Consider the following 46,426-nt stretch of genomic DNA (forward strand, 5'->3'; position numbering starts at 1 on the left):
CCGACGGGCCGCCGGCACCGGTTCCGCCGCCCCACCGGACCAGGTCGCCGACTACGAGGAGTACACCCACCTCTACGACGAGTCCTGGGGCGACCCCGAACTGCGCTGGCTGCTCTCGACCGTGCCCAGCTGCATGATCTTCGACGACCACGACGTCATCGACGACTGGAACACCAGCGCCGCCTGGGTGGCCGACATGCGGGCGACGCCCTGGTGGCACGATCGGATCACCGGCGGTCTGATGTCGTACTGGGTCTACCAGCACCTCGGGAACCTCTCCCCCGCCGAGCTCGCCGAGGACGAGCTGTACGCGGCGGTACTGGCGGCCGACGACGCCACGGAAGTGCTGCGCGCGTTCGCCGAGCGTGCCGATGCCGACCCGGCGTCGGTGCGCTGGAGCTACCGCAGGGACTTCGGTCGCACCCGGCTGCTGATGGTCGACACCCGGGCCGCGCGGGTGCTGGAGGAGCAGCACAGGACGATGCTGGACGCCCAGGAAGCGGCCTGGCTGCGGACGCAGGCGTTCGACGAGCCCGACGGCGTCGACCACCTGTTGATCGGGACCTCGCTCCCGTGGCTGCTGCCTCCGATGGTCCACTTCGCGGAGGGCTGGCACGCGGCGCTCTGCCGGGGCGAACGCGGCCCGCGCTGGGCGCGCTTCGGCGAGTGGCTGCGTCGGCGGGCGGACCTGGAGCACTGGGCGGCGTTCACCTCGTCGTTCGAAAGGCTGACGGAGACGGTCGCCCGGGTGGGGAGGGCCGACGCCGCCCCGGCGACGGTGTGCGTGCTTTCCGGGGACGTCCACCACGCGTATGTGGCGGAGCCCGTCTGGACCACCGGGCAGCCGCCGCGCTCCCGCGTCTTCCAGCTCACCTGCTCACCGCTGCACAACTCGGTGCCCGCCGCCATGCGGATCGGGTTCCGTTTCGGCTGGAGCCGGTTCGCCAAGGGGATCGGGCACCTCCTCGCCCGCCACGGGCGGATCGCGCGACCGGAGATCCGGTGGGAGCGCACCGGCGGGCCGTGGTTCGGCAACCAGTTGATGACGTTGACCCTGCGTGGACGTACGGCACGGCTGCGGCTGGAGAGGGCCTCGGCGGATGCGAAGCAAGGGCGCCGCGGGACCGACCGCGAGGGAGCACGGCTCGTCGGCGTCCTCGACCGGAGTCTGACGAAGGGGAGTTGACGTCTCGCCGGACGACGCGCACCCCCGTTCCGCCCTCCGTGCCCTCGTCGTCTGCCGGGGTCGTCTCATGGGCGGGGCTCCAGCACCTCCAGGGCACCGGTCTCGGTGTCGTAGCTGCGCAGGGTGACGAGCCGGGCCGAGGGCGGCGGCACCGGCAGCAGGTCGAGGACGCGCCGATCGGCGAAGGCGCCCGCACGCCGGGTGCGGCCGAGGGTGATGTGCGGGCTCCAGCGCCCGGGTGCGTGCAACGGATTGAGGGTCTCGGAAGGGCTGTCCGAGACCACCGCCTCCCACACCCGGCGGTGCAAACCGGTCAGCGCGGAGTCCAGATCAAGCGCCCAGGCCAGCACCGAGGTGGGCCGCTCGAAACGGACCGTCCCGGTGAACCGCACCGGCAACGGCAGGGCGGCGGCCACCTCGGCGAGCTCCCACCGAATCGGGGCGGTCAGCTCCGGGCAGGACGCCAGAGTCAGATGCGGGCTGTTGGTCGGTGAGCGGTGGCGCGCCTGGCTGGGCAGCCCCGCGTCCGCGAGTCGCCTCCAGGCCTCCCGTACCGCCAGGTCCGCCGCCTCGTCCAACAGGAGCTCGACCGTGCGCACTGCCGCAGCCTACCGGGGAGGCCAGGACGGCAGGAGCTCCGGCCCGGTCAGTCGGTCAGCGCCGTCCCGGAGGACCTGTTCGGCGGGTGGAGTGCTCGACAGGAGTGCCGTGTCCGCCCTCCAGCACGTGATCATGACCGGTCGCCAGGACGTTCTCTCGGCTTCCCTGCGCGTACGGCAGGCCGCGGCGCGGGAAGCGCCGCGGCCTGCCGTACGCGCAGGGGGCAGAGCGGTCAGGGCTGCCGGCGGTCGCGCAGAGAGTCCTTCATCCCGCGGGCCTGCTGCTCGGCCTTGCCCGTGACCTCACGGGTCTTTCCCTTGGCCTGGTCGGTCTTGCCCTCGGCCTGCATCCGCTCGTTCCCGGTCGCCTTGCCGGCGACCTCCTTGGCCTTGCCCTTGGCCTTCTCCATCTTGCCCTTGGCCTTCTCAGCCATCACGAAAACTCCCTTTCCGAAGAACGGTCGATCGATGGACAACCTAGGACAGATCTGAGCATTTCGCGCGCGGAGCCCGGAAGTCGCCCTGGCGCCACCCTCCACGCCCCGTGACAGGCCAACGGCCTGAACCACGAACGGACACGGAGAGTCATCGGTCTCGGGAGGGCGGTGAAGGGCGGCAGTGCACAACCCCGGCGGATCCTGCTGACGCCCCGCTTCAGCAGACGTGTGACCGGTGTGCGTCATGATGGGCCTGTGGACTTCGAACCGTACCGGGGTGAGCTGGTGGCGTTCTGCTACCGGATGACGGGTTCGTTCCACGAGGCCGAGGATCTGGTGCAGGAGACCTTGCTGCGGGCGTGGAAGGCCCGCGATCGGTACGATCCGGCGCGTGCGTCGGTGCGGACCTGGCTGTACCGGATCGCCACCAATGCGTGCCTGTCCGCCCTGGAGGGACGCGGGCGGCGTCCGCTGCCGTCCGGGTTGGGGGCGCCGAGCGACGATCCCGGGGCGCCGCTGGTACCCGCGCTCGACGTGCCCTGGCTGGAGCCGTTTCCCGAAGCGCGGTTCGACGTGGAGGTCAGGGCCGATCTGCGGCTCGCGTGGGTGGCGGCGGTGCAGGTGCTGCCGGCGCGGCAGCGGGCGGTGCTGGTGCTGCGCGAGGTGCTGGCGTTCACCGCCGCCGAAGTCGCCGAACAGTTGGGGACCACGGTCGCGGCGGTCAACAGCGCGCTGCAGCGGGCCCGGGCCGCCCTCGCCGACGTGGGCGATGCCGGCGCGGTCGCCGAGCCCGACGATCCCGAGGTGCGGGCCGTCGTCCGGCGGTACATGCGGGCGTTCGAGGCGGCGGACGTCCCCGCGCTGGTGCGGCTGCTGGCCGACGACGCGGTGCTGGAGATGCCGCCGGTGCCGCTGTGGTACCGGGGCAGCCAGGACTACGGACGGTTCATGGACCGCGTGTTCGGGATGCGCGGCACGGGCTGGGGCGTGCGGGCGCTGACCGCCAACGGGCAGCCCGCGCTCGCCGCGTACGCACCGGCGCCCGGCGGCGTGCACCGTGTGCACACCCTGCAGGTCTTCACCGTCACCGACGGCCGGATCGCGCACAACGTCGTGTTCGCCGATCCGCGCGTCTTCGACGCCTTCGAGCTGCCGCGCGAGATTCCCGCCACCGAGTTCCGCCGGGAGCGATGAGTCGGGGCGGTGCGGCCGGTACGTACTGGTGAGCACCGAACCGAAGGGAACCTCATCATGAGTGTCATCGTCATCGAGTTCATCACCCTGGACGGCGTCGTGGCCGACCCGGACGGATCCGCCGGCACGCCGCTGGGGGGCTGGGCCTTCCGGTACGGCCCGGAGGCGGTCGCCGGGGACAAGTTCCGGCTCGGTCGCACGCTGGACGACGGGGTGCTGCTGCTCGGGCGCACGACCTGGCAGCTGTTCTCCCGGCTGTGGCCGGGCCGCGACGACCCGTTCGCCGCGCGGATGAACGCCGTGCCGAAGCTGGTCGCCTCCCGCACCCTGCCCCGCAGCGCCACGTCGGCGTGGGCGAACTCCCAGGTCCTTGACGGCGACCTGGTCGACGCCGTCAAGCGCGAGCGGCGGGACGTGGTCGTCACCGGGAGCCTGAGCGTCGTGGACCGGCTGAGGGCCGCGGACATGGTCGACGAGTACCGGCTGCTGACCTTCCCCACCGTCCTCGGTACCGGTCGGCGGCTCTTCCCGGCCGACGGTCCCCACGCCGAGTGGGAGTGCCTGGCCGCCGAACAGGTCGGCGCCGCCGTCCTCACCCGCCACCGCAGGGTCGCCCGATGACCGCCCCCTTCATCGCCCCGTACGAGACGTCCGCCGCCCCCGTGGCGTTCGACCGGCACCACCACGAAGCCCACGTCCCACCGGCACGGCGACTCCCGGGGCCGTGCCGCTACACGATCAGCCGCGGCCCGGTCGCCGTCCGCCGGTGGCCGGACCGCATGACCGACCGCATGACCGACCCTGCGCTGACGACTCTGCGGCCGAGGCGCCGTACCGGTGGACTGCTCGACGGCCATCGGATCCGCCGTGCCTCTCCACCAAGCTGACCGCCGCCACCGCCGGCCGCCGGGTCATGGCGGCGTCCTGCCCGAACGTGCGGGGAGGGCGACCCCAGCCATGGGGCCGCCCTCCCCGTTTTCGGATCCTGGTTACGGCTTGCGTCCGCACCACGCCACGAGGTGGTCGATGGCCGGCGCGTCCGCGTCGACGTCCACCGCAGCCCCGAACGGCGCACCGTCACGCGGCCCGGCGGGCAGTCCGCGCCTCATGGCGGCGTACGAGATCGCCACGAGTTCGGGGTCCCAGTCCGGGAGCTGGCCGGTCGCGGTGGCCACGTCCCAGGTGTGCACGGTGAATTCCGAGGTCCAGACGGCTGCGGCGGCAGCACCCGGAATGTTGCCGAAGGGCAGTGTCAGCGTCCGGCCCAGGACCGCGGGGTCCGCCCACGCCGCTTCGACCTCGCGCACCGCGGCGTCCCACGCCTCCTGCCATGCGGTGTCCGCGAGGTCGTCGACGACCGTGGGGAGGCTCGTCACGTCGCCGCCGCGTCCGGCGAGGGCGATCCGGCGCAGGACGGCGACGAGGTGCCCGGTCAGCTGCCGGACGGTGAATTCGGTGCAGGGCGTGGGCCCGTCGAACTGCTCGGGCCGGACCGCGGCGACGGTGTGTCCGGCCAGCGCGATCGCCTTCAGCAGGCCCTGGCGAGGGTCGTCGGTGGGGCCGGAGGTGGCAGTGGAGCGCGGGGTGTTCTCGATGTGCGTCATGACCTCATCCTGGAAGCCGAACAGGTCATCTCCTGGCCACTTTCCGGAAGAGAATGGTCGGCATGAGAGCCGATCGCCTGGTGGCGACCCTGCTGTTCCTCCAAACGCGTACCCGTGTGACCGTGGCCGAGGTCGCCGCCGAACTCGAAGTGTCGCCGCGGACCGCGCGCCGCGACCTGGAGGCCCTGGCCACCGCGGGCGTTCCCGTCTACTCGCAGCGTGGTCGCGGCGGCGGCTGGTCGCTGGTCGGTGGTGCCCGTACGGATCTCACCGGGCTGACCGCCGAGGAGATCCGGGCACTGTTCCTGCTCGCGGGCCCTTCGTCGACCACGCCCGAACTCCGTACGGCATTGCGCAAGTTGACGCGTGCACTGCCCGCGCCCCTGCGTGCGGGCGCCGAGGCCGCGTCGCGGGCCGCCCTTGCCGACGGCACGGACTGGTCGCGCGTCGACGTCACGGCCGCCGGTCCGCATCTCGATGCGCTCCGGCGGGCCGTGGTGGACGGGATTCAGGTGCGGCTCGGGTACGCCGGGCCCGGCAAGCCCGTCGGCGTGCGAACTGTCCATCCGCTCGGGCTCGTGGCCAAAGCCGGTCACGACTACCTCGTCGCCGGGACGGAGAAGGGCTTGCGCACCTTCCGGCTCAGCCGGGTCGCCTCGGTTGAGGCGACCGGCGAGCCCGTCGTGCGGCCGCCCGGCTTCGACCTTCCCACGGTCTGGCGTTCGTTCGCCGCGCGCTTGGAGGAGCGGCTGTACGCGGCGACGGTTCGGGCCCGGGCCGAGCCAGGTGCCATGGCGATCCTGGAGCGGCTGTTCGACGGGCGTCTGCACGTCGGTCCGGTGCTCCCCGACGGGTGGACGGAGATACGGGTCGACGGGCCGACGCCGGAGGTCGTCGCGACACAGCTGGCCGGGCTGGGGACACGCATCGAGGTGCTGGACCCGCCGGAGGCAAGGGAGCGGCTCGCGCGTCTGGCGGTCGAGCTGGCCGGTGTGTACGGGCCGCCGGGGTCTCTTTGAGCAACAGGGCGGCGGCCGCGGAGCCGGCTCTCTGGACGTGGCTTTGTCGATGAGGGGAGCAGCGAACGTTCACCACCAGGGGCTCCCCGTTCTCCTGACAGCCGGCCGAGTCGGCTGCGGATCAGCCTCCGGTACGACGGAGTGCGCGTCGTCAGGCACCCGCGTGGACGTGTGCGGCCCACACCGACGGCAGGTTCGGATACGTCGTCCTGAGCTGCCTGACCGCGCGGTGGACCGCCGACGACGCGCGCAACCCACCGGATCGATCCGCGATCAACTCGGCGTAGATCTGCCGGCTGAAAGCTGGTGCCACGGCGTCGTCAACGCGCCAGAGCGTGCCGACCACCTGGGAGAACCCGGCTATCTGAAAAGCCGCCAGCGGGTGGATCGCCTCGTCGGACAGGCGCGCGGTGGTGCGGGCCGTGTCACAGGCCGACAGGAACGCGAACTGCGCGTTCCGCAGGCGCAGCCGGGAGAGGTCCCGTACCCGAAAGGGCGCGCGGTCGTGGTCGTGCAGAGCGAGGTGGCTGTCCGAAGGGTTGTCCGGGTCGCTGTACCCGTGGCAGGCGAAGTGCGCCCAGCCACTGGCCGGCAAGGCGTCGAGAACGGCGTCACGAGTCGCGTCCTCGCCGACCAGGACCGTGGCGCCGGGCAGGAGAGCGGCCAGGTGGTCGGCTTCGGCCCGTGCGCCGGGCAGGTCCGGGGCGTCCGGAGTGTGCGGCATCGCGACCACCAGCAGCCGCGGCTCGTTCCGGTCGTCGCGGCGGCCCGCGCGGGCGTGGCCCAGAGCGCGGACCGTCGGCGTCGTCGAGGAGATGACGCGGTCGAGGAGCACGGGTCCGCCGTCGCGGTGGTGGCCCGCCGCGTGCAGGGGGAGCAGGCTGAGCGACCCGACCGGGGCCCACCAGATCCTTGGCCACGGCTCGTCCGCAGCCGGTTGCGCCGTCAGCCCCAGTTCGCCGAGTACAGGGCCCGCGACGGTGTCCCACAGCCACTCGAGCGTTTCATGGATCGCCTGCTCGGCGGCCAGCCGTCCTTCCGTGAACGCGGTGTGCAGAGCGTGCACGTGGTGACTCACGGCCTCTTCGCTCAGCCGGTCCAGGAGGCGTGACCGGACTCCGTCCGGAGTGATGATCAGCGCGTCGCACCGGTGCCGGCTGACGTTGACGTACACGATCGGGCCCTCGTGCGCCTGCGCGGTGAGGTCGGTGAGCAGCGGGGGCCGCAGGAACCGCTCCATCCCGGGCAGCGCGCGGATCCGGTCGGTCACCGCGTCGAGCTCGTCGGCGAGGGCCACGCGGTCGCTCGTGGTGTCGGTTTCGAACTCCGCGGTGAGCGTCCGGAAGCGTTCGGCCAGCTCGGGCGCCCGTTCGCGCAGGTCGGAAAGGTCGCCGCGGCTGTCGAGTGCCTGGGCGGCGAGCACGCAGCGTCCGGATTCGAGCAGGGTCACCGCACTCACCTCGTCGCCGGCGGCCAGCGCACACGCGGCCGCGTCGGCGGCGACCCCGGCGAACCGGCCGAGCCAGTACTGGGCGTCCTCGCGGCCCAGGCGGCGCCCGGCGAGCCGGGGCAGCAGCCGGACCGCGGCGGCGTACCCCTCGGCGGCCACGTCGAACTGCCCGGCCTCGGCGGCCAGGTCGCCCCACCGGTCCGCCGCTTCCGCCCGGCTCTCGGCCGGCGATCCGGCGGACGCCGCGGCCTCCCGGTAGCAGTCGAGCGCCTCGGTCAGCGCGTCGCCGTCGTCGAGGTGGCGGAAGCCGAGCGCCAGGACGTTGGCGACGCCGGTCAGCAGGCCCGCCCGGGAGTAGGCGTCCTGCTCGGGCCTCCGTGCCGCGCTCCGGGCCAGGTCGATCGCCTCGGCGAGGAGTCGCGGATCCGGCGGCTCCCGTCGCGCGGCGGCGGGTGCTGCGGGGTTCGTGCACCAGTCGCCGAGCGCGGCGGCCAGGCTCGCGGTGTACCCGGGCCAGTGCGGGCTGTCCTGCGGAGTCGCGGCCACGGACGCGCGGCGCGCGGCGATCGCGTCCCGCAACGCGTTCCGGTCGCCGAACTTCTCGTACGCCACCCCCAGCACACCGCCGAGATTGGCGAGTCGCACGGCCCGGTCCGGGTCGTCGTCCGCCGTCACCTCGGCGGCCGCGCGGTGCGCGGCGATCGCCTCGTCGAGCACGCTCGCCTCGCCCGTCCTGGTGAACCAGTCGGACAGCATGGCGCCAAGGTTGGAGAGCCGCTGGGCCTGTCCGGCGACCAGGATCGCGCCGAGGCGGACGGACTCCCGCGCGTGGTCGACCGCCTCCGACAACACCTGCAGCTCGCCGGTCACCCGGAACCGGTTGTGCAGCACGACGGCGAGGATCCCGAGCGCACGCGGGTGGCCGCCCTGCCCGGCCGTGGCCTCGGCGGCACGGCGGGCGACGTCGATCGCTTCCATGACGTGGGCCAGGTCTCCGGTCGCGTGGAACAACGCGTTCAGGTTGACGACGAGGTTGCCCATGAACTGGCCCCGCAGCGGATGGCCCGCCGGCGTGCACGCGACCGCCTCCCGCTCGATGCCGACGGCCTCCGCGAGCGCGGCGAGGTCCCCGAACTCTTCGCCCCGGGTGGCCAGCGCCGTGGCGAAGTGGTCCAGCCGCACGGCCCGGCGGGGGTGGCCGACGGGAGTCGCCGCCGCCGCCGAACGCCCGAGCGCGATCGCCCGGTCGAGCAGGGCCGGGTCCCGGGTCTGCTCGAACTCGGCTGCGTACCGGCCGCACACTTCGGCTTCGGTATCGGCGCGTTCCCAGCCGTGGTTCGGTTCCGGGCGCTCGCCGGTGAGCGCGGCCCAGTCCCGTTCCGTGGTCGTCAGCTCGGAGAGGTTCTGCGAGTGCCGTGGATCGGTGACCGGGGTGTGGGCCACCAGCGTCTGCCGGACCCGAAGCAGTTCGGCCAGATCGTCCCGCGCTCCGCGGGCCCGGTAGCGGTCGTCGAGGAGGTACGCGAGGTTCTTCAACCGGTCGAGCACGTCGGACGACCCGGCCGGGGTGAACTCCACCGCTCGCCGCGCGGCGTCGACGGCTTCCTCCACGACGCCGGTCTCCCCGGTCTCATGGGACCAGTCGCGCAGGACGACGGCGAGGAAGTGCAGGCTCCTGGCGGTGGACTCGTCATCGGGGGAGCATGCGACGGCGGTCCGCGCGTGCTCGACGGCTTCCGCCAGGGGGGCGAGGTCTTCCGTCACGGTGAACGCCGTCCGCAGCGCGACGACGAGGTTGCCCAGGTAGAACGCCTTCTCCGTGGACGGTTCCTCGTCGACGGCCGTCCGGCTCCAGTCCAGCGCGTCGGCCAGGGTCCTGCGGTCCTGGTTCCGCTGGAACGCGGTGTGCAGCAGCATGCCGAGGTTGTTGGCGTAGCTCGCCGAATCCTCCGGGTCTTCGTACGCCAGGAAGTAGGCCTCCGTGACTGCCCGGACGGCTTCCTGCAGGAACGCGAAGTCGCCGGTCTGGTGATAGCGGGTCTGCAGCAGGCCTCCGAGGTTCGACAGGACCGAGTGGCGCTCGGCCACGTCCCCGGCGGCCAGCAGGGCACGGCCGAGGTCGACCGCCTTCTCGATCGACGCGGGGTCCGCGCTGTGGCGGGCCACGTGGAACGCCTCCCAGAACCGCTCGACCAGGCCGTTCTCGGATCCGCCGCCCATGCGTCAGTCCTCGTTGCCGTTCGAGGTGCCGGCCGGACCGCCGGGCGCCTCGTCCGGCTCGGCGACCGTGCGTTTCGGGGTGTAGCCGCGCTCCGTGGCCTCCTGCAGGAGCGCCGCCTCTTCGGGCGAAAGCTCGGGTTCGTGCGCCATCATCGCTCCTCCCCCGGCGCAGCCGCCGGTTCTCCGGCTTCGACGAACTCCAGCACGTCGAAGTCCTCCGCCCGCAGCAGCAGGCCCGCCGTTCCGTGCACGCGTGCGCCGAACGACCCGTCGGCACCCATCACGCGCGCCGATTCGAGGTACAGCTCGGCCGGGTGGGGGTACGAGGAGGCGTACGACCGGTCGCCGTACCAGCCGCCCGCCCAGTTGCCGTCCTTGAGCCGCACGCGCACGAAGCACGCTTCGCGATCGCGGAACGCGTGGTCCCAGGCACTGGGCGTGCGCAGGAACCGAGCCCTGCGCCGCCGCCGATCCACCAGGGAAACGGTGACCGCCGCCACGGCCGGCACGACGAGGAACAGCACCGCGGCGACGAAGCCGACCACTCGCGGCCGCTCCACGAAGCCCTCCCAGTCGCCGGTGCCCTGAGCCAGGCGAACCAGTGCCGGTCCCGCCACCACGGCGTACAGGGCGTCCAGCGCGATCGACGCGACGATCGCCCGCAGCACCCGCTCACCCAGATCACGCTCACCGGGCACCGGTCCACGGCGGCGTTCCCGGACGAACTGATAGGTGACCCCGGGCAGCACCAGAAGGACGAGCAGAGCGAGCTGCACGACGGTCGCAGGTGCTTGCACTCACCACTCCCATGCCTCGCGGGCTCCGTTCGATCAGGCTACTGGCTTGTGCCTCTGAGCGCTAACAACAGGATGGCCAAGGGTAGTTGAGGCATCGCTCGGCGGCCGGACCGAGGGCCGCCGAACCGAACCGCAGACGCTCCCGGTCGAGACGCCGTCCCAGCGCACCGGCCGGCCCGTCGAGGCCCTCAGGCCCCAGTCCGCGGCAGGCACGGACGGGAAGCACGTCAGGGAGCCCGCAAGTCCGCTGTACGCAGGGTCGGCTCGGCTCCTTTCCGCCCATCAGGTCAGGGGGTGTCCGTACGAAGCAGCCAGCGCCTGCAGGGCGGGGTCTCCGAACTGGGCGCGCAACGCTTCGAATGCCTCCACCTTGTCCTGGCCGAAACGGCCTACGTATGCGGCATAGGTTTCCGCCGCGAGGAACTTCGGAGGCGTGGTCTTGCTGTGGAATTTGTCTGCGTACATCACCAGCCGCTCTTCCGGCGTGATGGCGACGTAGTCGGCCGGCGGGAGAGGCAGACCTTGGGCGAGTACGTCTTCCTTGCTCAGTCCGACCCCGGTGTGACACGAGCAGAACCGGCACAATTTTTCAGGCAGCCCCTCGGATTCAAGTATTTCGTGCCCCAGCAGCCCGTGGCGTACGTAGTTCCGAGTGTCGATGCGCCCCTCGGCGTCATACAGGCGATACACCCCGATGTCATGGAGCAGGCATCCGGCTCGCACCAGCTCAGCGTCTACGCCCCAATCCGAGAGGGAGATGATGCGCTCGGCCACCTTCCAGACGATTTCACAATGCGTGAAGACGAGATCGAATGCTTCGTCATGGGGAGAGTGCTTCAGATGCATCGCGCGGATTTCGTCCGTCGAAGGAATGTCCATCCCGGCAGCATACTGAACTTGAATAGGCGATGTCGGGGTCGACTGCCCGGCGGAAGTCACCTGCCTCGCGGGCCATGGGCGTTGACGGGCAGTCCATGGGGAGAGGGTCTTCCCGTGAGCCAGTCCCTGCCGCGTTTGTCGACCAGGCCGCGTATTCCTTCAGAGGCGGGTCAGTGACCTGCGTCGGAGATCAATGCAGTCGGTCGGCGTGTCATTCCGTATCCACACACCGTCGGACTCCCATCATGTCAGGAGAACCCACTGCCGGCAGGCCCGCAAGGGAGCGTGCACGATGTGGCAGAACGACGGCTGGAACGTACGGGTCAGACTCGGGGTGCTCACCCCGCACGCGGACGTGGGGCCAGAGTCCGAGCTCCGCGCGATGGCTCCCGTCGATGTCGGCATTCACGCCGCTCGGGTGCCGTTCGGCGCGATGCGGCCGGGCGGCGGGATGGACGAGACGATCCCTCTGGCCCCGGTGCGGGCGTTCGCCGAGCCTCCGTACGTGGACGAGGCCACCGAGCGACTGGCCGCCGCACCATTGGCTGCGATCGGCTTCGCCTTCACCAGCTCGGCATACGTCATCGGCGCCTCAGCCGAGGAGACGATGCTGAAGCGCTTGCGCATCCGGGCCCGAGGCATTCCGGTGGTCGCCACCTGCGCGGCGACGGTGGACGCTCTGCACTCCGTTGGGGCTTCGCGGCTGGCTGTGGTCGACCCGCCTTGGTTCAACACGGAGTTGAACGCGCTGGGGCGGCGCTACTACCGGGGTGCAGGCTTCGAGGTGCTGTTCTCGGCTCCTTGCTCTCTGCCCAGCGGGCAGACCCTGGTCCAGCCCGCCGAGCTGTACGACTGGGTGATCGCACACGCTCCGGACGACGCCGATGCCGTGGTGCTGGGCGGCAACGGCCTTCGCGCGGTCGGTGTGATCGAGCGGCTGGAGGCACGTCTGGGGCGTCCTGTGCTGACGCCGAACCAAGTGCTGCTGTGGGCGATGCTGCGTGCGGCCGGTACGACCACCGACGACGTCACAGGTTACGGGCAGTTGTTCTCTCTGGGTGGGCCTTCGCTGCGCGAGTGAGCCGCGTCGGCACGGTGAGGGCGGCGCCTGCCGATGAGGTGTGCCGCCCCAGGCCCACTGCCGCCACGCCGTGCCGTGCCGTGCCGTGCCGTGCCGTGCCGTGCCGTGCCGTGCCGGCAGTCTCTGACCTTTGTTGCCCAGGGGTCCAACGCCGACCGGCCGGAATCGGGCAACTCGTCGCCAGCGACGACGTGGTGGGCCAACTCACTGCGCATGCCGGGCCTCGGTGTTGAAATAGCCCCATGGCCGACACGCTGTACGACACCGATCTGATCATCATCGGCGGTGGCCCGGCCGGCTGTGCCGCCGCCCGCATGGCCGCCGGCGTCGGCATGCGCTCGATCCTCGTCGAGCCGGACCGGCCGTGCCGCAACCTCTACCGGATCCCGGCCCTGAACAACGTCCTCGGCGGCCACACCAGCGGCCCCGAGCTCGCCGACGCCATCGTCGCGGAACTGAAGAGCACGGAGCTGTGCCGCCTCGAACTCGGCCGGCGCGTCACTGATCTCCGGGCCGACGAGGCCCGCGTCACCGTCACACTCGACACCGGCGCCCGTCTCACTGCTCCCTACGCCGTCGTCGCCACCGGCGTCGGCCCCCTCCAGCCCCGCGACGTCGCCTGGATCACCGCCCCGGACGGCCTCACCCTGCCCCCGCTCTGGCAGGCCGAGGCGGACGACGCCGAGAGCCGGACCCTGCTCGTCCTCGGCGGCGACCGCCCGATCGGCACCTTCCTGCGCGCCCACCCGACCACCGACACCCGCCTGCTCGTGGCGTACCCGGCGGCGGATGAATACAAGATCGAGGAGATCCGCGAGGACCCCCGGGTCACGCTCCTTCCCGTCGAGCACCTGACGCTCCGGACCGGAGAAGGCATCGCGGTGTCGGCGGAAGCGGTGGGCCGGAACGGCGAACGGCAGACGATCACGGCGGATGCCGCCCACCTCAGCATCGGCAACGCACCGACCGCCCCGTCCGGCGACCTCGTCCACGGCGCGGACGGATACTGCCCGCCGGCTGACCAGCGCCCCCGCGTCATCGTGGCCGGCGACCTCCGCTCCGCCCGCTTCCAGCGGATCATGACCGCCCTGGGCTCCGGCAGCGAGGCCGCACTGCACGCCTACTACGCGGCCAGGGACCTGCTCGCCGAGAGCTGAGGCCATGACGGTCGCAGTGTCGTCGGCGTAGCCGGTGCGGGCGGAGTGTCCGTGCCCCCGCTGATCGAGGGCGATGACGCGCCACGAGTCACCCAGCCCCCGCCCCGCTCTGGGCCCTCCGCACCCTCCCGGGCAGTCGCGGCGACGTCGGCCCGGGTCGGCGCACGGCGGCGACCCGGGTCGGCACGACTGAGGGCGGGCGGGGCGGAATCCGCGGTGCGGTCGCGGGTGGCCCCTTCCTACAGCTGACGACCGGCAGCTGCGCCGCCGGGATCGTCGGCCAGGGCGATCGTCGTGGTGAGGCGCTTGCCCACAGGTTCACGGTGGACGGCGAAGCCCTGGCAGACCGCCATCACGATCTCCAGCCCGTGCTGCCCGACCCGGGTCGGGTCGGGCGCAAGCACGGTCGGCGGGGTGGGATTGCTGTCCCACACCGTCACCTCGACCGCACCGCCGACGACCTCCAGGGTCAGCAGGCAGGGGCCGGGCGCGTACTTGCGGGCATTGGTGACCAGCTCACTGACCACCAGCTCCACCACGCCCATCGCGCGCTCGGACACCGGCAGGCCGTGCACGGCCTGTACGTCGGTGAGGAAGGTGCGAGCCAGTTCGCGGGCGACGGCGATGTCCTCGCTGCCCTCGAAGACGCCGGACGCCGACACGATGTCCGCCATCAGCGGCCGACTGTCCGCAACGCCTGCTGTCTGCCCCATCTTCGTTCTCCTCACCACGTACCCCTGTGTGCGCGGCTTCGTGTACCCCCGGATCGGATCCTCACACCGAGCCAGCATAGAAATTCCGCGAGTGGGGCGGTGTCGGTCAGACGGCGTTGTCAAGGGCGACGCCGAGCGCGCGCCGTGTGCCGGTGAGACCGAGCGGACGGGCGTCCTGCCCGGCGAGGGGCCGATGAGGACGTGCTGCCCCGGTCGGCTCTGTATCAGTCCGCTCGTGGACGAGCACGGAGTCACCGGAGCCGACACCCGCCAGATCCAGCAGGACCCGCTCGATCTGCGGGGTGCGCACCCCATGACGAGGCCTTCGACCAGCTCAACGGTCTCCTGCGACGACTGGTCCGGAAGCCGCAGGCCGCGACGCCGATCCCAGCGCCTGCATCCTCGACGTCCAGGGCGTCGAGAGGGCGTCCCATGTGCCCGCGGCCGATCGGGGCATCGACCGTCGCCCGGCGGGCACCCGCGCGACGGTCCGGCCGGTACGTGGTTCCGGCCGGAGGTCGCTCCGGAGGAAGCGTCCTTCCGTACGCGTCGGGAACGGGCCCGGGCCGGCTCCGGCGACCGGGAGGTCAGGTCAGGTTCTGGACGGTCGTGGTGCCGGTGCCGTTGTCCGCGATCGCCGGGGTGCCGGGGCCGCGGGCGGTGAGGTCGTTGCCTACGAGCCAGGTGCCGCTGGAGCCCGGCATCACGCCGATCGCGGCCCCCGCGGTGCCGCCGGCGACGGTGACCGCGCCGACGGTGGTGGACTGTACGAAGGAACCCGCCGCGTTGCCACCGATGCGGACGGCGTAGGTGGTGGCCCCGGTGACGCGGTTGCCGCGCAGGGTGGCGCCGTTCACGCCCGCGTTGATGCCGGGACCGGTGGTGGTGAGGACGGTGTTGTCTGCGACGAGGGCGCCGGTGGCGCCGCTGTCGATGCCGATGCCGTCGCCCTGTACGTCGGTGACGCTGTTGCCGGCGACGACGGCGTTCGGCGAGCTCTGGACGTGAATGCCCTGGCAGTTTCCGGTGGCGGTGAGGCGCAGGGTGGTGGTGACGGCGTTGCGGATGACGGTGAGGCCGTCGGTCTGCGCGGCGTAGATGCCTGCCTCGCCCTTCACCGACTCGACGGTGTTGTCGGAGACGGTGATGTCGCGGTGGCGGGCTCCGCCGGTGGCGACGGTGACGGAGATGCCGCCGCTGCCGTCGACACCACGGACGGTGTTGCCGGTGACGGTGATGCCGCTGAGGCCGTTGCCCTGCGGCGAGTTGAGGTAGATGCCGTGACCGGCGACGTCGGTGACGGTGTTGTCGGCGATGACGGAGTCCTGCCAGTCGGCGGCACGGATGCCGTACGCGCCGCTCTTTTCGACCGTGTTGCCGATGACCCTGATCCGCCGGTGGAACACTCCCTTGGCGCCCCAGTGGTCCCCGCACAGCGCGCCGAACGGCCCGGTGGTGGTGCCCGCGCGCAGGGTGCAGCCGGTGATGAGGACGTCCTCGCAGGGGGTGGCGTCGTAGGCCGGGGCGGGCAGGTTGCCCTCGGTGGCGCAGGTGATCTGGACGGCCTCCTTGGTGGCGAGGCTCGCCCCGTCGCCGGGATGGTGGCCGTCGAAGACGCAGTTCACGACGGCCGCGTTCCGGACCGCGTTCAGCTCGACGGCGTGCGCTGAAGGGGTGTCGACGAAGGTGCAGTCCTTCACCAGGACGCCCTCGCAGTGGGCGAAGCCGATGGCGTCGCTCTGCCGGCTGAACTGCGCGCCGCGCATGTCCCAGGTGCCGCCGAGGACGGCGATGTTCCCCGCGCCCCCGTATCCGTAGGCGGGCGTGACCGAGTCGAAGTTCTTCAGCAGGGCGCCGCTGTCCTTGAGGCGCACGATGCGGGCGCCGTACGCGCAGACGGTGGTGCCGGCCCCGAGGACCAGGCTCACGCCGATCGGGTACGTGCCGGGCGGGACCAGCAGGGTGGCCCCGCCGGGCACGGACTTCACGGCCGCGAGGGCGCTCTGGAAAGCGGCCGTGTCGTCGGTGTTCCCGTCCCCCTTGGCTCCGTGGGCGGTGACGTCCACGACGGCCCCGCTGCCGGCGGCCGCGGCGGGCGCCGCGCCCAGCAGGGTCCCGCCGCCCCAGGCCCCCACGAATCCGCCCATGGCCAGCATCAATGCACGGCGTTCCACGCGCCCTCCCCCGTTCTCGGTGTTTCGGCAGGAGCGTACGTCAGGGGCGGATTGCGGGTGTGGGCAGGTGGCGGGGCGGGCTCAGTGGGCGGGGCGCAGCGAGACGAGCGCGTTTCCGTTCCCGTCGCGGGTGTCGGAGAAGCCGGAGCCGGCCACGGCGGCGTGCCGCGGGGGCGCGAGGGTGGCGCCGATCACGTGGGCGCCGCCGGCCGCCGTCTTCAGATCGAGTCGTTGCACCAGCGGCTCGGAGGTGTCGTCGTCGGCTCTGCCCAGGCGTCGGCGATGACTTGTGTGTCCCAGGAGAACGGACGGATCTCGGTGATCTTCCCGTCCTTGACCGTGATCGTGATCGTGACCGTGATCGTGATCGTGATCGTGATCGTGATCGTCTGCAGGATCAGAAAGCCGAATGAAGCTTCGTCAGGCCCTCCGGCCGCCAGGTACTCCGCCTCAGCCGCATACATGCCGGTGGGGACGGCAACCGAGTCTGTGGTGGATGACATCGTCATGTCGCCAGTGTGATCAGTGGGGACAGGGCACACCGGCGGCAACCAGACATCGATGTCCCCGCACAGTGCCGGCACTTTCCCAGCAGGCCCTCACCCTGTTCTTCGGCGGTCTGCGGCTGGGGCAGGCGGGCCCACGAAGGCGTCGAGCTCTTCGATGATCGTGCGGAGTTCGCGGGCACCGCGCTGCGACATTGCTTGCATCACGCCGTCGAGGAGGTCACGGCCTTCGAGAGGGTTTCCGCAGCAGTACCAGTGCACGTTGCCGAACTCGTCGTCGTGCCAGAGCTCGCGCTCCGGGCGATGGACGTAGTCCCTCCACAGGCGCAATGCCGTGCCGATGTCCCCGGGCCGGGGCGGTACCGTCGTCCGCACGCGCGATGCCGAAGTCGACGGCGAAGGTCCCGGGATGCACTCGGCGACCAGCCAGGGCCGTTCGGCGTCGGGCCCCGCGTCGGCCACGGATGCGGTGGGAAAGCCGCCGACCCGGCACACGGCCTCCACCTCCCGCGCGAAGCACCGCCGGAAGGGGGCGGCGGCGAGCTCGGCCCGGACCACTTTGAGGGCCATCCGGCGACTGGTGCCGGTTCGGCGGAGACTGCACCATGGCCATGAGGAGATGTCGAGCGCGAAGGGCCGCCTTGCCACATGCAGCAGGGCAGCGGCGAACCCAGCGGTCAGCCCTGGCGGGCCCGGCCGCTGGGCGTCACGGTGTCCCCTCCTTCTCCTCGCGTGACGGAGGTGCGGTACGGCTGCCTGCCGACCGACACCGCCGCCGACAGCCGATCAGGCGCCACCTGCACCTCCCGAACCCACCGGTTCGAATCCGCCCGCTACAGCCCCAGGTCCAGGGCCAGGCACGAGTAGAAGTTCCACGCACCCTCGGGGTTGCACTCGGCGGCCACCCCCGCGTTCGGCTCGGACTGCTTCTCCTCGATCATGCCGTCGAAGCCGATGCGCTCGGGGAGCTTGCCGAACCGCTCGTGCCGTGCCACCGCCGCCGGGTCTCCTGCGAGTTCCTTGCTCATGGCCGGTCTCCACTTCTTCGTCCACACATCGTGCTGTGCTCGCTGTCGGAACACCTCACATCTTGCCCCGCTTCACGTAACCCGTCAAGACGGTTATCAGGGGCGGGATGCTGTCCATGACCGCCTCGGTTGCCAGGCGGACGCGCCGCCCTCCCCGGCCGCGATGGCGGCACTCGGCTCCGGCCCGCGGGCCCGGCTGTCGGTATCGATGCCGGCAGGCCGGGCGTCCTTCGCGGTCAGGGAGCGAAGGGCCGGGCCTGCGCGCCGAGGGGTACAACGCTCCGACGGCCACGATCCGGGGATGCCGGCCCGTCGGGCCGGGTCGGTGTGGCCGGGTCACTGGGTCGCCGGTCCGCCGTCAGCCCGCCGTCAGGGGCACTCCGAGGAGCTCCTCCAGGGCGGCAATGGTCTGCCCGGGCTCCTTGGCGTGGACCGTGGCGAAGCCCAGGTCCGCGGCGGGCGGCAGGTAGCGCTCGGTGTCGTCGACGAACACGCAGGCCTCGGCCGGCAGTCCGATCAGATCGAGGACGAGCCGGAAGATCTCCGGCTCGGGCTTGCGCAGACCGTGGTCCTCGGAGATCACCACGGCGTCGAAGCGGTCCTCCAAGCCGTGTCCCTCGTAGAGGTTCCACGGGTCCGTTCCCACGGAGTTGGACAGGATGCCGACCCTCACCCCGGCCCGGCGGGCGGCCTCGGCTGCGGCGAACATCGCCGCCTCCGGGCGCAGATCGGCGAAGATGCGGCCCATGAGGTCGTCGGCGGGGACGCCGAGGCGCTCGGCGGCAGCGGCGTTCCACTCGGACTGGGTGGCCGCGCCGCGCTCCAGGTCCTCGGTGCGCCGGACCATCTCCTCGTCGAGGTACAGCGCGTGGAGCAGGGTGCCCTCGGAAAGTCCCGCGCGCTTCTCGAAGGCGAGGGCGGCGGGGATCAGGGGGGTGGTGAGGACTCCGCCGAAGTCGAGCACGAGGCCCTTGCGCTTGATCATGACCCGACTCTAGAGGGTGTGCGCACGCCGGGTGGGCCCGGGGCGGTCCGAGGCGGCCGTAAAAGGTGGACACATGTGTGGTGACCTGGTGTGTCGAGTCCTTCGCGGCGCCGTTGCCGGTTTCCGGGGTGTTCAGCCCCGGTACGTCTCCAGGATCCGCAGCCACACCTCGCTGATGGCGGGGAAGGCCGGGACGGCGTGCCACGGGCGGTCGATCGGTGCCTCGGTGGTGATGGCGACGGTCGCGGAGTGCACGAGTTCGGCGACGCCGGGGCCCACGAAGGCGGCTCCGACGACGGCGCGCCGCTCGGGATCGATGAGGACGCGGGCGGTGCCGCGGTATCCGGGTACGTGCTGGTGGGCGCCGGCCAGGTTGCCCGACTCGTAGTCGACGACGTCGACGCGGCGGCCGGTGCGCTCGGCCTCGACGGTGGTCAGGCCGACGGCGGCGACCTCGGGTTCGGTGAAGACGACATGGGGGACGGCCGCGGTGTCGGCGGCGGCGACATGGGTGCCCCAGGCCCGGTACCGAGCGGGGTGCCGTGGGCGCGAGCGGCGATGCGGGCCTGGTATTTGCCCTGGTGGGTGAAGAGGGCACGGCGGTTCACGTCGCCCACCGCGTACAGCCAGTCGCCCGTGATCCCGGTGACGGTCAGGGTGTCGTCCGTGGTGAGCCACGTGCCGGAAGCGAGGCCGACGGTCCCGAGGCCGACGTCGTCGGTGCGCGGAGCACGCCCGGTGGCGAACAGCAGGGCGTCGGCGAGGAGCTCGGTGCCGTCGGACAGGAGGATCGGGATGTCGCTGTCGGGTCCGTCGGTGCGTTCGGCGTGCCGGACGGTGGTGGCGTGGCGTGGCTCAGGTCGACGCCCGCCTTCTGCAGTTGTTCGGCGACCAGTTCGCCGGTGAAGGTTCCATGCGCGCCAGGAGCGCGTCGTCACGGGCGACGAGCGTGACCTCACTGCCGAGGGACCGCCAGGCGGTGGCCGTCTCCACGGCGACGACGCCGGCACCGACGATGACGAGCCGGCGGGGCGGCTCCTCGGCGGCGGTGGCCTCGCGGCTGGTCCAGGGGCGCAGTTCGTCGAGTCCGGCCAAGTCGCCGGGAGGGCGGCGCGGCTTCCGGTGCAGACGGCGACGGCGTGCCGGACCTGGAGGAGCACCGTGCCGCGACGGTGCGGTCGGCGACGTTCTCGCCGACCGGTCCCGCGCCGATGACGACGACGTCGTGGGTACGGATGCCTTCGGTCGTCACAAGATGCTCCAGACGGGGGCGTACGGCAGGGAGGAGGGGAAGCCGGGGGCGGCCGGGGCCTGACCGGCCGCCTCATGGGGGGGTGGTGCGGGAGGGGCCGCCGGCCGGTCAGCGTCCGGGGGCGCGGACGGTGATCTCCTGGAGGTACCACCCGTTGCCGTCGGGGTCGGCGAAGGCGGCGAAGGTGCCGTAGCTCGGGCGTTCCGGGGCGAGGCCGGGCACCCGGTGGGTCCCGCCGGCGTGGTGGAAGGCGCCGGTGGCGTCGTGGAACGGGCCGTCGACGTCGACTCCGCGGTCGGTGAGTTCCCGGACCGCCTCCTCGATGTCGGTCACGACGAGGTGCAACCCCTCGGCGGTTCCGGCGGGGGCGGTGGTCAGGCCCTCGCCGAAGATGATCGAGCAGGCGGAGCCGGGGGGCGTCACCTGGACGATGCGGTATCCGTCGTGGACGGGAAAGTCGGCGTCGGCGCGGAAGCCGAGCGTGTCGACGTAGAACTCCTTGGCCTTGTCGACGTCCGAGACGGGGACGACGACGACTTCGAGCTTCAGGTCCATGGCGGTGTTCTCGCTTTCGGGGGTGCGGGGCACGGAGGTCAGCGGGTGGCGCGCGCGGCGTCCTCGATGACGCGGGTGACGACGCCGGGGCGCGAGACGGCGACCGAGTGCGAGGCGGCGACCTCGGTGATGCGGGCGTCGGCCCGCTCGGCCATGAAGCGCTGCGCGGCGACCGGGATGTTGAGGTCCTGGGTGGTGACGACGGCCCAGCTGGGGATGGTCTTCCAGGCGGCGACGGTGGCCTTCTCCTCCAGCGCGGTCTGGGCGATGGGGCGCTGTCCCACGGCGGCGAGGGCGGCCTCGTCGCGCGGGACGTCCGCCGCGAACTGGTGGCGGAACTTGTCCTGCTGGATGTAGAGGTCTGTGCCGAGGGTGCCGTCGGGGTGGGTGACGGTGACCGGGTCGAGGGTGCCGGGGAGGGTGGATCCCGGGTACTTGCCGGTCAGCTCGAGCGCGGTCTCGCCGGGAGCGGGGAGGAAGGCCGCCACGTAGACGAGGGCCTTGACGTCGGTACGGTCGGCGGCGGCCTCGCTGATCACGGAGCCGCCGTACGAGTGGCCGACGAGGATCTTCGGGCCCTTGACGTGGTCGAGCAGGCCACGCAGGGAGGCGGCGTCGTCGTGGGGGCCGCGCAGCGGGTTGGCGGCGGCGACCACGGGGTAGCCGTCGGCGCGCAGCCGGGAGACGACACCGTTCCAGCTGGAGGCGTCCGCGAACGCGCCGTGCTCCAGGACCACGGTGGGCCTGGGTTCGCGCTTGCTCTGGGCGGCGCTCTCGGCGGCGGCACCGGTGGTGGTGCCTGCGCTCGCGGTGCCGGTCAGGGCGAAGGCCCCGATCGTGGCCCCGGCGACGACGGCCGTGGCGGCCCCGGTCAGTGCCCGTCGCTTGCCGGCGCCCTTGATGTTCATCACGACAAATCCCTTTCGACAGTGGGTCGGTGAGCACGCCGTGCGGCGTCACCTGTTTGACTGGTGATTAACCTGTCATCCACATCGTCACCTGTCAACAGGGTGACGATGCGAGTGGGCGCGTGTGCGTGCCACCATCCTCTCGATGCGTGCGCCGTCACACATCAGCCACATGACGGTCGGCGGGAGCGTGCATTCGACGAAATCGTCGATCTCGGCCACGCCGGCCTGCTCGGCCCCCCGTCTCCCGGCGCCGCTCTGGGCGAGCGGCCTTCGAGACGGCCGGGCCACGGCCTGCCCGCCCCGCCCCCGCCCCCGCCCCCGCCGGGCAGTACTCCACCCCCGCTTCACGCCCATCCCTTTCGGCCCGTCGAATGGGACGCGTCGACCGCCTGTCGTCAGACGAGGGCGGGCTCAAGCGATCGACGCGTCCGGGTGATGCAGTCGGGACAGACCGCTGTCTGCCATCGGTGAACACCACCCCGAGCCGGCACAACGGTCATTACCGTTCAGTCGCATGACGACGGTCACAACGCGTACGGTCGAATACCCGGCCGACGACCTGACGATGATCGGACACCTCGCGCTCCCGGCCGGTGCCGAGCGCCGGCCCGCAGTCCTGATCGGGCCCGAGGGGACGGGGCTCAGCGATGTCGAGCGCCGCCGGGCCGAGGCCCTGGCCGAGCTGGGGTACGTGGCGCTGGCCTTTGACCTCCACGGCGGACGCTATCTGGAAGACCCGGAGGAGATGTTGGCCCGTTGCATGCCGCTGCTCGCCGACCCCGACCGGATGCGGGGAATCGGCCACGCAGCGCTCGACGTGTTGCGTGCCGAACCACGGGCCGACCCCGACCGGATCGCCGCCGTCGGCTACGGCACCGGGGGCGCAGTCGCACTGGAACTCGGTCGCGACGGCGTCGACCTGCGCGCGATCGGGACGGTCAACGCACTGACCACGGGCCGACCGGGCGAGGCGGCGCGCATTCGCTGCCCGGTGTGGGCCGGGGTCGGGTCGGAAGACCCGATCATGTCGCCCGCACAACGGTACGCGTTCACCGCGGAGATGCAGGCCGCAGGCGTCGACTGGCGCCTCGTGGTCTACGGAGGAGCCCTTCACGCCTTCCACCACGCCACGGTCGACCACACCGTGGTCCCCGGCGTCGGCTACCACCCACGGCACGCACAGCGGGCCTGGCACGACATCGTCGCCCTGCTCGCCGAGTGCCTGCCCGTCACGGCTTGATCCGATCGGCTGCTGATGCTCACTCCCGCCCACCGCCGTCGCCCTCCCCAGCGGAACCCTCGACCGATGTGCCGGCTGACCATGATCGCGCCCGGCGCCAACGGCTGTACCGATGTTCCAAGCGCCGCCCAATGCATCCGATGCGAATGCGCGACGGTTCGCGAATCGTCGCGGGCAACAGCGGCAACCAGCACGCCGACCAGTGAAGTCGGCCCGGCCTGCTGGTGGTGGTGACGGTAGCGACGGGCGTGACGATGACGCCAGTCGGTGTCACTCGTCCGGCTGTCTGGCCTGCGGCTCGTCCGCCGACTCGCATCAGATGCGGTTTTCTCTCCTACGACGCGAGTGGCGGAAGGTGGTGGACCGGCGGGGTTCAACGGGTCGATCCCAGGTGCGGCGCGGCTACACCTGGTGGACGGAGTCGCGCTGCTGCGGCCGGAGGAACAGGTCTTCACCGCGATGCTGACCGGGTTCGCCGACCAGCAGCCGCTTCGTCACCGACCCGCTCTACGACTGGGCGGCCACGTGCGAGGACCGGTTCGGTACCCACCCGGTCCAGGTCGTGCACGAGGGGAACACCGTGGTCCACGTCCAGGACAACGAGGCCGACGCGAAGAAGCGGGCGTTCACCAAGGCCGAACTGCACGCGTTCTTCGAGCACTGCGACGACGAGGCCGCCCGGATCCGGGCCTTCGGCTGCAAGGGCCGGCTGCCGGCGTTCCGTGACGCCACCCTCTTCAAGACCGCCTACTCCTACGGGCTGCGGCGCAACGAGACGCGGATGCTCGACGCCGCCGACTTCGGCCGCAACCCGCACGGTGCCGAGTACGGCAAGTTCGGCCGCTGCCAGGTCCGGTTCGGCAAGGCCAAGACCTGCGCTGGCACCCTTGTTCAACCTGTTGATGGGGGATGGATGAGCCCAGGGGCGGCCCGGCCTGGCCGGCGATGCGCCGCGGCCGGCCGGGAAACGCCCCCCAGATGCTGCAGCGGCTCGGTCTCGGACCGCTAGCTCTGACCCATGACGCCTTCCACGAGCTCCAGCCCTGGCGGGCAGCGGCTCATCTGGAGGAACTCTTGATGGCCGGCGGAGTCCTGCCCGCCGTCGACAAGTACATCTGCTCCTTCCAGCGATGGCTGCCCGGTCACCTGGCCGGCATCGCCGAATCCGAGCACGTCAAGACGATCAAGCTTTTCGCGACGTGGCACGTCCTTCCCCACCTACGGGAACGGGCCGATCGGAGCCGGATCACGCCGAGCGTCCGCCGCTTCGCGGCCGAGCAGATCACGTACGCGGCGGCCTTCCTGCAGTGGTTCAGCGCCCGGAACAGCGCCCTCGCATCCTGCGGCCAGCTCGGCATCGGCGCCTGGTTCGCCGAGAACACCGAACGCGGCCGCACCTCTCTGAGGCCCTTCCTCAACTGGGCCGTGCAGAGCCGTAGATGCCCACGTTCCCTCTCCATCCCCGCACTGAGGATCTCCCGGCGGCCCGCCCTGAGCGAGGACGAACGCTTGGCCGCACTCGGCCGACTGCTGACCGACGCGGACACGCCGATGCGCCTCCGCGTCGCCGGCGCCATCGTCCTCCTCTACGCGCAACCCCTCACCCGGATGGTCCAGTTGACGGTCGACGACGTGCTCCACGACGGAGAGACCACGCTTCTGCGACCCGGGGAGCCCGCCTCACCCGTCCCCTCACCGGTCGCGGCCCTGCTACTGGCCTCCATCGCGGACCACGACAACATGAACACCGCCACCAGCCAGGCATCCCGCTGACCGGTCCAGGACGAGCCGGAGGTCCGCGATCCGGGTGTCCACCATCGTGCGGAAGGTTGCCGGGTCCGGGGGGCCGAACAAGACGGTCGTCCGCAGCCCGTTGATGGTGGATGACCGTACGGCGGTGCGGAAGCGGCGGGCTGGCCTGCTTGCCGGGAATCGGATCGCCATCAACGGGGTTGGCGGGGGGACGAGCCGATCATTGGAGGGTCATGCGAGCGATTCAGGTGTACGAAGTGGGCGGTCCCGAGGTGCTGCGGGAGGCCGAGGTGGACCAGCCGCGGCCGGGTCCGGGCGAGGCGGTCGTGGAGGTCGCCGCATCCGGGGTCAACTTCCTCGACGTCTACCACCGCGAGGGCCGGTACAGCCTCCCGCTGCCCTTCACCCCGGGCGCTGAGGGCGCCGGTACAGTCGTCGAAGTCGGACCCGGCGTCGCTGACGTCGCGGTCGGGGACCGGGTCGGTTGGGTGGAGATTCCCGGCACGTATGCCGAGCGGGCCGTCGTGGACTCCTCCCGGCTGGTGCCGCTGCCCGACGACATCGGCTTCGAGACAGCCGCCGCCGTGCTCCTCCAAGGCATGACCGCGCACTATCTCGTCAAGGACGCCTACCCGGTTCAGGGGGGTGACACGGTGCTCGTGCATGCGGCTGCCGGTGGCATGGGGCTGCTTCTGACCCAGCTCATCACCCATCTCGGCGGCAGGGTGATCGGCACGACGTCGACCACGGCGAAGGCCGAGCTGGCGAAGCGTGCCGGGGCCGCCGAGGTGATCCTTTCCTCCGCGGTCGACGATCTCGCAGCCGAGGTGAGGCGGCTCAACGGCGGTCAGGGACTGCCGGTCGTCTTCGACGGCGTCGGCGCGCACACCTTCGATGCGAGCCTCGCCAGCCTGCGAACCCGCGGCCATCTCGTGCTCTTCGGCGCGGCAAGCGGTGCCGTGCCGCCGTTCGATCCGATCCGGCTCGCCCACGGCGGTTCGCTGACCCTGATCCGGCCCAGCCTCGGGGACTTCATCGCCGATCGGCCCGAACTGCTCCGACGGGCCGCCGATGTGTTCGAGTGGGTGCGTTCCAAGGCGCTTGAGGTCACCGTGACGGGCCGCTACTCATTGTCCGAGGCCGCCCAGGCCCACAGCGATCTGGAGGCTCGGCGTACCACCGGCAAGCTGCTCGTCGTACCCGATGCGGCCGCTACGGGACGCCACGAGGAGACGCAGAGCTGATCGCGGGTGACGAGGTCGGGGATCTTGGAGACTGAGATGTCGAGGGTATGGCCGACCGTCATCGCCAAGATCCCCGACAGCGTCCGGCACTCAACAGGCCGAGACAAAGTTCTGGCGGGTTTCCGGCGCCTCTGGGTCACACCCCTTCACCTTGGTGTGGTCGGCCTCGCCCGCAGCGGTGACACATGCGCCGGGGTGTGAGGTGACCACCGTGCTCCCTCGGCGCACCTCGCACATCGGTCAGTGACGTCCTCGGCCACGGCTCGGTGGCGTACGGTCCCCCGCGGGTCGGGGGTCCTCGTCCTGGTCCAGCCAGCGGGAGTGGTGGCGCCCGGCCCAGGACTCGCTCACGTATCCGGTGCGCATGCCCAGGCGCGCCTCCGGGTCCGCGGCCGCCCGGCGCATGGCGGACAGCAGTCCCAGCAGGAAGGGGACGGGCAGCAGGATGCCGGACCACTCGTGGACCGTGGCCATGAGGTGGCGCCGGCCGACGAGTCGGGCGAGGGGGCCCGGGTACAGGCACGCGGCTGTGGCCAGGCAGAGCAGCATGAGCCATCCGGTCGCCCGGTGGACCATCCGCTGGGAGGGGCCGCACCTCCGCCGGACCGGACCGCCCTGCGCGTGGCCGATCGGTTCGTCCCGCAGGTTCAGCGCCACCAGGACGTCCGAGCGGCGGGCCTGCTCCAGGGTGGGGCTCTCGGTGTAGGCACCGTCGAAGCAGGTGAAACGGACCGCCGTCCCCCGGGCGCGCACACCGGCGGCATCGAGCAGGTCCGCCGGTTTCACCCCCTCCCAGGGGACGTCGTCCACGCGCCATCCGTCCGTGCACACCGCGTCGCCGACGACCCTCGTCTGCGGAAGCGCCCGCAGCTCGGTCAGCGTGTAGGTCCTGGGCCGGTCGACCAGGCCGCCGACGGTCAGCGCGTAGGTGGTCTCGTCCTTGCGCGGCACCGAGCCGACGACGCTGTAGGAGCGGAAGCCTCCCGGATCGGGCAGCAGCCCGGTGAGTCCGGTGCGGTCGACCCGGGAGGCGGCACCGAGGACGTTCTCCCAGCCGCGCTGGAGGGAGGGTGCCGCCACGAGTCCCGCCGCGCCGGCGGCCGACATGCCCAGCAGGGCACGTCGCCCCACCGGTGCGCCTCGGCGCGTCGTTCCGGCTGATCTGCCATGTTCGCTGCCCCCCCTTGAAACCGACGACCGGTGATACATCGACGCTCGTTTTGTCGCCGTCCAGAACAGTGACGGTGCGGACATGTTTGGAAAAAGGTGTCAACAATGCAATAGCTTGTCCGGGCACTAGCAACCTGTCAGATTGGCTGTATGACGCCCGGACATGTCTTCGTGTGCGGCGACCCCGCGCTCGACCTCACCGCGACGCTTTGCATGCGACGCCCGTCCGGCCGACGGACGAGGGCGACAGCTCGGGAAGCACTGTCCACCGTGGCCCGCAGCGCGATCGAACTTCTCGGTGGGTCCGAGGCCTCCCTGCTGAAGGAGTGCGGCAGCCCGGAGTGCACCCGCGTCTACGTCGACCGCTCTCGAGGCGCGAGACGACAGTGGTGCGGCATGGAACCGTGCGGAAACCGAATCAGGGCCGCTGCCTACCGCGCCCGTAAGCGGCACACCCCCTTGCTCGCCACTCGCTGAGGCGTCCATGCCCGGAACCGCCGTGCAGGGCTACGGGCGTGGGCGAGGCGGCTCGAACCCGCTACGGCTCGAAACCGCCGGTTACCGACACACGTGTGCGCCATGCTCGGTGAGGCACATGCCGCTCGACGGCTCGGCCGTCCAGGGGCGGAGTTGTCGGGCGTCCTCGTTCATCCGGGGGTCACCACCGATGACGACTCGTCACCCCCGGCCACTTCTCGTCCGGCGGTGAGCCGAACCGTCCCCACCCGGCGAGGAACGAGACCTGCAGGAGCGAGTTCGACCGAGAGCACGGTCACCCGGCTGAGCGACGACGTGCGGCGGCACGCGGAACCCTCCCAGCGCGAGTGGAAGTCCTCCCCCGCCACCGCCGCGCTGCTCAAGGCGAACGGCTCCACCCCCACATGCGGAGGAGAGCCCGGCCGAGGGTGCCGCCCCGGCTGCTGCCTACCAGGGGATGCGCCACCTGGTGCGGGGGGGGGCGACCGGTACCGACTGCCCGGGCCGTGCGGCGAGGGTCCGACCGCGGTGCGGTGCGTCGCTGCAGACGCCTCGGAAGCCCTCCGTCCCGGCGTGGGAGGAGGGTCCGTCCCACGGGTCTCCGTGACGGCCGGTAGCGGAGCGGCTGCACGGGCTGACCCCGCGCACCCGCTGCCGGGACATCCGCACCGGCGCCGTCCAGCACTCCGCCGTCCTCACCGGGTACGGCCGGCAGCTCGACCTGCCGCCCGCCGACCGGTCCGGCAGGACGGTGCGCCTCGTAGCACCTCGTACGGGTGCGAGCCGACCGCTCGGAGGAGGGACGGGTCAGGCCTGGGCGCCGTGCTGGCGCGCCCGGTAATTGGCGGCCTTGACCCGGTTGCCGCAGGTCTTCATGGCGCACCATTCCCGTCGGTGCCCTCGCGAGCGGTCGAGGTAGACCTGGGTGCACTCCGGACGGGCGCACTCCCGCAGCAACGCGGCGTCGTCCCCGCCCACGAGCTCCACCGCCTCACGGGCCAGCGAGGCCAGCCCCTGGGAGACCGGACCGGTCCGGATGACACCTTCCGCTCCCAGCCGCACCGTCACCGGCGGACCGGAGGCGTGCATGTTCACCTCGGCCACCGCGTCCGGGGACAGCGGCCGGCCGTCGAGCCGCGCCGCGACCAGGTCGTAGACGGCCTCGCGCAGCTGCACGGCGAGGGCCACCTCCGCCTCGCTCGCCCCGGGCTCCAGATCCATCATTCCCGACTCGACGAACCAGTCGTCCAGCAGACCGGGCGTGGCCAGCTTCTCCAGCGGGGCGGCGTTGCGCCGCGCCCGCAGCGTGCCGACGAAGTCCAGGCAGAGCGTCCCGCAGGGAAAGGCATGATTCACGTAACCATACTGACCGGTGATTGCGCGCAATGCAAGCGCATCCGCGCGGGGCCCCGGGTGAGCCTCGTGCCGGCACGTGGCGGCCGACGTCTCCGGCATCTCGCGCCCAGAGCCCAGGTGGGGGCTGCCCCAGTCGAATGACCCAGGCGACCTGGCGGTCGGACCCCGGCCGGCCTCTCCCGTCCGGACCGTCATCCGACTGAGGTGTCCGCCGGGGCCGCGCGCCAGAGCGTGGGCGTCGGTCCGGCCGCACGGGCGGATGACCGGAGATCGCACGACGAAGGGTTCCACATGCCCAACAGGCGTACTTTCAACAAGGCCGTCGGCCTGGGCACCGGCGCGGCGGCGGTCTCGCTGACCGGCCTGCAGACCGGCGCGTCCGCAGTGGCGGGCACGTCCGCCGCGCACAGGCCGAGCGGTTCACACGTGCCCACCGTGCCGGACATCGCCTCCGGCACCCACACCGGATTCCGCACGATCGCGCACGTGAAGGCCGGTGTCCTCGACATCGGTTACGCCGAGCTCGGTCCGTACCACGGTGACCTCACCCTCGGCTGTGACACCTGGTCCGGTCCCGGCGGCTCCGGGCGGCGCCGGTGTGGAGGTCGGCATGGTCGCGGCGATCCGGATCGCACCGGCCCGCCGAGGCCCCGCGGGCGGCCCCACCCCGGCTCCACGGGGAAAGGGCGAGTTCACGGGGAAGGACGGGACCGCCCGAGGACGGCGTGCCGGCGACCCGGATGGCAGCCGGGCCGCCGACCGGAACGGTCCTCGACGCGACCACGTGGACGAGGGCCACCCACATCACCCGGCGCCGGTGCGTACCGACGGCAGGCGCTTCCCACCCCGAGCAACACTTCCGCCCCCTTGCCCGGTTCACGCGTCCGGGAGGTTCCTCCGGGGTGGTTTCAGAGAACCCGCAAGACTAACCGTGTTGACTGGTTACTTACTCTCGTGAGAGTGTTTCATCACCGATCAGAGCAGTTACTCCTTGGTGAGGAAAGTCCATGGCAGTCGTACGGTTCCACCTCGTCTCCGCGCTCGCCCCGAAGGACGTGCTGGAGGTTCTGACCGACTTCAGCCCCTCCCGTGCCGAGGCCTGGCCCACGATCGACGCCGAGCACTTCCGGGTTCACGACCGGGGCGACACCTGGGCAGAGGTCACCGAGGGCACCGACGCGGCCTGGGAACGCGCGCGCTACGAGTGGGAGCCGGACGGCGACACGGTCACCATCACCACCCTCGACTCCAAGCTCTTCGGAGCCGGCGGCGGCTGGATGTTCACGATGACCCCGGAGGCCGAGGGCACCCGGGTCGACGTCGAGCTGACGCGCGAACCGAGCAGCGTCAAGGGCAAGGTGCTCGCCGCCCTGCTTCCCCTCGTCGCCCCCTCGTCCCTCCGCAAGTCCTTCGCGGGTCCGCTTCAGGCCAAGTGACCCCGCGCTCCCCCGCCCGCGGCCACACTTCCCCCGTCGCCGCGGGCGGGGGTTCCCACTCTTCGACCCACCGGACGCCGTGCCGGTGTCAGAGATCCGCGCTCCCCGCGCCTTTCGGAGGTTTCGATGAACCCGTCGGCCACGCACGCCGAACCCCTCTCACCGGGTACCCACACCTTCCTGCTCGCCGGGCTGGTCCTCCGGTACCACGTCCACGGCAACGGCCCGGTGTGCGTGGCCCACTCCGGTGGTCCCGGCATCTTCTGGGAGTACATGCGGATGCCGGCCCTCGAGGAGCACCTGACCATGGTGTACATCGAGCCCATCGGGACCGCGGAGGACAACCGTCTGCCCTCGCACCCGCACGGATACACACGGGACCGTTACAGCGCCTTCCTCGGCGCCTTCATCAACCGTCTCGGCGTCCGGAAGGTGCATCTGCTGGGCCACTCCCACGGTGCCTTCGTCGCGGCGTACCACGCCCTGCACCGCTCCGAGCAGCTGGCGGGGGTCGTCCTGTACGAGGGCGCCCCCGTCACCGGCCCGGAGCACGGCGCGGAGGCCGGCCGCATGGTGGAGGCGTTCGCAACGAAGCACGCCGGTCACCCGGAGCTGCCCGATGTCCTCGCCGCGTTCGGCGCGATGCCTTCCATCGCCGGCGACGAGCAGACAGAGGCGGTCGCCAAGGGCGTACTGCCCTCGTACGTCGCGGACTTCTGGGGCAACGAGGAAAAGTACGGCCCGCTCCGGGACGCGATCCGGGCCACCTACGTCTCGGGCCTCGACGAGGACCTCGTGCCCGACATGATCGACGACCGCGCGGCCCTGAAGGCACTGGAGGTGCCGACCCTGGTGATCGTGGGTCTGCACGACGTGATCTGCGGCCTGCGCTGGGGGGTCGAGCTGGCCGAACTGATTCCCGACTCACGGCTGGTGGTCCTGAAGGACAGCGGCCACTTCGGACACGTGGAGGAACCCGAGCGGTTCGCGGACGTGGTCCGGCGTTTCGTCCTGGAGACCACGGTCCCGCAGGGCGAGGCCCTGTAGGGCCTGGGCGGGCCTCCTGTCCGCAGGCCTCTCGGTCGGCGGACAGGAACCCGAGGGACGCCGCCTCAGGGAGCCGGCGGAACCGTACCCGTACAACCGTCCCGTGACCTCGGCGCCTTCGTCCCCGGTCGCCTCGGCGGAGACGGGCCTCGGTCTCCCGAAGGAGCTCGGCGGCGCCGGCACGGCGACCGACCCCGAGCAGCTCCTGGCCGCCGGTTGGGCCGCCTGCTTCCTCGGCGCCCTGCGCCGTGCCGCGACCCAGCGCAAGATCCGGCTGACCGGCACCAGCATCACGGCCGAGATCACCCTCACCCACGGCGACGACGGCGAGTTCTCCCTCTCCGCGGTGCTCAACCCCGTCCTCGGCGGCGTCGACCGGGCCACCGCGCAGGAACTCGCACGGGCCGCCCACCAGATCTGCCCGTACTCCAAGGCCACCCGCGACAACGTCCCCGTCGTCATCAACGCCGCGGCTGCCTGACCGGGCCCCCGGACCGCGGGTCCCGCGATCACCATGCCCCCGCGCGGGACCCGCCCCTCCCCGTACGACCCACCCACCGACCCGAGAGCAAGGCAGGACATGGCCTTCGGCATCCGCATACGCAAGGACGGTCGTGGCTCCGGCGCCGGCCACACCTCCGCCGACACGACGGAGCGGTCGCAGTCCCGAACCACCGCGGGCGGCGACAAAAAGCCGTGGCCCACCGAGACCGAGGTGTGGTTCTGGGCGCAGAACGCGCTCTTCTCCGGATACGGCCCGCCGCCGTCCGCCTTCCTCTGAACGGACGACGCCGGTCCACCAGAGGCACACCCCGCGGCGGTCCGCCGCATGCGGGACGGGCGGTGTGCCGACGTCCTCGCCCGGCTAGGGCCTGTTGCGAAAGTGGATCTTGCTCGTTGATGATCACCTGGCGTGGGACGTGGGGATCTGACGAACGGCCAGTGGGCCCGGCTTGAGCCGCTGCTGCCGCGGGGCATCAAGCCGGGCCGTCCGCAGGTGTGGACGCGGCGGCAGCTGATAGACGGCATACTGTGGCGGACTCGGACCGGTGCTCCCTGGCGGAACGTGCCCGAGCGTTACGGGCCGTGGGATCGGGTCTATGACCTGTTCCGGCGCTGGCAGCGGGACGGCACCTGGGCCCGGATCGTCACCCGGCTCCAGGCCGAGGCGGACGCGAAAGGCTTGATCACCTGGGACGTCAACGTCGACTCCACCGTCTGCCGGGCCCACCAGCACGCCGCTGGGGCGGCGAAAAAGGGGATCTCCAGAAGGAGCCACCGGGCGGGATCTTCTCCGAGCCGGCCGACCACGGACTCGGACGATCGCGCGGCGGCCTGACCAGCAAAATCCACCTTGCGGTCGAGCAGGGACAGAAGCCGCTGTCCGTGGTGATCACAGCCGGCCAGCGAGGCGACTCCCCGCAGTTCGAACCGGTCCTGGAAGCGATCCGAGTTCCCCGGCTGGGGCGCGGCAGGCCGCGCAAGCGCCCGAACCGGGTCCGAGCCGACAAGGAATACGACTCCCGCGAGAACCGCGCCTACCTGCGCAGACGCGGTATCAAGGCGACCATCCCGGTTCCGGCGGACCGGGTCCGCAACCGGCGCAAGCTTGGCTCCCTCGGCGGCCGGCCGCCGAAGTTCGACAAGAGCGACTACAAACAGCGCCACGCGGTCGAGTGCGGCATCAACCGGCTCAAGCGCCACCGCGCTGTCGCCACCAGGTACGACAAGCTTGCCGTCCGCTACGAAGCGACCGTGCTGGTCGCAGTCCTCAACGAGTGGCTGTGACCGAACACCGCAGTCGCTCCATCAGCGCTCGGGCTCAGGTGCCAGGACACCTTCGGCGAACAGACGCCAAAGATGTCCGGCCAGCAGACCGGGGGCGACGGAGGGAGCAACGGGCAGCCAGGTCGTTGCGGCCTCAAGCACGGGGTTGCCAGCCGCATCGAGGGAGCCGCAGCCCCAGCCGCGACGTGCACCTCTGGTCCCCCAGAACACGACGATTCCGTTCACCCATGGCCCATGAGCGAGCGCAGGATCACCCTTCGGCCAGTAGAAGGCCGTCCCACCAGACTCGTCCCATCGCTCCGTGGGAGGCAAACCTGCGTCCTCGAGAGCCTGAGCTGAGGCCGAGCAGTACTGCCGAACCTCGCCATAGTTAACGGCATCTGAGGCGTCACCCGAAGTAGTCACGGCCCTCCTTCACCTCGAACTACTCAACCACAGCAGCCACTGCCAGCACTTTCGCAACAGGCCCTAGACGAGGGTGTACATCACCGAACGCCGCTGCTTGTGACGCTCGACGCGACCCTTGGCGACCAGGGCCTCCAGGGTGTTGCGCACCACCTGCGGCGTCGGGTTGCGGTCCGGGTGCTCCGCCAGGAGTTCGTCCCTGAGGTCCTTGGCCGGGCGCGGACCGTCGTGCTTGCCGAGCAGTTCCATCAGGAGCTCTCCCAGCAGGGGTTGACGCGGCTTCCCCTTCGCGCCGGCCTTCGCCTTGCCACCTGCGGGAGCGGTCCGGGCCGGGGTCCGCTTCGCCTTCGTTCCGACGGGCTCGTCCTGCAGCTGTTCGGGCAGTCGGGAGGCGTCCGCGAAGCCCTCGTACCGCTGGGCGAGGTTCAGGATGTCCGTCAGGAGGGCTTCCTCCTGCTTCAGCACGGTGAGCTGCTCCGCCAGCTGCTGCTGGCGCCGGCGGTTCTCCTTCAGGTCCGACGCGGCTTGGTCCACCAGCCGCGATCGGAGGGTGGCGGCTGACTGGTTGCTCACAACCTTTTCACTCCCTCGGTATGCATGCTGTTGCGCATGGTACCCATGGCGCGGTTCCCCGTGTGGACAAGTGTCGACGCCGGACGTGACGCGGGGGTGTTCCCCTTTCACGATAAGCGCCGGTGTGGCGGTGTGTGCATCGAGCGGCGCTGCTCCTTCGGCCGCTCAGCGCGGCAGGCCAGGCCGTACGGGGGGTCTCCCCGCGCGGTCTGGTCGCACATGTGTCGCCGAACCGCCCATGACGAGGCTTCCCCGTCGGGTGTGGCGTGCCGCGTGTTCCCGGGCCACCGCCACGGCGTCCCGCGCCATTCCGTGGTGAACCGGTCCGTGGACGGGGAGGGAGCAGTACGTCGGCGTCCACACACCCTCCAGCAGGTCGAGCGGCCCGGGAGGACGGAAGGCCTGCGGCTTGGTGACCGGCACGTGGGCGGGTCCCCGGAACGCGGGGCGCGCATGGCCCGGGGGACGCACCCGGGCGCCACGCCTGGGCGAGGGCCTGGTCCACGGAGGCCCGATCGAGGAAGCTCCGGCGGGCGGTGTCCGTTCTTCGCCCCATCGGGTCACGTGCGTGTGAGGAGTCGATACGTGTGTTTCTCTGGTCCGATGCCGCGCAACGCTCCTGACGTCGCCCCGACGACACGAACGCGGCGGTTTTCAGGCACCCGTTCGTGTCTACGGTTCACGCGCTGGTGCACCTCCGTCTCCGCGACCACAGTGGCAAGGAGACCGTCGGCGTCCTCGGTGTGCCGACCGGCACCGTCACGAGCCGTCGGCACAACGCCCTGCGCGAGCTGCGGGTGCCGCTCACGCCGCCCCGGGGCGGCGTGAGCGGCACCCGACGTGGGATCGGGCTCCCGCGTCGACTGCGCCCGCAGGTCACGACCGAGTAGGGGCCATCTCCCGCACCCGGTCGCGTTCCGATGTCAGCCGCAGCTCACGGCCCTGCCAGCGGCGTCGGAGCCAGCGGTCGTGACTGGCGACCACGATCGCTCCCGGTCCGCCGCCCAGTGCCTCCTCCAGCTCGTCGCACAGTCGGGGGGAGAGGTGGTTGGTCGGCTCGTCGAGCAGCAGCAACTGGGGCGGGCGGGCCACCAGGAGGGCGAGGGCCAGGCGCCTGCGCTGGCCCACCGACAGCCGGCCGACGGGCTTGTCCAGGTCCGCCTCGTGCAGCAGACCGAGCGACTCCAGCGGCGCCATCTCCGCCCGCGCCGCGCCCAGCGACAGTTCGTAGGTGTCGCGGACCGTGCGCTCGGGCCGTTCGAACACGGTGTCCTGGGTGAGGAGCCCCACCGTCAGCCGGCGTCGACGGCGCACCTCGCCCTCGGCCTCGAGACGTCCCGCGAGGACGGCCAGCAGCGTCGACTTCCCGGTGCCGTTCCCGCCCGTGACCAGCAACCGGTCCGTCGCCGCCACCTCCAGGCCGTCCAGCGCGAGCCGGCCCGGCACCCGGACCCCGCGCAGGGCCACCAGCGGTTGGGGTCCCTCCGAGGCCCGGGCGGTCAGGTCGCCGGCGGCGAACCGCAGCGGCGGTGGCGGCTCGGCGACCTGGGCGCGCTCCAGCTGCTCCAGGCGCCGGGCGGCGTCGCGCACCCGGCGGGAGATCTGGTTCTGCACCCGGCCCGCGCGATGGCCGTAGCCCATCTTCTCGTTGTCGGTGCGGCCCCGGTCCGGGGCGAGCCGGTGCGCGGTCACGCCCGCCGACCGGCGCAACTCCTCCAGCTCCTGTTGCTCCTCGGCGTACCGCCGCTCCCAGAGCTCCCGCTCGGCGTGCTTCGCGGACAGGTAGGCGCTGTAGTTCCCGCCGAAGCGCACCGGGCCGCCCACCGCAGGGTCGAGGTCGATCAGGTCGGTGCAGACGGCGTCGAGGAACGCCCGGTCGTGGCCGGCGACCACCACGGTTCCGGGCAGGCCGCGGACCTGGTCCTCCAGGAACGCGGCCGCCTCGTCGTCGAGGTGGTTGGTCGGCTCGTCCAGGAGCAGGGCCGACGGCCGCCGTACGAGCAGGGCGGCCAGGGCCAGCCGCCCGCGCTGCCCTCCCGAGAGGGATCCGAGCGGGCGGTCGCGTCCGACGCCGCCGAGGCCCAGGCCGTCGAGGACCAGGGAGGCCCGGCGGTCGGCGTCCCACGACTCCCGGTCCTGGGCCTGCTCCAGCCTCAGGCCGTAGGCGTCGAGGAGCTCCCGGTGGCCCGGGGCGTCCTCCGGGACGCGGGCGAGTTCCCCGCCGAGCCGGTCCAGCTCCGCGAGGTCCTCGCGGGCCTCGCGGAGCGCCTCGTCAAGGACCGCGGCGATGGTCGAACCGGCGTCGAACGGCATCTCCTGGTGGAGGAAGCCGAGGTCGCCGGGGCGGGTGACGCTTCCGGCGTCGGGTTCGTCGACGCCGGCGAGCACCCGCAACAGCGTGGACTTGCCGACGCCGTTCTCCCCGATCAGGCCGATGCGGTGGCCTGGGGAGGCGGTCAGGCCGACGCCGTCGAGGATCCGGCGGCCGCCCAGGTCACGGACGAGGTCACGGGCGAGCAGAGCGGGCTGGGGCATGGCTGTCCCTCCGATGGGTCGGTGGTCGGCCCGCCGGGCGTACGGCCTCGGGCGCGGGCCACGGCACACACCGGTGGGTCACACCGCGGGAGCCCCGGTCTCCTTCAGCGCGCCGTCGGCCAGTCGCAGCCACCGGTCGACGCCGATCTCCGTGAGGAAGCGTTCGTCGTGGCTGATCACCAGGAACGCTCCCTGGTAGGAGTCGAGCGCGCTTTCCAGCTGGCCCGCACTGACCAGGTCGAGGTTGTTGGTGGGCTCGTCGAGCAGCAGCAGCTGCGGGGCCGGTTCGGCGCACAGGACGCAGGCCAGGGTGGCGCGCAGCCGCTCGCCGCCCGACAGGACCCCGACCGGCAGATGGGCGCGGGGGCCGCGGAAGAGGAAGCGGGCGAGCAGGTTCATCCGCTCCGCCTCCGGCCGCGCGGGGGCGAAGGCGGCGAAGTTCTGCGCCACCGTGAGGTCGAGGTCCAGCAGGTCCAGGCGCTGTGACAGGTAGGCGATCCGGCCGTCGTTGCGCTTGATCCGGCCGCCGTCCGGGACGAGGTCGCCGGTGATCAGTCGCATCAGGGTGGTCTTGCCGGCGCCGTTGGGGCCGGTCAGCGCGATGCGTTCCGGGCCCCGGACGGCCAGGTCGACACCGCCCGGCGCGAACACGTCCTCGTCGCCCAGACGCACCTGCACGCCCTCGCCGAGGAACAGGTTGCGGCCGGCGGGCACGCGGGTGTCGGGCAGTTCCAGGGTGAGGCGCTGTTCCTCGCGCAGCGCGCGCCCGGCCTCGTCCAGGCGCGCCTTGGCCTCGCTGATCCGGGAGGCGTGCATCTGTCCGGCCCGGCCCGCGGACTCCTGTGCGCCCCGCTTCATGGTTCCGGCGAAGATGCGGGGCAGGCCGGCGTTCTTGAGGTTCTTGGCGGCGTTGCTCGCCCGGCGGTCCGCGCGCTCGCGGGCCTGCTGCATCTCCCGCTTCTCCCGCCTGAGTTCCTGCTCGGCGTTGCGCACGTTCTTCTCGGCGGCCTCCTGCTCGACGCGGACGGCTTCCTCGTACTCGGTGAAGTTGCCTCCGTAGAGGCGCAGCTCGTCGCTGCCGAGTTCGGCGACGCGTTCCATGCGGTCGAGCAGCGCACGGTCGTGGCTGACCAGGAGCAGGCAGCCGTGGAAGTCCGACAGCACGTCGTAGAGCTTGTGGCGGGCCTCCAGGTCGAGGTTGTTGGTGGGCTCGTCGAGCAGCAGGACGTCGGGGCGCTTGAGCAGCTGGGCGGCCAGGCCCAGGGAGACCACCTGGCCGCCGCTGAGCGTGCTCAGGCTGCGGTCCAGGGCGAGGCCGGCCAGGCCCAGGCGGTCGAGCTGGGCGCGGGTGCGTTCCTCGATGTCCCAGTCGTCGCCGATGGTGGTGAAGTGCTCCTCGGCGACGTCGCCGGCCTCGACGGCGTCGATGGCGCGGATCACCCCGGCGACGCCGAGCACCTCGGCGACCGTGAGGTTCCCGGTCAGGGGCAGGCTCTGCGGGAGGTGGCCCAGGGTGCCGCTGACGGCCACCGTGCCGCCGGTCGGGGCGAGTTCACCCGCGATCAGCTTGAGCAGGGTGGACTTGCCCGAGCCGTTGGGGGCGACCAGGCCCGTACGGCCGGGAGGCACGCTGAAGGACAGGTCGTCGAAGACTGGGGTGTCGTCGGGCCAGGCGAAGGAGAGGTTCGAGCAGACGATGGCAGCGTCGGACATGGAGGGACCTCGGAGGTACGGAGGGCAGGGTGCGGTCCTCTGCCCTGGGCAGACGGGAAAGGGGGTACGACGAAGCGGACCACCTCGACAGCGCTCCTGAGCGCCGGCCGGTGGCCGTCAGATCCGGATCTCACCCGGAGATGTCGTCTTCACCCGCCACGTCTGCGACTCCTCACTGGACGATCAATGCCGTTCACCAGGGTAGCAGCCCGTCCGGCGCGTCGAATGACCCAACACGTTCACACGTGTCGAGGGGGCGTGCGCATGCGCTCGCACCGTCAACTGACTGTTTCCGGCCCCCTGGAGGGTGGCCAGAGTGGTGACCCGTCGGAGACGGCACGAAAGGTGAAGCCACACTTTCCCTTTCGTCACCGGTTTAAATGGTGATACGTTCCTGTCGGTCTTCAGTGCCACCGTGAGCTCCTCCGCTCCGGACCATCACACCTGCACAGCCCCGTACACACGTGTCGCCACGCGCCCTCGCACGCACCTACTTCCCTGGACGGAACCCATGAGACGACGACTCCTGACTGCTCTCGCGGCCGGTGTGCCGCTGGCCGCGGCGGTGTACCTGCCCATCGCGTCGGCCGAGACCCAGAACCCCGGCGCCCCCGCTCCGCTCGACTGCCGCACCGTGCCGGTCGGGGCCCCGGCCGGCAGCGAGGTCGAGTCCGTGACGGCGGTCCGCCGGGAGGGCGGCACCATCAAGGGCACCGGCATCCTCGGAGGCACGGTGACCGATGTCCCGGCCTTCTGCGAGGTGACCGTCACCCTCACCCACCCGGGCGCCGGCGATCACGTGAAGGTGAGGACCTGGCTCCCCGAACGGGGCTGGAACGGCCGCTTCCAGGGCCTCGGCGGCAGCGCCTACGCCGCCGGGGACAACGGAACCGGCCTCGGCACCGCGGTCAAGAACGGCTACGCCGCGGCCACCACGGACGCCGGAGTCGGCGACGTGCTCGACGTCGACTGGGCACTGGACGACGAGGGCCGGGTCGACAAGGCCCTGCTGGAGAACTTCGCCTCCCGCTCCCAGCACGAGGCCGCCGTCGTCGGCAAGGCCGTCGTCGCCGCCGCCTACGCCAAGCGCGCCGACCACTCGTACTTCACGGGCTGCTCCACCGGCGGGCGCCAGGGCTACATGGAGGCCCAGCGTCACCCCGACGACTACGACGGCATCCTCGCCGACGCGCCGGCGACCAACTGGGACGAGTACGAGGTCGCCACGCTGTGGCCGCAGGTCGTGATGAACAACGAGAAGACCTACCCCAGCGGCTGCGAGCTCGACGCGTTCACCGACGCCGCCGTCAAGGCCTGCGACAGGCGTGACGGCCTCGTGGACGGCCTCGTCAACGACGCCTCCCGCTGCGACTTCGACCAGCGCCGGCTCATCGGCACCAAGGTGCTGTGCGAGGGCGGGGAACTGACCGTCACCGCGGCCGACGCGGCCGTGGTCCGCAAGATCTGGGACGGCCCGCGCACCGCCTCCGGCGAGAAGCTGTGGCCCGGCGTCCCAGTCGGCGCGGACCTCAAGGGTCTGGCCGGCACCCTTCCCGACAGTGAGGGCAACCTCAAGGGCGCGCCCTTCCCGGTGCCCGCACACTGGGTCCGGTCCTGGGTGAAGAAGGACCCGTCCTTCGACCTCTCGTCGATCACCTACGGCCGGTTCACCCAGCTGTTCGAGCAGTCCCAGGCCGAGTACGACCGGATCATCGGCACCGACGACCCCGACCTGTCCGCCTTCCGCGAGTCCGGCGGCAAACTGCTGACGTGGCACGGCCAGGCCGACCCCTTCATCCCCACCCAGGGCAGCGTGCTCTACCGCCGGCAGGTCGAGCGGGTCATGGGCGGCACCAAGAAGGTCGACGACTTCTACCGCCTCTTCCTCGCCCCCGGCACCGACCACTGCGGCCTGAACGGCACCGACGGATCCGCCGACGGCCTCTCCGCCCTCGTCGACTGGGTCGAGCGGGGCAAGGCCCCCAAGACCCTGCCCGCCACCCTGGTCAACGGCAAGGGCGAGAAGTTCGAGCGCGACCTGTGCCGCTACCCCGCGGTCTCCCGCCACCGAGGCCACGGTGACGCCGCCGACACCGCCGGCTTCCGCTGCGTCTCCCCGAACCGCCGCTGACCGAGCCGACGAGACCCGCCGTACCCGGGAAGGGCCGAACCCTCATGAGCACGCAGACCTCGACACCGCCGAACGGAGCGGCCGGGGACGAACGCTCCTCCCTGCCGAGGCTCCACCTCGCCCGCGGCGTCCTGGCCGCGCCATGGGCCCTGGCGTTCGCCCGCGCCCATGAAGAAATCGACACCGTGGCGATCACGCTGCCGGTCGCCTACCCCCTGATCGACCCAATGTCCTCGCTGCTCGACCACCGGGCGACGTCCGAGGGGGCCGAACGCCGGGTCGCCTCCTTCAACGGAGCGGTCAGCACGCTCGCCGCCGTCGCGGTCGGCATCGCCGGCGCCGGCGGCGGCGAGGCACCGGTGCTGCATGTGTTCGGCGCCTGGGCGTCGCCCCCGGCGCCGCCCAGGTGATCGTCGCCCCGCACGGCAGGCGTCCCGGTCGGGCCCTGCTGTCGGGCGGGAAGGGGGACGGCGCCGAGCACCGGCGGGTGCGAGCCCGGGCCGAGTGCGCCTTCGTCCGCACGAAGTGCTGCGAGCCGTCGACACCGGCCGAGGCCGCAGGCGCGCGGTGCCCACATCTGCGCGGGAGGTATTGTACGCCTTCTTGCCGACATTTCTGCCCTTTGTGGTATTTTCCTCACGAAAAGGGTGGATTATTTCCTCTGGTGCGCCTAGCGTGGACGCAGACAGCAATTCGAATGCACATTCGATCCGAGCGGCGGCCGCGCGGGAGCACGTCCTGCCGGACGAGGACCGCGTCCCCTGCCGGCCAGGCCCACCCGGAACCGCCGTCGCAGACGCCAGGAGAACGGCGTGAACCTCACCTTCACCACCGCCACCAAGGAACAGGCCAAGGCCCGCATCGCGCTCGCGGGCCCCACCGGGTCGGGCAAGACCTACACCGCCCTGGTCACCGCCGCCGGACTCGGCGAGCGGGTCGCCCTGATCGACACCGAGCACGGCAGCGCCGCCAAGTACGCCGACGAGTTCGCCTTCGACACCCTCCCGCTCACGACGTTCCAGCCCACCACCCTCGTCGACGCGCTCGCGGTGGCGGCCCACGAGGGCTACGACGTCATGATCGTCGATTCCCTGAGTCACTTCTGGTCCGGCACCGGAGGGATGCTGGAGCAGGTCGACAACGCGGCCAAGCGCCTCGGGGCGGGCGGCAGCTTCGCCGGCTGGAAGGAGGCGCGCCCCCAGGAGCGGGCGATGATCGACGCCCTGCTCGCCTACCCCGGCCACCTCATCGTCACCATGCGCACCAAGACCGAGTACGTCGTGGAGGCCGACGAGCGCGGCCGCAAGGTGCCGCGCAAGATCGGGCTCAAGCCCGAGCAGCGGGAGGGCATCGAGTACGAATTCGACATCGTCGGCGACCTCGACCACGAGAACACCCTGGTGATCTCCAAGTCCCGGGCGAAGCCGCTGTCCGGGACGGTGCTCCACAGGCCGGGCCCGGAGTTCGCCGAGGCCGTCCTCGACTGGCTGGAGGCCGGCAAGCCCGCCCCCTCCGTCTCCGACTACGTCACGGCGGCCACCGCGCCGGGCGTCAGCCACGAGGAGCTGCGCTCCCTGTACGAGGAGGCCCGCCGGCACAACCTGCTCGGCGCCGCCGTCCTGGACGACACCGGGGAGACCCGCACGCTCGGCCAGCTGATCGTGCGCTACGGCACCGCGGCGGCGAGGAACAGGGTCGCCGAGGACATCGAGTCCGGGGCCGGGACCGGGCGGGAGAACGGGACCGAACGGAAGGGCAAGGCCGCATGAACCTCAAGGAGCACGCCACCCGGGTCGCCGTGCTCCGGGTGCTGCGCGACGCCGTCGACGCCGAGTACCAGACCGAGCGCCACGAGGTCCTCGAGGAGCTGCGCGCGGCCCGCGCCGAACTGAACCTGAAGTCGGTCCGGGTGGCCCTGCCGGACGACACACCGGTCGCGACCCTCACCCTCGTCGACCCCGAACCGACGGTCGTGGTCGCCGACGAAGAGGCCTTCACCGCCTGGGTGGCCGCCAACCACCCCGGCGAGGTGGAGACGCTGGTCCGGGTGCGCCCCGACTGGCAGCGGCGGTTCCTCGCCCGGCTGACCCGCCTCGATCCGGTCGCCGACCCGTACACCGGCGAGACGATCCCGGGGCTGGGCGTGCTGTCGTCCTCCGAACCGCGCTCGTTCAGCCTGCGCCCCCTGCCCGGCGGGCGGGAACGGATCGCCCGCGCCCTGCACACCGGCACGCTCGACCTGCGCCGTCTGCTCCCCCTGGAGGGCGGCGAGGATCCGTGACCGCCGTCGTCACCCACCCCGACCGGGACGCGCTCGGCACGGTGTGGTTCCTGGTCTCCCAAGCCGGTCACCTCGATTGCGGCCGCTGGACGTGCGAGGACGACAAGCGGCTGCGGTGCGCCTGCGGGGCCGTCCTGTACGTGTACCGGCAGCCGGCGGAAGCGGCGGGAAGCGGTGCACCGGCGTCGCCCGGGCCGCTCCCCCGCGGAAGGGAAGAGCCCATGCTGCCGGCCGAGACGGCCCAACTCGTCGCCCTGGTCGCGGCGATGTGCCCGTCGATGCACCTGGAGGACACCACGACGGACGCCTGGCACCTGCTGCTCGCCGACCTGGACGTCGCCGATGTGCGGGCGGCCGTCACCCGGCTGGGCAGACAGCGGTCCCGTATCGCCGCCGCCGACATCCGCGCCGAGGTGCGCGCGATCCGGGAGGAGCGGCTCGCCCGCAACCCGCTGCCCCTGCCGGACAGCGACCCCGACGACCCGCGCCGTTATCGTGCGGAACTCCTCGCGCTGGTGACCGCGATCGCCTCAGGACAGCGGGTTCAGCGCGCACCCGCCGCCCCGGGCGGCCCGCCCTCCCACCCCACCGGCTCGAAGCGCGACCCGCGCGTCCGCTCCCTGCGCGTGCCCTGTCCCTGGTGCGGGGCCGCCGCAGGCCGCCCCTGCACCGTCCCCCGGCTCGGCATCCCGCTGAGGAGGGCCCCCGCCCACCAGGCACGGCTCCTCGCCGCCGGGCTCGCCGAGCCCGGGCCGAGGGAGGAGGGGCGAGCGAGGTGAACCCGATGATCGCCCCCGTCCGATGAGCGGGTGCCGCGAAGGCCGCCGCACCGGATCCCTGCCGTCCCCCGCCACCGCCGCTCCCCCGGAGACCCGCGCCGCCCGGTCCACCCCTCACACCTGCCCGGAGCGGCGCGGCGTCCCCCACGGGCGGCAGCACCACCGGTACGAGGCCGCCCCTCGAACCCGCACAGGCACGGGTGGGCAACCACCCGTCGCACGAGAGGAGAACCGCCATGGTCGGTGAAACCGTCGTCACCGTCGTCGGCAACCTGACCGACGATCCCGAGCTGCGCCTCACCCCGTCCGGCGACACGGTCGCGCACTTCACCGTCGCGTCCACGCCCCGCACCTTCGACCGGCAGAGCAACGAATGGCGGGACGCGGAGACGCTGTTCCTGCGCTGCTCGATCTGGCGCCAGGAGGCGGAGCACGCCGCCGAGTCCCTGACCCGCGGCACCCGCGTCATCGTCCAGGGGCGGCTGCGCCAGCGGACGTACGAGACCCGGGAGGGCGAGAAGCGGACCGTCGTCGAGCTGGAGGCCGACGAGATCGGACCGTCGCTGCGGTTCACCGCCGTGACGATCACCAAGCCCCCGCACGCCGGCGTCCCCGCCGGTTCCCGCGGCGGCCCCCGTCCCGCCGCCGAGGACCTGTTCACCCGGTCCGGCGACGGCGAACGGCCGGTCCCCGCCGAGGGCGGACGACGTGTCCCCCGGGAGGAGACGGAGCCCTTCTGACGGGTCGGCGCACCCGTACGCCGACCGCGACCGCACACCGCACCCATCCGAGGCGGACCCCATGAAGGAACAGGACCGCGAGGAAGCGCTCGAAATCGCCCTCGCCCAGATCGAAAAAAGGTTCGGCACGGGCTCGGTGATGCGCCTGGGCGACGAGCCGGAGGCCCCCGTCGAGGTCATCCCCACCGGCTCGATCGCCCTGGACCTCGCCCTCGGCGTCGGCGGCCTGCCGGGCGGCCGCGTGGTGGAGATCTACGGCCCGGAGTCCTCCGGCAAGACCACCCTGGCCCTGCACGCCATGGCCAACGCGCAAAAGGCGGGCAAGACCGCGGCGTTCATCGACGCCGAGTACGGCCTCGACCTCGAGTACGCCAGGCGCCTCGGCGTCGACACCGACGCCCTGCTGGTCTGCCAGCCGGACAACGGCGAGCAGGCACTGCAGATCGCCGACACCCTCATCCACTCCGGCGCCCTGGGCCTCATCGTCGTCGACTCCGTCGCCGCGCTCGTCCCGCGCGCGGAGATCGAGGGCGAGATGGGCGACCCGCACGTCGGCCTGCAGGCCCGGCTGATGAGCCAGGCGCTCCGGAAGACCGCCGGCGCGCTGGGGCACGCCGGAACCACGTTGGTCTTCATCAACCAGCTCCGCGAGAAGATCGGCGTGATCTTCGGCTCTCCGGAGACCACTCCCGGCGGCCGGGCACTGAAGTTCTACGCCTCGGTCCGGCTGGACATCCGCCGCATCGAGACCCTCAAGGACGGCACCGAACCGGTGGGCAACCGCACCCGCGTCAAGGTGGCCAAGAACAAGGTCGCCCCGCCGTTCAGGCAGGCCGAGTTCGACATCCTCTACGGCCGGGGCATCAGCCGCGAGGGCGAGCTGATCGACATGGGCGTGGAGCACGGCTTCGTCCGCAGGTCCGGCACCTGGTACACGTACGGGGGCGACCGGCTCGGCCAGGGCAAGGAGAACGCCCGCGCCTTCCTGAAGGGCCACCCCGACCTCGCCGACGAGATCGAGAAGAGGACCAGGGAGAAGCTGGGGATCGGAACGAAGCCGGAGACCCCGGTGGCGGAGCCCCTGGCGGACGCGGCGAGCCCGGTGGCCGTACCCGGCACCGTGCCGTTCGACCCGGCCGCGGCCGGCCGGCGCCCCACCGGACCGACTCCACCGGCCCCGACCCCGAGCAATCCGGTCCCCCGGATCCTCCTCGACAGCAGCCCGGCCGGACCGTGAAGACCGGCCCGCCGCTCCCCCACCCCGGCACGAGGCGAACGCCGGTCGACCGGGACGGCGCCACGCTCTCCAGCACCCCCACGCCCCGGGACGGCACCATGCTCTCCAGTACCGCCACGCCCCGAAACGAGACACCTGCTCCGCACAGGGCCGCCACCGGCCGGCCCACCGCGGCGGAGCCGGCCCGCCGACCGGTCACCACCCCCGCAGACGGCCGGGACCGGGCCACCGAGGCGGCGTTGCGCCCCAAAGCCCTGGACGGGTTCATCGGCCAGGAACGGGTCCGCGAACAGCTCGACCTCGTCCTCAGGGCCGCGCGGCAGCGAAGCGCCACCGCCGACCACGTACTGCTCTCCGGCGCCCCCGGCCTCGGCAAGACCACCCTGGCGATGATCATCGCCGCGGAGATGGGAGCCCCGCTGCGCATCACCTCCGGCCCCGCCATCCAGCACCCCGGAGACCTGGCGGCGGTCCTGGCCTCCCTCACCGGGGGCGAAGTCCTCTTCCTCGACGAGATCCACCGCATGTCCCGGCCCGCCGAGGAGATGCTCTACCTGGCCATGGAGGACTTCCGCGTCGACATCGTCGTCGGCACCGGTCTCGACGCGAGCTCCATGTCCCTCGAACTGCCGCCGTTCACCCTGGTCGGCGCCACCGTCCGGGCCGGCCTGCTGCTCCCGCCGCTGCGCGACCGCTTCGGCTTCACCGCGCACATGGAGTTCTACGACCCGGCCGAGCTCCAGCGCGTGATCCACCGCTCCGCCGGACTCCTCGA

At 71.8% G+C, this 46,426-nt stretch carries 46 protein-coding genes and 3 pseudogenes (1 of these 49 only partly in view); 26 read left to right on the forward strand and 23 right to left on the reverse strand.

Annotated features, from left to right (window positions below; genetic code table 11):
- Positions 1-1,186: the 3' portion of an alkaline phosphatase D family protein gene (locus tag ACZ66Z_RS30595; protein WP_469938657.1), read on the forward strand. It extends 509 nt beyond the left edge of the window; the window shows 1,186 of its 1,695 coding nt (coding positions 510-1,695); its start codon lies beyond the left edge, outside the window; its stop codon occupies positions 1,184-1,186.
- A gap of 65 nt (positions 1,187-1,251) precedes the next feature.
- On the opposite strand, the gene ACZ66Z_RS30600 is transcribed toward ACZ66Z_RS30595, so the two are convergent.
- Entirely contained in the window at positions 1,252-1,785 is a 534-nt protein-coding gene (locus tag ACZ66Z_RS30600) for a 2'-5' RNA ligase family protein (RefSeq protein ID WP_469938659.1), read from the reverse strand.
- Positions 1,786-2,018: 233 nt separating this feature from the next.
- On the reverse strand, positions 2,019-2,219 hold the full coding sequence (locus ACZ66Z_RS30605) for a CsbD family protein (protein WP_469938660.1): 201 nt from the start codon (positions 2,217-2,219) through the stop codon (positions 2,019-2,021).
- 258 nt (positions 2,220-2,477) lie between these two features.
- On the opposite strand from ACZ66Z_RS30605, the gene ACZ66Z_RS30610 reads away from it, so the two are divergent.
- Together ACZ66Z_RS30610 and ACZ66Z_RS30615 are read left to right on the forward strand one after the other, a co-directional pair.
- Positions 2,478-3,416 (forward strand): RNA polymerase subunit sigma-70, encoded by a 939-nt coding sequence (locus ACZ66Z_RS30610; RefSeq protein WP_469938738.1) that lies wholly within the window; start codon positions 2,478-2,480, stop codon positions 3,414-3,416.
- Between the two features lie 57 nt (positions 3,417-3,473).
- A complete protein-coding gene (locus ACZ66Z_RS30615; RefSeq protein ID WP_469938662.1) occupies positions 3,474-4,037 on the forward strand; it encodes a dihydrofolate reductase family protein in 564 nt (187 codons plus the stop codon).
- 368 nt (positions 4,038-4,405) lie between these two features.
- Here the strand turns inward: ACZ66Z_RS30615 and ACZ66Z_RS30620 are convergent, their stop codons facing one another.
- Positions 4,406-5,020, reverse strand: a complete 615-nt coding sequence (locus tag ACZ66Z_RS30620; RefSeq protein ID WP_469938664.1) for a TIGR03086 family metal-binding protein — start codon at positions 5,018-5,020, stop codon at positions 4,406-4,408.
- Positions 5,021-5,100: 80 nt separating this feature from the next.
- Between ACZ66Z_RS30620 and ACZ66Z_RS30625 the strand changes: the two genes are divergently transcribed.
- Complete coding sequence (locus ACZ66Z_RS30625; RefSeq protein WP_469938666.1) at positions 5,101-6,039, forward strand: helix-turn-helix transcriptional regulator; 939 nt, start codon at positions 5,101-5,103, stop codon at positions 6,037-6,039.
- Positions 6,040-6,190: 151 nt separating this feature from the next.
- Here the strand turns inward: ACZ66Z_RS30625 and ACZ66Z_RS30630 are convergent, their stop codons facing one another.
- From ACZ66Z_RS30630 to ACZ66Z_RS30645, 4 genes are all read right to left on the reverse strand, one after another.
- Positions 6,191-9,709, reverse strand: a complete 3,519-nt coding sequence (locus ACZ66Z_RS30630; protein WP_469938667.1) for a CHAT domain-containing protein — start codon at positions 9,707-9,709, stop codon at positions 6,191-6,193.
- Positions 9,710-9,712: 3 nt separating this feature from the next.
- Positions 9,713-9,862 carry a hypothetical protein gene (locus ACZ66Z_RS30635; RefSeq protein ID WP_469938669.1) on the reverse strand — a complete coding sequence of 50 codons (150 nt, stop codon included), beginning with the start codon at positions 9,860-9,862 and terminating at the stop codon, positions 9,713-9,715.
- A complete protein-coding gene (locus tag ACZ66Z_RS30640; RefSeq protein WP_469938671.1) occupies positions 9,859-10,485 on the reverse strand; it encodes a DUF6338 family protein in 627 nt (208 codons plus the stop codon). Before ACZ66Z_RS30640 ends, ACZ66Z_RS30635 begins: the two co-directional genes overlap by 4 nt.
- 303 nt (positions 10,486-10,788) lie before the next feature.
- Entirely contained in the window at positions 10,789-11,385 is a 597-nt protein-coding gene (locus tag ACZ66Z_RS30645; RefSeq protein WP_469938672.1) for an HD domain-containing protein, read from the reverse strand.
- A gap of 292 nt (positions 11,386-11,677) precedes the next feature.
- Between ACZ66Z_RS30645 and ACZ66Z_RS30650 the strand changes: the two genes are divergently transcribed.
- Positions 11,678-12,466, forward strand: a complete 789-nt coding sequence (locus tag ACZ66Z_RS30650; RefSeq protein WP_469938674.1) for a maleate cis-trans isomerase family protein — start codon at positions 11,678-11,680, stop codon at positions 12,464-12,466.
- A 242-nt stretch (positions 12,467-12,708) separates the two neighbouring features.
- On the forward strand, positions 12,709-13,623 hold the full coding sequence (locus ACZ66Z_RS30655; RefSeq protein WP_469938675.1) for an FAD-dependent oxidoreductase: 915 nt from the start codon (positions 12,709-12,711) through the stop codon (positions 13,621-13,623).
- 239 nt (positions 13,624-13,862) lie between these two features.
- Here the strand turns inward: ACZ66Z_RS30655 and ACZ66Z_RS30660 are convergent, their stop codons facing one another.
- The 11 genes and pseudogenes from ACZ66Z_RS30660 to ACZ66Z_RS30710 all read right to left on the reverse strand — a co-directional run bounded on the left by ACZ66Z_RS30660 (position 13,863) and on the right by ACZ66Z_RS30710 (position 21,744).
- Positions 13,863-14,336: an ATP-binding protein gene (locus ACZ66Z_RS30660; RefSeq protein WP_469938677.1), complete on the reverse strand. Its 474-nt coding sequence runs from the start codon at positions 14,334-14,336 to the stop codon at positions 13,863-13,865.
- Between the two features lie 106 nt (positions 14,337-14,442).
- Complete coding sequence (locus ACZ66Z_RS30665; protein WP_469938679.1) at positions 14,443-14,646, reverse strand: hypothetical protein; 204 nt, start codon at positions 14,644-14,646, stop codon at positions 14,443-14,445.
- Positions 14,647-14,923: 277 nt separating this feature from the next.
- Entirely contained in the window at positions 14,924-16,510 is a 1,587-nt protein-coding gene (locus tag ACZ66Z_RS30670) for a right-handed parallel beta-helix repeat-containing protein (protein ID WP_469938680.1), read from the reverse strand.
- Positions 16,511-16,591: 81 nt separating this feature from the next.
- Positions 16,592-16,747: a hypothetical protein gene (locus tag ACZ66Z_RS30675; RefSeq protein ID WP_469938682.1), complete on the reverse strand. Its 156-nt coding sequence runs from the start codon at positions 16,745-16,747 to the stop codon at positions 16,592-16,594.
- On the reverse strand, positions 16,729-17,019 hold the full coding sequence (locus ACZ66Z_RS30680; protein WP_469938684.1) for a hypothetical protein: 291 nt from the start codon (positions 17,017-17,019) through the stop codon (positions 16,729-16,731). The genes ACZ66Z_RS30675 and ACZ66Z_RS30680 overlap by 19 nt, the downstream gene beginning before the upstream one ends.
- Before the next feature lie 90 nt (positions 17,020-17,109).
- On the reverse strand, positions 17,110-17,586 hold the full coding sequence (locus tag ACZ66Z_RS30685) for a hypothetical protein (RefSeq protein ID WP_469938686.1): 477 nt from the start codon (positions 17,584-17,586) through the stop codon (positions 17,110-17,112).
- 263 nt (positions 17,587-17,849) lie between these two features.
- Positions 17,850-18,044 (reverse strand): hypothetical protein, encoded by a 195-nt coding sequence (locus ACZ66Z_RS30690; protein WP_469938688.1) that lies wholly within the window; start codon positions 18,042-18,044, stop codon positions 17,850-17,852.
- 358 nt (positions 18,045-18,402) lie between these two features.
- The gene (locus ACZ66Z_RS30695; RefSeq protein WP_469938690.1) at positions 18,403-19,029 is read right to left on the reverse strand and encodes an HAD-IA family hydrolase; all 627 of its coding nucleotides are present in this window, start codon (positions 19,027-19,029) and stop codon (positions 18,403-18,405) included.
- Between the two features lie 132 nt (positions 19,030-19,161).
- Positions 19,162-20,195 (reverse strand): annotated as a pseudogene (locus ACZ66Z_RS30700) (FAD-dependent oxidoreductase); the annotation flags it as partial.
- 194 nt (positions 20,196-20,389) lie between these two features.
- The gene (locus ACZ66Z_RS30705; RefSeq protein WP_469938740.1) at positions 20,390-20,836 is read right to left on the reverse strand and encodes a VOC family protein; all 447 of its coding nucleotides are present in this window, start codon (positions 20,834-20,836) and stop codon (positions 20,390-20,392) included.
- A gap of 38 nt (positions 20,837-20,874) precedes the next feature.
- A complete protein-coding gene (locus ACZ66Z_RS30710; protein WP_469938742.1) occupies positions 20,875-21,744 on the reverse strand; it encodes an alpha/beta fold hydrolase in 870 nt (289 codons plus the stop codon).
- Positions 21,745-22,261: 517 nt separating this feature from the next.
- Between ACZ66Z_RS30710 and ACZ66Z_RS30715 the strand changes: the two genes are divergently transcribed.
- From ACZ66Z_RS30715 to ACZ66Z_RS30730, 4 genes are all read left to right on the forward strand, one after another.
- A complete protein-coding gene (locus ACZ66Z_RS30715) occupies positions 22,262-22,987 on the forward strand; it encodes a dienelactone hydrolase family protein (protein WP_469938692.1) in 726 nt (241 codons plus the stop codon).
- A 562-nt stretch (positions 22,988-23,549) separates the two neighbouring features.
- The gene (locus ACZ66Z_RS30720) at positions 23,550-23,996 is read left to right on the forward strand and encodes a hypothetical protein (protein ID WP_469938694.1); all 447 of its coding nucleotides are present in this window, start codon (positions 23,550-23,552) and stop codon (positions 23,994-23,996) included.
- A 68-nt stretch (positions 23,997-24,064) separates the two neighbouring features.
- Positions 24,065-24,760: a hypothetical protein gene (locus ACZ66Z_RS30725; RefSeq protein ID WP_469938696.1), complete on the forward strand. Its 696-nt coding sequence runs from the start codon at positions 24,065-24,067 to the stop codon at positions 24,758-24,760.
- 212 nt (positions 24,761-24,972) lie between these two features.
- Positions 24,973-25,983 carry a quinone oxidoreductase family protein gene (locus ACZ66Z_RS30730; protein ID WP_469938697.1) on the forward strand — a complete coding sequence of 337 codons (1,011 nt, stop codon included), beginning with the start codon at positions 24,973-24,975 and terminating at the stop codon, positions 25,981-25,983.
- Positions 25,984-26,223: 240 nt separating this feature from the next.
- Here ACZ66Z_RS30730 and ACZ66Z_RS30735 read toward each other — a convergent pair whose 3' ends face one another.
- Entirely contained in the window at positions 26,224-27,114 is an 891-nt protein-coding gene (locus ACZ66Z_RS30735) for a molybdopterin-dependent oxidoreductase (RefSeq protein WP_469938699.1), read from the reverse strand.
- A gap of 264 nt (positions 27,115-27,378) precedes the next feature.
- Here ACZ66Z_RS30735 and ACZ66Z_RS30740 point away from each other — a divergent pair.
- Positions 27,379-27,630, forward strand: a pseudogene (locus tag ACZ66Z_RS30740) (CGNR zinc finger domain-containing protein); the annotation flags it as partial.
- 807 nt (positions 27,631-28,437) lie between these two features.
- On the opposite strand, the gene ACZ66Z_RS30745 reads toward ACZ66Z_RS30740, so the two are convergent.
- The gene (locus tag ACZ66Z_RS30745; protein WP_469938701.1) at positions 28,438-28,986 is read right to left on the reverse strand and encodes a CGNR zinc finger domain-containing protein; all 549 of its coding nucleotides are present in this window, start codon (positions 28,984-28,986) and stop codon (positions 28,438-28,440) included.
- 1,007 nt (positions 28,987-29,993) lie between these two features.
- Here ACZ66Z_RS30745 and ACZ66Z_RS30750 point away from each other — a divergent pair.
- The 5 genes from ACZ66Z_RS30750 to ACZ66Z_RS30770 all read left to right on the forward strand — a co-directional run bounded on the left by ACZ66Z_RS30750 (position 29,994) and on the right by ACZ66Z_RS30770 (position 33,257).
- Complete coding sequence (locus tag ACZ66Z_RS30750; protein ID WP_469938703.1) at positions 29,994-30,422, forward strand: SRPBCC family protein; 429 nt, start codon at positions 29,994-29,996, stop codon at positions 30,420-30,422.
- A gap of 126 nt (positions 30,423-30,548) precedes the next feature.
- Complete coding sequence (locus tag ACZ66Z_RS30755) at positions 30,549-31,469, forward strand: alpha/beta fold hydrolase (protein WP_469938704.1); 921 nt, start codon at positions 30,549-30,551, stop codon at positions 31,467-31,469.
- 103 nt (positions 31,470-31,572) lie between these two features.
- A complete protein-coding gene (locus ACZ66Z_RS30760) occupies positions 31,573-31,950 on the forward strand; it encodes an Ohr family peroxiredoxin (RefSeq protein WP_469938705.1) in 378 nt (125 codons plus the stop codon).
- Positions 31,951-32,049: 99 nt separating this feature from the next.
- Complete coding sequence (locus ACZ66Z_RS30765; protein WP_469938707.1) at positions 32,050-32,250, forward strand: hypothetical protein; 201 nt, start codon at positions 32,050-32,052, stop codon at positions 32,248-32,250.
- 132 nt (positions 32,251-32,382) lie between these two features.
- Positions 32,383-33,257 (forward strand): IS5 family transposase gene (locus ACZ66Z_RS30770; RefSeq protein WP_469938709.1). Its coding sequence is split into 2 segments (ribosomal slippage): positions 32,383-32,776 and positions 32,776-33,257, totalling 876 coding nucleotides; the frame shifts between segments, so codons are not numbered across the junction.
- A gap of 468 nt (positions 33,258-33,725) precedes the next feature.
- On the opposite strand, the gene ACZ66Z_RS30775 is transcribed toward ACZ66Z_RS30770, so the two are convergent.
- Positions 33,726-34,235, reverse strand: a complete 510-nt coding sequence (locus tag ACZ66Z_RS30775) for a hypothetical protein (protein WP_469938711.1) — start codon at positions 34,233-34,235, stop codon at positions 33,726-33,728.
- Between the two features lie 668 nt (positions 34,236-34,903).
- Here ACZ66Z_RS30775 and ACZ66Z_RS30780 point away from each other — a divergent pair.
- On the forward strand, positions 34,904-35,125 hold the full coding sequence (locus ACZ66Z_RS30780) for a hypothetical protein (RefSeq protein ID WP_469938712.1): 222 nt from the start codon (positions 34,904-34,906) through the stop codon (positions 35,123-35,125).
- On the opposite strand, the gene ACZ66Z_RS30785 is transcribed toward ACZ66Z_RS30780, so the two are convergent.
- Complete coding sequence (locus ACZ66Z_RS30785) at positions 35,112-36,770, reverse strand: ABC-F family ATP-binding cassette domain-containing protein (protein WP_469938714.1); 1,659 nt, start codon at positions 36,768-36,770, stop codon at positions 35,112-35,114. The genes ACZ66Z_RS30780 and ACZ66Z_RS30785 overlap by 14 nt on opposite strands.
- A gap of 78 nt (positions 36,771-36,848) precedes the next feature.
- Complete coding sequence (locus ACZ66Z_RS30790) at positions 36,849-38,483, reverse strand: ABC-F family ATP-binding cassette domain-containing protein (protein WP_469938716.1); 1,635 nt, start codon at positions 38,481-38,483, stop codon at positions 36,849-36,851.
- A gap of 511 nt (positions 38,484-38,994) precedes the next feature.
- On the opposite strand from ACZ66Z_RS30790, the gene ACZ66Z_RS30795 reads away from it, so the two are divergent.
- The 9 genes and pseudogenes from ACZ66Z_RS30795 to ACZ66Z_RS30835 form a co-directional block, all read left to right on the forward strand.
- Positions 38,995-40,614: a tannase/feruloyl esterase family alpha/beta hydrolase gene (locus tag ACZ66Z_RS30795; protein ID WP_469938718.1), complete on the forward strand. Its 1,620-nt coding sequence runs from the start codon at positions 38,995-38,997 to the stop codon at positions 40,612-40,614.
- 44 nt (positions 40,615-40,658) lie between these two features.
- Positions 40,659-41,024 carry a hypothetical protein gene (locus ACZ66Z_RS30800; protein ID WP_469938719.1) on the forward strand — a complete coding sequence of 122 codons (366 nt, stop codon included), beginning with the start codon at positions 40,659-40,661 and terminating at the stop codon, positions 41,022-41,024.
- Positions 41,024-41,140: pseudogene (locus tag ACZ66Z_RS30805) on the forward strand (IS5/IS1182 family transposase); the annotation flags it as partial. The gene ACZ66Z_RS30800 and the pseudogene ACZ66Z_RS30805, both read left to right, overlap by 1 nt.
- Positions 41,141-41,426: 286 nt before the next feature.
- On the forward strand, positions 41,427-42,383 hold the full coding sequence (locus ACZ66Z_RS30810; RefSeq protein ID WP_469938721.1) for an ATP-binding protein: 957 nt from the start codon (positions 41,427-41,429) through the stop codon (positions 42,381-42,383).
- Positions 42,380-42,895: a hypothetical protein gene (locus tag ACZ66Z_RS30815; protein WP_469938744.1), complete on the forward strand. Its 516-nt coding sequence runs from the start codon at positions 42,380-42,382 to the stop codon at positions 42,893-42,895. Before ACZ66Z_RS30810 ends, ACZ66Z_RS30815 begins: the two co-directional genes overlap by 4 nt.
- On the forward strand, positions 42,892-43,674 hold the full coding sequence (locus ACZ66Z_RS30820; protein WP_469938722.1) for a zinc finger domain-containing protein: 783 nt from the start codon (positions 42,892-42,894) through the stop codon (positions 43,672-43,674). The genes ACZ66Z_RS30815 and ACZ66Z_RS30820 overlap by 4 nt, the downstream gene beginning before the upstream one ends.
- 236 nt (positions 43,675-43,910) lie before the next feature.
- Positions 43,911-44,414, forward strand: coding sequence for a single-stranded DNA-binding protein (locus ACZ66Z_RS30825; RefSeq protein ID WP_469938723.1), 504 nt, complete (start codon positions 43,911-43,913; stop codon positions 44,412-44,414).
- A 61-nt stretch (positions 44,415-44,475) separates the two neighbouring features.
- Positions 44,476-45,651, forward strand: coding sequence for a recombinase RecA (gene recA, locus ACZ66Z_RS30830; RefSeq protein ID WP_469938725.1), 1,176 nt, complete (start codon positions 44,476-44,478; stop codon positions 45,649-45,651).
- Between the two features lie 98 nt (positions 45,652-45,749).
- Positions 45,750-46,426: AAA family ATPase (locus ACZ66Z_RS30835; protein ID WP_469938727.1), on the forward strand; the 677-nt coding region annotated here is incomplete at its 3' end.

This window comes from Streptomyces sp. NPDC107498 (assembly GCF_055582805.1).

Excerpts from the sequence above, each read along its gene's own strand:
- ACZ66Z_RS30605 (WP_469938660.1), bottom strand. The coding sequence starts at position 2,219 with ATGGCTGAGAAGGCCAAGGGCAAGATGGAGAAGGCCAAGGGCAAGGCC.
- ACZ66Z_RS30615 (WP_469938662.1), top strand. The coding sequence starts at position 3,474 with ATGAGTGTCATCGTCATCGAGTTCATCACCCTGGACGGCGTCGTGGCC.
- ACZ66Z_RS30620 (WP_469938664.1), bottom strand. The coding sequence starts at position 5,020 with ATGACGCACATCGAGAACACCCCGCGCTCCACTGCCACCTCCGGCCCC.
- ACZ66Z_RS30630 (WP_469938667.1), bottom strand. The coding sequence starts at position 9,709 with ATGGGCGGCGGATCCGAGAACGGCCTGGTCGAGCGGTTCTGGGAGGCG.
- ACZ66Z_RS30635 (WP_469938669.1), bottom strand. The coding sequence starts at position 9,862 with ATGATGGCGCACGAACCCGAGCTTTCGCCCGAAGAGGCGGCGCTCCTG.
- ACZ66Z_RS30645 (WP_469938672.1), bottom strand. The coding sequence starts at position 11,385 with ATGGACATTCCTTCGACGGACGAAATCCGCGCGATGCATCTGAAGCAC.
- ACZ66Z_RS30650 (WP_469938674.1), top strand. The coding sequence starts at position 11,678 with ATGTGGCAGAACGACGGCTGGAACGTACGGGTCAGACTCGGGGTGCTC.
- ACZ66Z_RS30655 (WP_469938675.1), top strand. The coding sequence starts at position 12,709 with ATGGCCGACACGCTGTACGACACCGATCTGATCATCATCGGCGGTGGC.
- ACZ66Z_RS30660 (WP_469938677.1), bottom strand. The coding sequence starts at position 14,336 with ATGGGGCAGACAGCAGGCGTTGCGGACAGTCGGCCGCTGATGGCGGAC.
- ACZ66Z_RS30680 (WP_469938684.1), bottom strand. The coding sequence starts at position 17,019 with ATGACGATGTCATCCACCACAGACTCGGTTGCCGTCCCCACCGGCATG.
- ACZ66Z_RS30685 (WP_469938686.1), bottom strand. The coding sequence starts at position 17,586 with ATGGCCCTCAAAGTGGTCCGGGCCGAGCTCGCCGCCGCCCCCTTCCGG.
- ACZ66Z_RS30690 (WP_469938688.1), bottom strand. The coding sequence starts at position 18,044 with ATGAGCAAGGAACTCGCAGGAGACCCGGCGGCGGTGGCACGGCACGAG.
- ACZ66Z_RS30695 (WP_469938690.1), bottom strand. The coding sequence starts at position 19,029 with ATGATCAAGCGCAAGGGCCTCGTGCTCGACTTCGGCGGAGTCCTCACC.
- ACZ66Z_RS30705 (WP_469938740.1), bottom strand. The coding sequence starts at position 20,836 with ATGGACCTGAAGCTCGAAGTCGTCGTCGTCCCCGTCTCGGACGTCGAC.
- ACZ66Z_RS30710 (WP_469938742.1), bottom strand. The coding sequence starts at position 21,744 with ATGAACATCAAGGGCGCCGGCAAGCGACGGGCACTGACCGGGGCCGCC.
- ACZ66Z_RS30715 (WP_469938692.1), top strand. The coding sequence starts at position 22,262 with ATGACGACGGTCACAACGCGTACGGTCGAATACCCGGCCGACGACCTG.
- ACZ66Z_RS30725 (WP_469938696.1), top strand. The coding sequence starts at position 24,065 with ATGGCCGGCGGAGTCCTGCCCGCCGTCGACAAGTACATCTGCTCCTTC.
- ACZ66Z_RS30730 (WP_469938697.1), top strand. The coding sequence starts at position 24,973 with ATGCGAGCGATTCAGGTGTACGAAGTGGGCGGTCCCGAGGTGCTGCGG.
- ACZ66Z_RS30750 (WP_469938703.1), top strand. The coding sequence starts at position 29,994 with ATGGCAGTCGTACGGTTCCACCTCGTCTCCGCGCTCGCCCCGAAGGAC.
- ACZ66Z_RS30755 (WP_469938704.1), top strand. The coding sequence starts at position 30,549 with ATGAACCCGTCGGCCACGCACGCCGAACCCCTCTCACCGGGTACCCAC.
- ACZ66Z_RS30765 (WP_469938707.1), top strand. The coding sequence starts at position 32,050 with ATGGCCTTCGGCATCCGCATACGCAAGGACGGTCGTGGCTCCGGCGCC.
- ACZ66Z_RS30785 (WP_469938714.1), bottom strand. The coding sequence starts at position 36,770 with ATGCCCCAGCCCGCTCTGCTCGCCCGTGACCTCGTCCGTGACCTGGGC.
- ACZ66Z_RS30790 (WP_469938716.1), bottom strand. The coding sequence starts at position 38,483 with ATGTCCGACGCTGCCATCGTCTGCTCGAACCTCTCCTTCGCCTGGCCC.
- ACZ66Z_RS30795 (WP_469938718.1), top strand. The coding sequence starts at position 38,995 with ATGAGACGACGACTCCTGACTGCTCTCGCGGCCGGTGTGCCGCTGGCC.
- ACZ66Z_RS30800 (WP_469938719.1), top strand. The coding sequence starts at position 40,659 with ATGAGCACGCAGACCTCGACACCGCCGAACGGAGCGGCCGGGGACGAA.
- ACZ66Z_RS30815 (WP_469938744.1), top strand. The coding sequence starts at position 42,380 with ATGAACCTCAAGGAGCACGCCACCCGGGTCGCCGTGCTCCGGGTGCTG.
- ACZ66Z_RS30825 (WP_469938723.1), top strand. The coding sequence starts at position 43,911 with ATGGTCGGTGAAACCGTCGTCACCGTCGTCGGCAACCTGACCGACGAT.
- recA (WP_469938725.1), top strand. The coding sequence starts at position 44,476 with ATGAAGGAACAGGACCGCGAGGAAGCGCTCGAAATCGCCCTCGCCCAG.